Here is a 57,671-nt window from a genome sequence, read left to right on the forward strand (position 1 = left end):
GGTCAGGGGTGGGCCGCGTACGCGCCCACCCCCAGCGCCGCGCCGACCGGCCCGCGCGGCGCGGCCAGCCCGAGGGGCCGGCCGAAGGAGCCGTGCCGGGCGATCTCCCGGACCGTGCTCCGCAGCGCCTCCTGGAAGCCCGCCATGGTCCGGCGGGCCGCAGGGGTGTCCACGTAGATCGAGTTCATGTGCAGCCCGTACGCGTCCCGCTGGAACCAGGAGCAGACGCCGTTGGCCCGCGCCGACCACACGTGCGACGCGGGCCGCCAGTCGTCGTGCCGCTCGGCGCCCGGGCACTTGCGGGTGTCGATGTACGAGAAGAAGTTCACCGGGTACGGCCACGAGCGGGCGGCGAAGTCCACCGGCGCCAACAGCTGCCAGGCACGGACGAACGGCACGTCGATGTGGCTCGTCATCTCGCCGAACGCGCCCCGCACCCCGGCCATCACCTGGGCGAAGTCCCGGCCCGGCGAGGCGTCGAACTCGATCGGCATGGTGTTGACGAACCAGCCCACCGACTGTTCCCAACCGTCCCGGCCGCGCTCGCTCACCGGCATGAACCCCCGGTACACGCCGGGCCCGCCCGCCTCGCGCAAGCAGACGGCGACGGCGGCGAGCACCCCCATGAACGCCTTCCCTCCCACCGTCCGGCACGCCTTGTCGAACACCTCGGTCTCACCGGCGTCCAGCAGCGGCGAAGCCTCGTTGACGATCGGATACATGCGGCCCGGTTCCACACCGAGGTCGAGGGGGAACCGGGGGAAGAACTCACCGTCACCGCGGGCCACGAACTCCTGCCAGTAGCGGAGCCGTTCGTCGTCCGCGGTGAAGTCGGCGTAGCGGCGGCGCTGATCCTCGGCGAAGTCGAGATAGCTGGGGTCCGGGCCGTCGCCGACCTGCTCGCCGCGGCACAGTGCCTCGTACGCGCTCTGCACCTGCTGCACCACGATCGGCATCGACAAGCCGTCGCAGACGATGTGGTCGAAGGCCAGGTAGACGGTCGCCGAGTCCTCGCGCAGGACGGCGCCCATCGTGAACAGGGGCCAGGACAGCGTGTCGATGCTCCGCTTGAACCGCTCCGACAGGAAGCCGACCAGCGCCCCGGTGGTGTCGAAGGCCGCCACGGGCACGGCGGACAGCGCGAGTTCGTCCGGGGCGATGGGCTCGCACGCCAGCTCCCCCGCGAGCCGCCGGAACTCGCACCGCAGCACCTCGTGGCGCCGTACGAAGGCCAGCAGGGCCCGGGTCATGGCCGGCTCGTCCAGGGCCCCCGCGACCTCGAACGTGACCGCGATCCAGGACGCGACGGGGTCGTCGGCCCCCCGGCTCTGCTCGGCGACGGTGAAATGCTTGTCCTGGTTGAACGAGGCCCTCCTGCCCGCCCCCTCCGCGGCCGGCTCCGGCCCCGCCGCCGTGGACCGCAACCGCCATTCGACGACCCGGCCGGGTGCCATGCCGTGCATCTCCAGAGGAAACTGCCGCATTCCGTCATCCCTTCGCCCCCCAGAGTCAACCCCGTGCTCCCGTAACGACACCCGGGCTGCGGAAGTGACGGGCGGCCGGTGCTCAGGCGGCGTCGTCGGGGTGCACGGAGATGTGGTCGGCGGCCAGTTCGACGGCGACGCGGTGCTCCATGCCCAGCGCCTCCAGGAACTTCCGGGGGAGCTGCACACGGCCGGTGCGGTCCAGCATCACGTACTCGCGTTCGCTCACCGATTCGGCACCGTGCTCGTCGGTGACCGTGCGCCGCAGGACCTCGCTGCTCGTGCGGCCGTCGCGGATCGCGACCGTACGGCGGACCTCGCCGGCCACGAGCGGATCGTGCGTGACGACGACCACGGTGACGCCGAGTTCGCGGTTCACGGTGCGCAACGCCTCGAAGACCGCGGCCCCCGTCTCGGAGTCGAGCTCGCCGGTGGGCTCGTCGGCGAGGAGCACGGCCGGGTGGTTGGCCATGGCCACCGCGATCGCGACCCGCTGCTGCTGGCCGCCGGAGAGCTCGGCGGGGCGCCGGCGCGCCAGGTCGCCGATGCCCAGGGCGTCGAGGAGCTCGGCCACCCGGGCCGCCCGCCGCCGGGCCCCGCCCCGGGAGCGGCCCGCCAGCTGCAGCGGCAGGGCGACGTTCTGGGCGGTCGTCAGGAACGGCAGCAGGTTGCGGGCCGTCTGCTGCCACACGAAGCCCACGGCCTCGCGCCGGTAGCGCAGCCGGTCCTTCGCAGACATCTCCAGCAGGTCGTACCCGTCGACGGTGGCCGTGCCGGCGGTCGGGACGTCCAGCCCCGCCAGGATGTTCAGCAGGGTCGACTTGCCGCTGCCCGAGGCGCCGACCAGCGCCACCAGGTCACCGCGGGCCACGGTCAGCTCCAGGCCCTGCAACGCCTGGACCTCCACCCCGTCGGTGCTGAAGATGCGCACCAGCCGGTCGCAGGCGATGGCCGTGCCGGCCCCCGCGCCCCGCGGTGCGGAGGCCGCCAGGGCCCGCCGGCGCAGCTCTTCGTAGGTCGGCTGGTCGGTGTTCAACGCTGGTCTCCCGCTCTCAACTCGGTGGTGATCTGGCGCCGCCCGGACACCGCGGCCTCGACGAGCACCGCCAGGGCCACCAGCGCGGCCAGCCCCAGCGCCTGCACCAGAACCGGCACCACCGCCGGCCGCAGCCCTGTCGGCACCGGTGAGCCGACCAGGGTCGACAGGTCCACGGACGGCCCCAGCAGCGCCACGGCCGCCAGTCCCACGACGGCGCCGCCGATGCCGGCGCCCACCGCCTGCGGCAGCGCCTCGACCAGGATCAGCCGCAGGCCCTGCCGGGGACGCAGGCCCATCGTGCGCAGCCGGGCCAGCACCGCCGCCCGCTCGGGGGCGGCCCGCACCAGGGTCAGCAGCACCGCCAGCAGTGCGAAACCGGCGGCTCCGACGAGGGAGCCCCAAAACTGCCGGCCCGCCGAGCGCTGGAGCGGATCCTCCGCGAGCCGTGACGCGACGGCGGCGCTGGCCGTCACCTGGAACCCCTCCGCCTGCCCGGCCGGCGCAGTGGCCCGGACGAGGGCCCTCAGCCGGTCCGCATCGACGGTGCCCGTGGCGAACCACCGGTCGGGGCGGGTGCTCCGGGTCAGCGCGGCCGTGGCCGGGCCGGCCGGCAGGACGATCGTGGACCCGCCGCCGTCCGGTTTGGCCGGGGTGCCGTCGACCACGCCGACGCCCCGGATCCGCAACTCCCCGCCGGCGTACAGGTGCAGCCGGAAGGACTCGCCGCCGGGCGGCGCCTGCCGGGCCAGCGCACTGCTGAACAGCGCCGGCACCGGGGTGTCCGCGGATCCCGCCCCTGTTCCCGCTCCCGCCGCCGGGCCCGCTCCGGCCCCGGGGGAGCCGGGCGCCAGGAGGGCGGGGTCGAACCGGCCGCGCCCGACGGTCCGGGCCAGTTCCGCGTACCGGACCGGGTCGGCGATGACCACGGTGACCTGGGTGGAGCCCTGCTCGGTGCCGAACAAGAAGGCGTCGTCGTCGGTCCACACGTCCACCGCCGTCCGTACGCCGGGCAGTGCGGCGCCCGCCCGGGACATCTCCTCCGGCACGCCGGAACCGGCGGGCGCGGCGATCTGCACGTCGCCGCCCACGGCCTGCCGCGCCACGCGGGTCCGGGCGGAGTCCACCGCGTCCAGCACGGTCGCCCCGAAGCCGCCGGTGGTGACCGCCAGCAGCAGCGCGACCAGCGGCAGTGCGGACGGCCGGGTCCTGCTCCCGGTGCCGCGGGCGGCGCGGGCCAGGCCGAGGAAGCCGACCAGGCCGCGCCCCCACCCGGCAGCCCGGGCCAGGACCCCGACGGCGGCGGGCTGGAGCCGGGCCAGCAGCAGGCCGCCGGACAGGGCGAGCAGCAGCGGAGCGGCGACCAGCAGGGCGTCGGCGCCCTGCCCGGCGGGCGTGATCCCGCGCCGGCGGACCTCGTACACGGCCGCGGCGGTGGCGGCGAGGACCAGCAGCTCGGCGACCAGCCGGCGCCGCGGTGCCGGTGTGCGGGGAGGGGCGAGCAGGACGGCCGCCCGGACCGGGAAGGCCAGCAGGGCGAGCAGGGCGGTGGCCGTGGCGGCCAGCAGGGTGCCCGCCCACCGCGGCGTCGGCAGCAGCACCACGGCGAGGGCGGTCGCCGCCGCGGCGGCGGGCAGCACCGTGACCGCGCCCTCGCCGAGGAGCCGGCCGACGATGCCGGTGGGGGAGCCGCCGCGGGCCAGGAGCAGCCGCAGCTCGGCCCGCCTCCGGTCGGCGGTGAGCGCCCCGGCCAGGCAGAACACCACGACGGCCACCCCGGCGACACCGGCCGGGCCGATCGCGGCGAGCGGTGCGGCCGCCTGACGGCGGGCCTCGGCCTGGGCGAAGAGCTGCGGCAGTCGGGAGGCGATCCGCAGGTCGGGCCGGCCGGTGGAGCGCACCAGCTCGGAGGCGGTCCGCCCGACCGTGTACGAGGCCACCTCCTCGTGGACGGCGTCCAGTTGGTCGGCCCGTAGGGCGCCGGTGTCCACCGGGAGCCGCCAGAAGTCCTGGGAGCCCCCGCCCCAGGGGCCGAGCAGGCCGATGCCGTCGGGGCCGACGAGCGCGGCGGTCTGCCAGAACTTCTTCGGAAGCGTGTCCGGGGTGAGGTTCGAGCAGGCGTGGGTGAGGCAGGGCAGCTCGGCCCAGTACGCGTCGTCCTCGTCGTGGGCCGCGTACAGACCGACCACCTCGGCCGTCGGCCGGAGGCCGGAGAGGTCGGGCGCGGTCTCCAGCACCGTCCCCAGGCGGACGTTCAGGGTCTCGGCGGCCTTCTGCGACAGGGCCACCGGTACCGGCCCGTCGGGGGTGCCGCCGGTGGGCCAGCGTCCGGCGACCAGCCGGGCGTGCTCGGCCGGTTGCCGCAGGTGGAGCAGGTTGAGCTTGGGCGACACGCCCTCGGGGCGGGCCAGTTCGGGATTGTCGAGGACGCGCGCCCGGACCGCCTGCGTGCCGTGCACCGGCCCGCTCGGGGCGAGGCGGAACACCGGTCCGGTCCGCGAGACCAGCTCCGCCAGGACCGCGTCCAAACCCTCGGGGGTCTGCGGCCCGAGCTGCGCGTCGGACGTGGCGAGCAGGCTCGTCGGTCCGGGGCCGCGGTCGTACAGGAAGGACCGCAGCGCCTGGTCGGCGCCGCGGTCCAGCGCCCGCGGCAGGGCGGCCGCGAGGAGGACGGCGGTGAAGGCGAGGGCAGCCGCGAGCAGGGCCCCCAACGGGGCCGCGCGCAACCGGGTCCGCACCCAGGGAGCCGGTCGCGCCCGCCGGTCCACTGCCCGGGCGCCGCCGGGGGTCCGGGTGCCGTTGCCGGGCCGCGTGCCGCCACCCGGCGTTCGGGGGCCGCCGGCCGGTTGCGTGACGTCGCCGGGCTGCGGGCCGTCGCCCGGGCGGCTCTGCGGACCCGTCACGTCCCTGGTCACCTCTCCTCCACGTGGCGCAGCCGGGCAGCCGCACCGACGCCCCGGCCGCGGCCCGGGAGTACGGCCGACAGCAGCGGTGCCGCGGCGACGGCGGCCACCAGCAGCAGGGTGGTACCGGCCGGCAGGTCGACGAGCACCTCGGGCACCGGCCGTCGCCCGGCGGGCGTCAGCACCACCAGTGGCACGACCAGGTGGACCAGGGCGGCGCCCAGCCCCACTCCGACGGCACCGCCCAACCCCACCAACAGGCAGCCCTCGGTGGCCGCGGTCCGGGCCAGCTCCCGCCGTGACGCCCCCAGGGCGAGCAGGACCCCGAACTCCCGCGTCCGGTCCCGTCCTGCGGCGGCGCGGGCCGCGGCGAAGCCGATCGCCGCGAGCACCGCGCCGACCGTGGCGAGGGCGGCCAGCGCCGCCTGCGGTCCGGCGCTCAGGGGGTCCTGGAGCAACCGGTCGGCGACCTCCCCGCGCAGCATCACCTGCTGCGCCCCGGAGCCGGACCGCAGTTCGGCGGCGGCCCGTGCCGGGGCGGGGTCGTGGGGGGACGCCGCGGGCAGCCACCACTCGGTGGGGGCGGGCAGCTCGCGCGCGCCGGCCGCTGCGAGCAGGCGCCCCAGGGAGCCCAGGTCGACGGTGAGGGCCGGGTCGCCCGCCACGGGGAGGGAGTCGACCGCGGCACTGATCCGCACCGGCACGGTGGCAGGCCCCAGCGGGACGCGGACCACGTCGCCGACGGCCGCTCCCAGCCCTGCGAGGTACCCGCGGGTCGCGACCCCGGGTATCTCGGGCAGGGCCTGCACCCCGGGGGGCACGAGCGCCAGCTGTACGCCGCCCGAGGCGTCGAAACCACCCCGGTAGCGCAGCCGTACCAAGGCGGAGCCGTCCCCCTCGGCGGGCAGCAGCTCCCCGGCCGGCTTCCGGTCGGCTGCGGTGCCGGGGAGCACCGGGGCGTTCAGCGTCCAGCCGGATCCGACGCCGGCCCCCGGCGCGGGCGCGGGAGCGGGTACGGGGACGGCAGGGCCGTCGTGACGGTCGGCGACGGAAAGCCGACGCACCGTCAATTCGGCTGTTACTGGCGGCATTTGGCCCGCGCCGTAGCCGGTGCGGTCGCCCGCGGGGACGTACGACACCACGATCCCGGCGATGCTCAGCGGCGCCGCGGCGGTCCCGAGCGGGGCCCCGGTCAGCGCACCGAGGTCCACCGACACGGTCGCGCCGTCGCCGGCCGGCAGCTGGGCCATCGGGGTCCGGTGGGTCAGCCCGAAGCGGTCGCGGAGCAGCAGCCCGAGCCCCGGGTGCCCGCTGTCGCCGGGCGTGCGCAGCGCGACGTCCAGGTCGATGCGGCGGGGCCGCCCCGGAAGCGGGATGCCGCCCGTGGCGGGGACTGCGGTGGCCAGTGGGGCGAACAGCTCGCGCATGGGGCGTCCATCACGCAGGTCGGCGCGGAGCGGTACGTGTTCGGCGGTCGTGACGGCGTCCAGTGCGAGGAGGTGCGCGGTCCGTCCTCCGGGCAGCTGCTGAGTGCTGCGGACCACCGGCATGACCCGGTCGCCGCCCGGCAGGGACGCGTACCGGCCGCCCTGGCCCATCGGCGGAAGATCGCTGCCGGTGATCCGCAGGCCGCCCGCGGTCGCGAATCCGGCCTGGTCGCGCTGGGATGCGGACCAGGCGCTGTGCTGCCCCACGGCCAGCACACCGCCGGCCACGGCGAGTACGAGCAGCAGGACGGGCCCGGTGGCCCGGCCGGGCCTGCGGGCCAGCTGCCAGCCGACGAGCGCCGGCCCGAGCCCGCGGCCCCGGGCGGCGATCCGCCCGCCGAAGCGCGCCGCGAACGGCAGCAGCCGCAGCACCAGCAGGGTGCCGGCGCACAGGGCCAGGGTCGGGGCTGCGACCAGCAGGAGGTCGACGCGCGGCCCGCCGGCCGTACCCGGCCCGCCCGTCGTCCCGCCGTCGCCGCCGCTGTACCGGGCCACCTGCCGGTAGGCGAGGGCGGCGAGGGCCAGCAGGGCCAGGTCGGCCCCGGAGCGGGCGGCTCCGGCGACGATCGCCTGCCGCCGGCCGGCGCGGCGCAGCGCGGCGACCGCGGTTCCGCGGAGGATGGCGGGCAGGCTGATCAGCAGCAGGCAGGCCAGGGCGCAGCCGGCCGCGGCCAGCCACAGCAGTAGCGGCTCCCCGTCCGCGTCGAACGGCACCCGGGCCAGCGGGCCGACCCCGGCGAACAGCCGCAGCAGCGGCGGGGTGAGCAGTGGGGCCAGCACCGCGGCCGGGAGGGTGAGCAGCAGCGATTCGGCCAGACCGAGGGCTGCGAGCCGCCCGCGGGAGGCGCCGCGGGCCAGCAGCAGGACGCGCTCGCCCTCCTGTCGGTCCGTCAGCAGACGGGCGACGAGCAGCAGGGCGGCCGCGGCGAGGACGGCGAGCTGGAGTGCGCCGATGAGCACGGCCGACCGGGCCACGACTTGGCCCGACTCCAATTCGTCTAGGAATTCAGGCAGTTCGGTGGTGGTCTTCAGGTCGGCGGAGCCCTTGAGGCGGGCGGCCGTGTCCGGTGTACGGGAGGCGAGGGCCTGGGCCTCGGCGGCACGGACGTCCGTGAAGTCGGGGGTGAGCAGCCAGGCGCGGCTGTCCTGGGCGATTCCGCCCGCGGTGAAGGCGCTGTCGTCCACGAGCAGCGGGCCGAACGAGGTGAAGGTGCCGACCTGGACCTCGCGGCCGCCGAACGGGTCGAGCCTCCAGTAGGCCGCGTCGCGGTCGGCCGCCCGGTAGACGCCGGTGACCCGCACGGTGAGCGGCGCGCCGCCGTACCGGTCGTCCAGCCGGACCTCGCCCGGCAGCGACTCGGCGGTGAGCCCGAGCCGTGCCAGCGCCTGCTGCGGGACGGCGACCGGCACCGGACCGCCGGGCGCTGCTACGGCACCGGGCCACTGACCCGTGACCAGCACGGCCCGTCCGCGGTCGAGGGAGGCCAGCAGGGTCAGGGCCGCCTCGGTGCCCTGGTCGTGCGCCCGTGGCAGCCCGTACGCGCGGCTGCGCGCGGTGCTCTCGACCCCGACCGGCAGCCGCCCGAACAGCTCGTGGCCGAAGGCGCGCACGGCGGCGTCGTCCTTCCCGCGCGCGGAGGCGGGATGCCCGCCGGTGACCAGCACGGTGGCCCGGGCGCGGTCCGGACCGGCCAAGGCACTGCGTAACCCGGCATCGCCCACACCGCGGGTGAACGCGGTCAGCGCGGTCAGCACCGTGGTGGCGATCAGCACGGTCAGCAGCACGGCGACGGCGAGCGGCAGTCGCCCGCGCAGCCGGCGCACGACGAAGCCGAGCATGTGCCGTGTTCCTCCCCCGTTCCGGACCGTGGGCACCGGATAACGGACAATGCTGTCAGATCCGGTCGCTGCACGGAAGGGGCTTGCGCGACCAAGGTGACGGATGAGCAAATTCGAAGGACAAGCGATCCGGACGTGATCCAAGCGGAGCTCGTCGGCCGATTCCGGGGGGAGCACACACCATGGCAGAGGATCAGCCCGCCGCGTCCGCGGCCGCCGCGATGGTCGTCGTGGAGGACGTCCACCGCACCTTCGGCAGCGGGGAACGCGCCGTGCACGCGCTGCGCGGGGCCTCCTTCGAGGTCGCGCGCGGAAGCCTGACCGCCCTCAAGGGCCGCTCCGGCTCCGGCAAGACCACCGTGCTGAACCTGGTCGGCGGCCTCGACACCCCGACCGGCGGCACCGTCACCGTCGACGGCACCGACCTCGCCGGCCTCGACGAGGCGGGCCTGCTCGCGCTGCGCCGTGATCGGATCGGCTTCGTGTTCCAGTCCTTCGGCCTGATCCCCGTCCTGACCGCGGCCGAGAACGTCGGCATCCCGATGCGGATGCGGGGGATCCCGGCGAAGGAGCGGGAGGAACGGGCCCGCACCCTGCTCGCCCTGGTCGGCCTGGCCGAGCACACCGAGCAGCGGCCCGGCGAGCTCTCCGGCGGCCAGCAGCAGCGGGTCGCGGTGGCCCGTGCCCTGGCGAACGAGCCCGCCCTGATCATCGCGGACGAGCCCACCGGCCAGCTCGACTCCGAGACCGGCCGCTCGATCATGCAGCTGCTGCGCGCGGTGGTCCGCAGCGAGGGCGTGACCGCCCTGGTCGCCACCCATGACCCGGCCCTGATCGAACTCGCCGACCACGTGGTGGAGTTGCGCGACGGCAGGATCGCCCCACAGGATCCGGCCGAGGACGGACCGACCGGCTGAGCCGCTTGCGCGGACGCGACGTCTCACGCGACCCCTTACGGGTCCCCGCCCGACCCCGACCTGGCGCGGTTCAGTGGCGCGGTCCTCGGGCGAGGCGTTCGCGAGCAGCCGCCACACGGCGGTGCGGGGGAGTGACGGGTCCGCGGCGGACGCCCCGGCCACCGCGGGATCGGCGTCGCCGGGGCCCGCCGGGGCCTCCGGGTTGGCCGCCACCCGTGCGAGCCGCTCGGCCACCAGCATCCGTACGACCGCGCGGGGCGCGAGATTCGCGGCCGCCTCCCACCGGACGCCGGGTAGGGGGCCTCGACGAGGAGGGCGTACACCTCCTGCGGATGCCGGGCGCCGACGAACCTCCCCGTCCGGGTCCACCGCGGCGGCGGGTAGCCGTCCCTCGCGCGCGGAGGACCGCGGTGTGCTCGTGGGCGTCGGCGAGGGCGCGCAGCTGGGCGGGGCTGAGATCCCTACGCTCGGCCAGCTCGCTGCAGATGCGGGCTGCGCGGGCTGTGGCTCTGCCGGGTCACAGGCCGCCCGTCCGGCGCTCCAGGGGTGTCGCCGCCGCCGAGTTGCTCACGCTGAAGGTGACGCTGCCGGCCCGGTAGCGGTCGTCGGACCATTCGATCGGGCGCCCGGTCCGTGTGGCCGAGACGTGCCGCTGGCGCAGCAGCGGGCTCCCGCGACGGATTCCCAGCAGCCGGGCGTCCTCGCTGCCCGCGGGGAGCGCGTCGATGAGGTGCTCGCCGTAGTGGGCCACGACCCCGGAGTCGGCGGCCAGGCTGTCCATGACGGAGCGGCAGTCGTCCGGCAGTGCCTCGACCGTGGCCGCGACCCAGTCGGCGTACGCGGTCCGCTCGACCATGGTGGCCCGGCCGTCCAGCAGCCGCAGTCGCCGCACGGCCAGGATCTCGGTGCCCGGCGGCAGTGCGAGCCGGTCCGCCTCCTCGGCGGTGGCCGGGCGGCGGGTGCGGTCCAGGAAGCGGCTGGTGACCTCCTGGCCGAGCCCCTGCGCCCATTGGGCGAAGCTGTTCAGCTCGCCGAAGCTGTGCCGGCGCTCGTGGCGCAGAACGATCCTGCGGGCGCCCTGTCGGGACCCGATCAGCCCCTCGGCGGCGAGGGTGGCGACGGCCTGCCGGACGGTCCCGCGCGAGGCGGACCAGCGCGCGGCCAGGTCGCTCTCCGAGGGCAGTTGGGCGCCGATCGGGTAATCGCCGGCCAGGATCGCCGTGCGCAGCGCCTCGGCGATCTCCAGGTACCGGACCGTGCCCGGGCCCGTGTTCCTTCCCCTGCCCGTGCCCCTGCACCTGCCCCTGCCCGTGCCCGTGCCCGCACCGCCACCGTGGCCCGTGCCGCTGCCCTTTGCCGCGCCCGCACCCGTGCTCGCGTCCACGCCGTGTTTCCCCCTGTCTCCGGTCCTCCGCCGACGTCGGTGTTCCACCGTCAGCCTAGCCACGGGACGGAAGGTCGCCCCGCTTGTCACGACTTCTTTCGGTCAACCTCCTCTCTTCGTCGAGCCGTGCCCGACGGGCCGTCCGCCGTTCATCGTCCGTACAGTGAGGCAGGGCGAACTGGAGCCAACTTGTTCAGACAAGTGGACCCCCGTCCAGGCCTCAGTCTCCAGGAGAGACCGTGCTCAGTTCCCCCGCAGCCGTCCGCCGCGGTGCCGCTGCCCTGCTCGCCGCCGCCGCGCTGACCTCCCTCGCCGCGTGCGGCGCCGCCCCCGACCAGTCCGCCGGCGCCCCGGCCGACGGCAAGACCAAGGCTCAGCCGGGCACCGCCGCCTCGGCCGCCGACCTCGGGGGCATGGAAGCCCTCGTCGCGGCCGCGCAGAAGGAGGGACAGCTCAACGTCATCGCGCTGCCGCCGGACTGGGCCAACTACGGCGAGATCATCAAGGCCTTCGAGGCCAAGTACAAGATCAAGGTCAACAGCGAGAACCCGGACGCCTCCAGCTCCGACGAGATAGCCGCCGTCAAGTCCCGCAAGGGACAGAAGCGCGCCCCCGACGTCCTCGACCTCGGCATCGCCTTCGCCCGCAGCGGAGCCGCCGAGAACCTGTTCGCGCCGTACAAGGTCACCGCCTGGGACAAGATCCCCGCCGGCCAGAAGGACGCCGACGGCCGCTGGTACAACGACTACGGCGGCTACGTCTCCATCGGCTGCGACGCCGCGAAGATCGCCGTCTGCCCCCAGACCTTCGCCGACCTCCTCAAGCCCGAGTACAAGGGCAAGGTCGCCCTCAACGGCAACCCCACCAAGTCCGGTTCGGCCTTCGGCGGCGTCTACGCGGCCGCCCTCGCCAACAAGGGCTCCTTCGCCGACATCCAGCCCGGCATCGACTTCTTCGGTCAGCTCCGCAAGAGCGGCAACTTCATCCCCGTCGAGTCCACCCCGGCCACAGTCGAGAAGGGCGAGACGCCCATCTCCATCGACTGGGACTACCTCAACGCCGGCTACGCCGAGCAGTTCAAGGGCAAGGGCGTCGACTGGAAGGTCGCCGTCCCCTCCGACGGCGTCTACGCCCAGTACTACTCCCAGGCGATCAACAAGGAGGCCCCGAACCCGGCGGCCGCCCGCCTGTGGATGGAGTTCCTCTACAGCACCGAGGGCCAGAACCTGTGGCTGAAGGGTTACGCCCGCCCGGTCCTGCTCCCTGCCATGACCCAGGACGGCACCGCCGACAAGGGCGCCGCCGCCAAGCTCCCGCAGACCCAGGGCACCCCGTCCTTCCCGGCCTCCGAGGAACTGGACAAGGCCAAGGCCACCCTCGCCGAGAAGTGGGACAAGGCCCTCTCCTGATGCCCGCACCCACCACCGCCTCCCACCCGGAGCGGACGACCGCCGGCGGCAGCACCGCGCGCCGCCGGCGGCGCGGCCCCCGCACCTGGCTCGCCGCCCTCCCGCTCCTCGTCTTCACCGGGACCTGCTTCGGCCTCCCGCTCGGCGCGATCGCCTTCGGTGCGGTCACCGGCACCGACCCCGCCAGTGGCGCCACCCGCCTCACCGGGGAGCACCTCGCGCGCTCCCTCCAGGGCCCCTACCTCGGCTCCCTCACCGGCAGCGTCCAGCTCTCGGCCCTCACCGCGCTGCTCGGTGCCCTGTTCGGGGTCCTGATCGCGCAAGGCCTCGTCACCTCCCGCTCGCGCGCCCTGCGCAGCGTGACGCTGACCGCCTCCGGCGTGCTCGCCAACTTCGGCGGGGTGCCCCTCGCGTTCGCGTTCATCGCCACCGTCGGCATCTCCGGCGTGGTCACCCAGCTCGCCGACCTCACCGCGCTCGGCTGGGACCTGTACTCCTTCACCGGCCTGACCGTGGTCTACCTGTACTTCCTGATCCCGCTGATGGTGCTGGTGACCGTACCCGCACTGGACGGCCTGCGGCCGCAGTGGCGCGAGGCCGCCCGCAACAACGGGGCCACCACCTGGCAGTTCTGGCGGCACGTGGGCCTGCCCGTGCTCGCGCCCTCCCTCCTCGGCGGGTTCGTGCTCCTCTTCGGCACCGCGTTCGCCGCGCACGCCACGGCCGCCGCGCTCGTCGGCGGCTCCGTACCGCTCGTCACCCTCAAGATCGCCGACGCGCTGTCCGGCAACGTGCTGACCGGCCAGGAGAACGTGGCGCTCGCCCTCGGCCTCGACATGATCCTGATCGCCGCCCTCGTCATGGCGGTCCACCTGCCCCTCCAGCGACGGAGCGCACGATGGCTGCGATGAAACCCCGCGTCTGGCGCGGAGCCGTGCTCGTCCTCGCGGGCGCGTACTTCCTCCTCCCGCTGCTGGCCTCGTTCGTGTTCACCGTGCACGTCCCCGGGCGGGGCGTCGACTTCGAGGCGTACACGCGGCTGCTCTCCGCCGAGGGCTTCACCGAGAGCCTGCTGCTCTCCCTCGGCCTGGCCGCCGCGACCATCGCACTGTCCCTGCTGCTCGCCGTGCCCGCGCTGATCGCCGTACGGCTCGGCTCCCCGCGGCTGCGGCCCGTCGTCGAGGTCGTCTGCACCCTGCCGTTGGTGGTCCCGCCGATCGCCCTGGTCACCGGCATCACGACGGTGCTGCGCTGGGGCCCCGAGCACCTGTCGCGCACCCCGCTCTACCAGACCTTCATCGCCGTGCAGAACCCGTCGTTCCCGTTCGTCCTCGTGCTCGCCTACACCGTGCTGGCGCTGCCCTTCGTCCACCGCTCGCTCGACGCCGGCCTGCGCGCCGTCGACGTGCCGACGCTGGTCGAAGCAGCCCGCAGCTGCGGCGCGAGCTGGCCGCACGTCGTCCTGCGGGTGCTGCTGCCGAACCTGCGGACCTCCCTCGCCGGTGCCTCCTTCCTCACCCTGGCCCTGGTACTCGGCGAGTTCACCATCGCGTCCCTGCTGGGCTTCCGCCCCTTCGCCGTGTGGATCGTGTCCATCTCCGGATCCCAGGCCCGGATGTCGGTCGCCGTCTCCATCCTCAGCCTCCTCGTCACCTGGCTGCTGCTGCTCGCCCTCTCACGGGCCGGGACCGACACCCCCGCGGCGTACGCGAAGCCCCGCACCCGCTCCCGGGCGTGGTCCCGGCCGCCCTCCCCCGCCCCCGCCACCTCCCGCAAGGAGTCCTGACCGACATGTCCACCACCCTCCCCCCGGCCAGGAAGCCCGACGAGCAGGCGGCCGCCGCAGCCTCCGGGGCCGGCGCGGACGGCGCGGGCACCGCGGGCGCACGCGTCGAATTCCGCGGCCTGCGGCGGGCGTTCGGCTCCACCACCGCCCTCGACGGGCTCGACCTGACCGTGGAGCCCGGCGAACTCCTCGCCCTGCTCGGCCCTTCGGGCTGCGGCAAGACCACCGCCCTGCGCGTGGTCGCCGGCTTCGAGCAGCCCGACTCGGGCGGGGTCCTGATCGACGGCCAGGACATCATCCGCGTCCCGGCCAACCGCCGCGACGCCGGCATGGTCTTCCAGTCGTACAGCCTCTTCCCGAACCTCAACGCCCGCGACAACGTCGCCTTCGGCCTGCGCGTCCGCAAGGTCGGTGCGGCGGAGCGCCACGAGCGCGCCGCCGAACTCCTCGACCTGGTCGGCCTGCCCGACCACGGCGACCGCTACCCCCACCAGATGTCCGGCGGCCAGCAGCAGCGCGTCGCCCTCGCCCGCGCCCTGGCGCTGCGCCCGCGCGTGCTGCTGCTCGACGAGCCGTTGTCCGCCCTCGACGCCAAGGTCCGCGCCACCCTGCGCGACGAGATCCGCCGGCTCCAGCTCTCCCTCGGCATCACCACCGTGTTCGTCACCCACGACCAGGAGGAGGCGCTGTCGATGGCCGACCGCGTCGCCGTCCTGAACGCAGGGCGGCTGGAGCAGTGCGCGGCCCCTGCCGAGCTGTACGAGCGGCCCGCGACGCCGTTCGTCGCCGAGTTCGTCGGCACCATGAACCGCCTGCCCGGCCGGCTCACCGACTCAGGGCTGGTGGCGGTGGCCGGGTCCCTGCTGCCCGTCGACGGCCCGGTCCCGGACGGCACGCGGGAGGTGGAGGTGTTGGTGCGGCCCGAGAACGTCACCGCCACCGCCGACCCGGACGGCACCGCCACCGTGGTGTCCGCCTCCTTCTTCGGCGCCGTGACCCGGCTCCACCTCGACCTGCCCGGCGCCGCCCCCCTCAAGGCAGACCTGCCGTCGCGGGACGCGGGTGAGCTGGTTCCGGGGGCGCGGGCCTCCGTCGGCCTGGTCGAGCGGCCCGTCCTGGTCGTGGCCCGGGCGGCCGCGTGAGCGCCCTCGCCGCCGTCCTGTTCGACATGGACGGCACCCTCGTCGACACCGAGGTCCTGTGGTGGGAGGTCACCGCGGAGGTCGCCGCCGGCCTGGGCCACGCGCTGGGTGCCGCCGACGCGCCCGAGGTCGTCGGCCGGGCCGTCGAGGACACCGCCGCCCACCTGGTCCGCGTCTCGGGCGGGGGAGACCCGGACCGGGTCGCCGCCGACCTCGGGGAGGAGTTCTTCCGCCGGGTGACGGCCGGGGCTCCGCTGCGCCCCGGCGCAGGCCGGCTGCTGTCCGAACTCGCCGCGGAAGGGGTGCCCTTCGCCCTGGTCAGCGCCTCGCCGCGGGCGGTGGTCGACTCGGTCGTCCGGGGCGCGCTGGCCGGCGTCCCGTTCGCGTTCACGCTGTCCGCCGACGACACCCACCGGACGAAGCCCCACCCGGAGCCCTACCGGGCGGCCGCCGCACGGCTGGGCGCCGCACCGCGGGCCTGCGTGGCCGTGGAGGACTCCCCGGACGGGGCCGCCTCGGCCGAGGCGGCGGGGTGCGGGGTCCTGGTCGTCCCCTCACTGCTGGACGTCGCCGCCTCGCCCGCGCGGTCGTTCGCCCGCTCCCTGGAGGACGTCACCCTGGACGTCCTCCGCGGGTGCCGCCCGGCCTGACGGCCGAGCGCCCCCGCCAACCGGCCACCGGGCGGGACGGCGGGGCGCCCGGGCCGTCAGGCGGCCAGGCCGAGGAGTTCGAGGATGCCGTCCACGTAGGCCGCCGACACCGTGTCCGGGCGGGTCACCGCCTCCAGGCGCAACGAGCCCACGTTCGTACGGATGTAGGCCGCGCACTGCCCGTACAGCCCGGCCTCGTACGGGGACCCGTCGTCCTCCGTGCTCGCCAGCGCCAGCAGCGTCCACAACAGGGCCTCCCGCGTCGCCAGCCGCGGCGGGCCCGCGGACCACACGGCCATCAGCACCCCGCACACCGCCGGGGCGGGCGGCCGCAGCTGCCCCGCCTGGAAGGCGTGGCCCTCCAGCGCCCGGTAGGCCGACGGATGCCCTTCCGCCGCGTCCCACAGCTGGTCCACCAGGTGTCCGGCGCTGCGCCCGCAGCCGCACACGATCGATTCCCAGTCGTGCCGGGCGATCTCCGCCACGACCAGATCCGGCACCAGCGGGCTGCTGCGCGGCTTGTCTTCCTTCCCTCGCATGGCAGCAGTATGGGGATGCTTCCCGGGCGCCGGACAGGGGGCCCCTGCACAGTGCCGTCCCGGGCGCCCGCCGAAGCCCCACGGGAGGCGTACGGAAGGCGTCCGGGAGGCGTACGCACGGCCGGAACCGGATCAGACGGCCGGTCGTCTGAGACCCCGTGTGGATGAGAAACAGAATCGCAGCGCTGCTCCTGCTCCTGCTCGCGACCCAGCTGGGATCGCTGATCAGCCCCGCCTACGCGTGCGGCTGCGGGGCGATGGTCCCTGACCGCGAGTCCAGGATCGGCGTCTCGCGCGAGACGTCCGTCGTGCGCTGGGACGGCCGGACCGAGGAGATCGTGATGCGGTTCACGGTCGACGGGAACGCCCGGCGGGCGGCCTGGATCATGCCCGTGCCGTCGCGGGCCTCGGTGGAGCTGGGCGACGCGGCCCTGTTCAGGGAACTCGCCCACCTGACCCGGCCCGAACGCAAGGCCCGGCACTACTTCCTCCCCCGCGGAGGGGACTGGCCCTTCTCCGCCGGTGCCGGTGACGGGGCCGCGGCGGCGCCGGCGGCCGGCGGTGAGGCGTCCGTCGGCGTCGTCGGCCGCGAACAGCTCGGTGACTTCGACGTCGCGCGCCTGACCGCCACCGACCCGGACGCGCTGCGGCAGTGGCTGGAGGCCAACGGCTTCACGATGCCCGACACCCTCGCCACCGAGGTCAAGCCCTACGTGGACCAGAAGTGGGAGTACGTCGCGGTACGCCTGGCCCCCCAGAAGCAGGGCAGCGTCCTGTACGGCACCCTCGACCCCCTCCGGATCCGCTTCGACAGCGGACGGCTCGTCTACCCGATGCGGTTGTCCCGGATGGCGAAGACGCCCCAGTCGCTGGGCCTGTACGTCCTGGCCGACCACCGGATGGAGCCCGCCTCCACGATCGGCGGCTCCGCACCGAAGGTCACCTTCGCGGGCAAGGTCCCCGGGACGGACTCCCTCGCCCCCCTCACCGGAGGCCGGGAGACCTTCCTCACCGCGATCGACCAGGAGTTCCCGGAGCCGGGGCGCATCTCGGGCGACCACGAACTGCGGGCCGCCGCCTCCGACACCCCGTACCGGCGGACCGTCTACCACGACGAGCTGCTCACGGTGGGCGGGTTCCCGGCATGGATGCTGGCGGCGGGCGCGGTGCTCGCCGCGCTGGGCGCCGGAACGTTCACCTGGCTCCGGCGCCGCCCTGCCGCCGCACCCCACGGCTCCCCGGCCTCCGCCCGACCGGGGGCCAGCGCCTGACCCCGGGAGCGGGCGGGCTACCTGGGGAGGGGCGGGACGGTGTACGTGCCGCCCGGGTCGAACGGGGGCGGGGTCCAGTCCAGGACCGGCGTGTGCTTCGGAGCCGGGGGCGGGTTGGGGCCCCGGTTGGGGTTCTGCGGGATCTCCGTGGTCCCCGGGGTGCCCGGCCGGGTACTCGTCCCCGGCCGCGGGGCGGGGTTCCCCGTCGGGTCCGGCGCGTCGGCGGGCGGCGTCGCTGCCGCCGACGGGGCGGGGGACTGCGCCGGGGCCGGTGCGGTCGCCGTCGGCGAGGCCGGGGCGGACGGCGAAGCCGGGGCCGTCGCCGTGCCGGTGGGCCGGTCAGCGGCCGGGTCCCCGTCCGAACCGCCGGAGCAGCCGCCGGCCAGCAGCCCGACCACCAGTACGCCGGCCGCGGCGCGCGCCGCGGTAGCGCTGCGGGACGTCACACCCACCACACCCACCCCCAAGAGAACGGTCGTTCGATCGCTGCTATCGGATCGCGGGCCAGATCGTAGCTCAGGACACCGCGGCCCCCCGACCGGATGATCGTCACACCGCGCCCGGCGCCGACCCCATCGCCGCGAGCGCCGCCGGAGCCGCGCCGAGCGGGACCGTGGACGTGACCAGCAGGCCCGGGGGCAGCGTCCCGGCCCGGACCAGCTCCACCATCGGCGGGTACGCGTGCGCGGCCGTGCCGTGGCCGCCGAGGACCTCCAACTCCCAGCCGAGCCGCCGGCCGCGCCCGCGTCCGCCGTGTGCGCCGCCCCGAACCCCCGGGCCAGGGCCAGCGCCCCGGGCGCGTGTCCAGCTCCACGACCCGCGCGCCGGCCGCAGATCGAGCGGACCGGCACGTCCCCGGCACGAGCGGGCACGAGCTGGCGTACGTGGCGAACCGGCACTCCTGCATCGACGCCCTGTTCGGCGAGCCGGGCAAGAACAGGATCGACTTCGACCTGATCGAGTCCCGGTTCCGGCACCTGATGCGGGTGGCCGGCTCCGTCCGCGGGGGCGTCGATCGGGCGCCGGGCCGTCAGGCGGGCCGGACGGTGATCGTGCACAGGCGCTTGGTGGCCCGGGTCAGGGCCACGTACAAGTCCCTTTCCCCACCGGGGCGGGCCGTGATGATCTCCTCGGGGTGCATGACGACGACCCCGTCGAATTCCAGGCCGCGTGCTTCGGACGCCGGCACGATGCGTGCGTGGTGGGCGATGCCCCGGGCCGTCAGCTCGCTCACCCTGGTGTCCGCGCAGATCACTCCCAGAAGCTCGTCCGGGTGCGCGCTGCTCTGGGCGCGGAGTTCCCGAACGACTGCGGTGACCGACCCGTCCGGAGGCGTGGTCACGGTGCGAGGGCTCTCACCGCTGCGCAGTGACCGTGTGGGCTTCTGGTCCGGAGCGATCCGCGTGAGCAGGTCCCGGACGCTGTCCAGGATCTCCTGCGTGGTGCGGTAGCTGACGGTCAGGTTGTGCAGTTTGAACCGCGGTCCGACGTGGGGGCCCAGTGCTTCCTTCCAGTCGCGTGCTGCCGCGACCGGGCCCGCCTGGGCGAAGTCACCCACCAGTGTCATCGCCCTGGACGGGCAGCGGCGGACGACCATCCGCCACTGCATGGCGGTCAGTTCCTGCGCCTCGTCGACGACGACGTGCCCGTACGTCCGCTCTGGGGGGCCGTCGACCAGGCTCGCCGCCTCGTCCAGCAACGGCACATCGGCATCGGTCCACGGGTCGTCCGGACCGCGCAGCAGCAGGGACCGCTCCTGCACGGTCAGGCGGGGCAGGTGTTCGGCGAGAGCCCCGGCGTTCGTCAGGAGCGCCTTGACGAGGTCACCGGGTACCAGCCGCGGCCACAACTCCTCGACCGCTCGGTCGACGTCGGCGTCGTCGAGGAGATCGGCTCGGATGGCGTCCAGGTCCAGCTCGTGGACCGGATCCGAGTCGGCCGCACCTTCGGCACGGCGCTGGGCGGCTCCCGTGAACCGGTCGAGGTTGATGCCCGTCATCCTTTCGGCATCGGCGTCGATCTGCTCCAGGAGGTCGCCCATGTCCCGTCGCACCGCGTCGGTGACGGCGTCGACCAAGAGCTCCACGAACACCTGGCGCGCGGGGTTGTGCCCCGGTACGGCTGCCGCGGCGGCGTCGCGTGCCCCGGCGACTTCCTCGCCGGACAGGTGAACCAGTGCCTGTCCGACCCGCACGGTGAAGTCACCGGCGGGGGCTTGGTGGAGGCGCAGCAGGCCGGCCAGGGCGTCGGCGAGGTCGGAGCTGCCCTTGAGACGCGCCGTACCGACCGGGTCCACCGTGTCCGTGGACACTCCGGCCAGTTCCCCGCAGGTCGCCAGAACGACGTCGTTCTCTCCGAGCGAGGGAAGGACCTGCGAGATGTAGTCGAGGAACCGGGCGTTCGGGCCCACCACCAGGACACCCTCCTGTGCGGCGCGCGGGAACGCGTACAGGACATAGGCCGCCCGGTGCAGGGCGACCACCGTCTTGCCGGTGCCGGGCCCGCCCTGCACCACGGTCACCCCGCGGTGGGCGGAGCGGACGATCTCGTCCTGCTCGGCCTGCAGCGTCGCTACGGCCGCGTGCATCTTGCCCGTACGCCGTGCCGACAGAGCCTCGGTCAACGGGCCGTCCCCCACGACGTCCTCGTCGGTCGGGGCGGTCCCGTCCAGCAGTTCGTCGCTCACCGAGATGACCGTGCGCTCCTGGAGGCGCAGGTGCCGGCGCCGCCGCAGGTCCATCGGGTGGACCGGTGTCGCCTCGTAGAAGGGCCGCGCCGCGTTCGCCCGCCAGTCCACGAGCAGGGGCAGGTCATCCTCCTCCGTATGCAGTCCGATCCGACCGATGCGCAGGGCCGTGCCATCCGTCCAGTCGATGCGCCCGAATACCAGCCCCTTTTCGGCGCCCTCCAGCCGGCCGATTTCCTTGGCCAAACGCTCGGCGGCGATTTCTCTCTCGTATGCCTCACCGGCGCTGTCCGCCGGGGCCTTCAGCACACTCGCTCGGTGTAACCGCGCCTCGGAAAGCCGCTCGGTGAGCAACTCATATAAGGAGGACACGTAATCCTGCTCCGCTTCAACCGCACGCACAGCGGGATCATTCGTTTTCGACAACAGGGGGCTCCTTCGATTCGAGCCACACCATACGGTCAAAGTTCCCTAAAGGTAAGTCTTGACTTACTTGGTGAAGCCATGTCCTTACGGCTGAATCCATGACGGCTAACCGTATGGCGTTCACGCATTCCACGGTTCCGCATATCGCCAATTGCGCGGCCGGTGCCGGGGGTTCACGGCGGCTCGAATCCCATCAGATCGGATGGTGATTGCTGACAGGGTTTGGTGACATACAGGGTCCGGTCCTCCGCACAGTAGGGGCCCTCGGTGGCGAACCGGTCTACGAGCGGGTCTCGACCGACCAGCAGGCGACCGGACGTCAGAACCTCGTCCCGGACGAGGCCGGGACCGAGGACCCGGTCGTCTTCGAGGAGGACGCGGGCACCTCCAGCCGCCTCCACCCGCTCCGACGAACTGGAGCCCGCCGAGCGGGCCGCGCTCGACCAGGGCATGACCGTCACGGCGCGGCCAGGGCCACACACTCCGCGTCCCCGCGGTGCCCGCGGCCCACCGCCAACTCCTCGGCCGCAAGGCCCACCGCCACCCCGCCCGGGGACGGACGCGGATCCGGCCCCTCCCGGACCTCGGCCGGCTGCCCGTACCGCTCTACCGGTTCCAGGCCGCGGGAAGTGCCGCGCCGCCCTACGGGCCGGCAGCCGGGCCGTGGGTGCGCGTACCGGTCAGGGGCCGCCCACCCCGGCCCGGGCCAGCGCGAGGACGCCCGCGCAGATCAGTGCGACGCCCAGCAGCTGGGGCAGGAGCCACCCCCCCGACCGCAGGTGCTCGTCGTACAGGACCACCCCCAGCGCGATGCTGAAGGTGGCGTCGCCCAGCGTCAGCGCGGGCTGCGAGGCGACCAGCGGGCCGCCCTGCATGGCGTGTTCGAGGAGCAGCAGCGCGCAGATGCCGCTCACCGCGAAGGCGTACGTCTGCCAGGCGGTCAGGAACGCGCCGATCCCGCCCTCCGCGAGGAGCGGCACCGCGTCCTTCATCAGGGCGGCGGTGAGCGCGTAGCAGACGGCGGTGGCCGCGCCCAGGCAGCCCGCCCGGGCCCGCCCGGCCGGACGGCGCAGCCCGGCGAGCGCCAGGGCCAGCGCGGCACCCGCGCACGCGGCGAGGGCGGGCAGCCACCGGTCGAGCGGGACGTGCGTGCGGTTCCCGGTCGGCGCGGCCGCGATCAGCGCCAGCCCGAGCCCGGCCACCACCGCGGCCACGGCCGCCCACAGCGCCCCCGGCAGCCGCCGCCGTGCCACCAGTGAGGCGATCAGCAGCGCGAACGGCAGCTCCAGCACGAACAGCGGCTGTACGAGCGCCAGTGCGCCGGTGGCGAGCGCCGCGGCCTGCCCGGCCCCCGCCGCGACCACGGCCAGGATCCCGGCGATCCACACGGGCCGCCGCAGCAGGTCGAGGACCAGCCCCGCCCGGAATCCCTGGCTCTGCGGCACCGTCAGGGCCGCCCGCCGCTGGAGCACGGTGGCCAGCGCGTTGCTGAGCGCGGCGAACAGCGCGAAGAGGACCGGTAGTACGACGCCCATCCGCCGATCCTCAGCCGGCCCGGGCCCGCCCCACCCCACCGACACGCCCCGAAGCCGCCCGATTCCGTCCCCGCACGTGGGTTACCGCCCAGCACGCGCCCCGGCCGGTTCCGGCTCGCCCGAGCCCGGCACGGCTCGGGCCGTGGCATCGCCGCCGTGCGGTAGCCCGGCCCGCGGGCCGGGCTCCGTCCCGGACGGCCGGACGCCGGTGTCCGGTGGAACCCGGCCCGGCTCGTGCCGCGGTGGGTTGCCCGCGCGGCAGGCGGTCCCGCGGGTCGCTTCCGGGCGGGGGAGCCGGCCGGCTCGACCCGCGCTGCGCGCCGCGGTCGCGGAGCCCGTGCGGCGGACCAGGTGGCGCGGGCGGTTCGGCGGGCCGCGTCGGCGGCTACGGCCGACAGCCGCTGGACTCAGCCGCGGTGGGCGGTGGCGCGGGCCAGGGCCAGGTGGGCGAGGGCCTCGGGGGCGCCGTCCTGGCCGCGGATGCCGGGGAAGGCGTTCACGTCCACGACCAGCGGCGTACCGCCCCCGGTGTCGATGACGTCCACGCCGTACACGTCCAGCGCGAAGACCTCGCCGACCCGCAGCACCAGTTCCGCCCAACCGTCCGGCAGCTCGCCGAGGGCCAGCGGCAGGGTCGGACCGCGGCCCTCCGGCGCGAGTTCGGAACGGCGCAGGGCGGCGAAGACCCGGCCGCCGACGGCCCACAGCTTGTGGTCCCAGCCGCTGTTCGGCGCGAAGTCCTGGACCACGACCGGCTCCTGCGGCCACTGCGCCGCGAGCTTCCGCAGCCGGGCCGCGTCGTCGGCCCGGGCCACCAGGTCGTGACGGCGGCTGTGCCGGCTCTTGACCACGACGGGCCCGCCCGCCAGCGGGTCGCGCGAGGCCGCCCACGCCCCGAGGGCGCCGTGGGTACGGGTCGCCGCGAACGGCAGCCCGGCCCGCACGGCCAGCTCGGCCATGGCCGTGCGGTCCTGGCAGAGAGCGGTCGCCGCCGCCGAGTTGACCACCGGCGCGCCCCGCCGCTCCAGCTCCTGCGCCAGGGCCAGGGCCCGGGGCGTCCGCGCCTTCAGCAGGTACGCGTCGGCCAGGGGCGGGGGTTCCGCCACCGCGCCGGGATCCAGCGATTCCACCCGGTGGCCGGCCGCGCACAGCAGGCCGGCCGCGGCGGCCAGCAGCGGATGGTCCGGTTCCGGCGTGATCAGGCAGATCCTCACCGTGCGGCCTCGCCCGCCCGTGCCACCCGCGCCGGAACCGGCACGGGCACCGCCGGTGTCCGCGGGCGGCACACCGGCACGACGGCGCCGGTGGCCGCGGCCGCGGCCACCGCCGCCCCGCGAGGCCGCGACGCCAGGCCGAGCACCGCGCGGGCCACCCGGGCCGCCGCGTCGGGGACCTGGCGGAAGCTCGGGAAGTCGTTCACGTCGACCACCACCGGCCCGTCCGGGCCGAGCAGCACGTCCACCCCGTACAGGTCCAACCCGTAGACGGCGCCCACCTGCGCGGCGATGCGCGCCACCTCCGCGGACAGCGGCACCTGCCGCTCGCGCACCGCCGGGTCCGGGTGCAGCGGGGAGCAGCGCTCCGTCGCGAACAGCTCTCCGCCGACCGCGTACACCTTCACGTCCGTACCCGGATTGGGCACGTACGGCTGGGCGATCAGCATTCCCTCGCCGGCGAGCGCGGGCAGCAGCGCCTCCAGCCGTTCCGGTGAGGGGACCAGGTGCACTCCGCGGCCGGAGCTGCCCTCCGCGGGCTTGACGACCAGCGGGTACTGCGCCGCGGGTATCTCCCGCAGCAGGTCCGGTCGGGCGACCGCGTACGTCTGCGGCATCGGCAGGCCCCCGGCGCGCCCGATGGCCGCGGCCAGCGCCTTGTCCCGGACGCCGCGGATCGACCGGGCCTCGTTGACGGTGGTGGCCCCGGCGGCGGCCGCGGCCTCCAGCAGGGTGAGTCCGGGTCCGCCGGACACCGTCTTGAGCACCCACGCGTCGTGCGTGCCCGCGTCCATCAGCTCGGTCATGTGCAGCAGCGAGCCGCCGGGCCGCAGTACGTCCACCCGGTGACCCCAGGCGGTCAGCTGCCGGATCACCTCGTTGGGCATGCCGTCATGGCGGTAGTGCTCCTCCACCAGGAAGCAGAGCCTCATGGACCTTCCCCACCCTGTTGTCGCCGGACGTCCGCCGATTACGTCCGGCGAGCTGTGACGTCACAGGATGTCATGGACCGCAATGTGACGATCGGTCCGGTCCGCGGTATGTGCACAGCCCTCCGGGCGCACACCCCCGCCCGCCCGACGCCCGGCACGGGGGGAGCCCGGCCCACCACCAGGGGCGGACCGGGCTCTCGGGGCGCGTCGACGGTGGGTCAGGCGGGAGCGGGTACCGGCACGGACACGAACTTCTTCCCCGCTTCGTTCTCGACCAGCACCTCGCGGACGTCCGCGGGATCCACCCACGCCGACCCGTCCAGTGCTGCCCCCTTCGCTTCACCGCCCGCCTGGCCGCCGCCGCCCACGACCCAGCTGCCGGCGGTGTTCTTCTTGCCGTCCCGCGACACGACCACCAGCCGGCACCGCTCGCCCGCCGGCACCCCGGTCACGGCAGCGTGCACCCGCACCCACTTCGCGGCGGGCGTGACCCGTACGGTCATCCGCGCCCCGGTCCCCGCATCGGTCGCCGAGGCCACCCTGGTCCCGGCGGGCGGTGGGGACGGCGCCGCCGTGACCGTCGGCCCCGGGACGGGCGGCTGTGCGACGGCTTCGCCGTCACCGCCGCCCGTCTGGGCTCCGGCCCAGAACACCGCGGCCAGCGAAGCCGCCGCGGCCAGGCCGGCCAGACCGAGCCGGCGGCGCCGGTGGGAGGCCGCCTCCCCGCGCACCTGCCGCAGCGTGCGCTGGAGCATCAGGTCGCCGCCCTGGGGCGGTCCGTCGAGGAACGCCTCCGGGGGCACCTCGCCCAGCGCCGCTTCCATCTCACGCAATGCGGCCACCTCCTCCCGGCAGCGCACGCAGCCGCTCACGTGCGCCTCGACCCGGCGGACGTCCTCCTCGTCCAGGACGCCGAGAACGTACGGGCCGAGGAGTTCCACCTCGTGCTCGTATTGCTGCCGGTTCATGCCACCACCTCCCGCAGTCCGGCGGGCTGCTGGGGCGGCCTGCCCATTCGATTGCCCTCCTTTGCACCGTTCTGTCTGAACACCTCGCGCAAGGCCTTGAGCGCGTAGTGCGAGCGTGATTTGACCGTACCGGCCGGGATGCCGAGGCTGTCGGCCGCCTCGGCCACGCTCAGCTGCCGGTAGTACAACTCCTTCAACACGTCCCGGTGTTCCGGGGACAGCTGGTCGAGCGCCCCGAGCACGGTCATGGTGTCCACGACCGAGTCGGCGTGGTCGACCTCGACCGGGGGAGCGGCCGCCTCGCCGGAGACCTCCTGCGGGCGGGCGGCCCTGGCCCGGTAGCGGTCGGTGACGATGTTGCGGGCGACCGTCAGCAGCCAGCCCCGCACCGAACCCTTCCCGTTGACCAGGGCCTCCGAATGCCGCCAGGCCCGGATGAGGGTTTCCTGGACGACGTCCTCGGCCGTCGCACGGTCCCCGGTCAACCGGGTGGCGTACGCCAGCAGGGCATGGCCGTGCTCCTCGTAGACCGACCTGATCAAGGCTTCGTCGGTCGAGCCCCGCCGCGTACGGGGCCACAGTGGTCCGGCCATCGCACCCTCTCTCCGTCTTCCTCGCCGAGTCGTGCGGTCAGAACACGCGGTGCGACGACGAGCGGTTCATGTGAGCTGCGCCACAACTAGCGGACCCTCAGATGTGGCACGTGCGGCCCTCGTTGATGCAGGCGACGACCGCGGCCATCTGCCCGTCCGTCATCACGTTCACGAACATGGCGTGGTCGGTCCGCGGACTGTGCCGCTGCTCGGGGAAGGAGTCGACGGCGAGCGGCACCCCCGGCGCCACGTCGTACGCCAGCCGGATGCGCAGCTGCGGCACCGGGAAGGTGTTCTGCGGGCACACGCCGTTCGCGGCGGGGAAGACCAGGTGCGAGCGGTGGTTCGGGCTGTCCCCCTCCAGCCCGTTCCAGCAGCTGGGGAAGGCGAGCGTACGCGTGACCCGGTCGCCCTCCGGGCAACGCGGGTAGTGGGTGGTGGACCGGTCGGGCAGGCCGGAACACCCCCACCGGGCCCGGACGTCGGCATCGCTGCCCGCGGTACGGGCCACGGCGTCGCCGGTCACCGCGTGCAGGAAACGCGGCATCGGCACGACCTTGCTCGCCGGGTTCCCGTGGAACTCCACCGACACCGAGGCCTCCGACAGGATCTCGCCCGTGTTGCCGTGTCCCGCGGCCCGCTCGTACGGGAGCCTGCCCGCCCGGTCCGTGCGGCGCAGGACCGGCCAGTAGTACGTGGACCGGTCGCCGCCGGGGCAGCTGGTCGCGGCGGCGGCGAGCGAGGCGTCGGTCGACCGCGCGTCCGTGGACAGGTTCCCCACGTACGCGTGGGTGTGGTGCGCACCGGAGTGCAGCCCCGGGGAGACCACCAGGTTGTCCTCGTTGAAGTGGCGCTCCTCGTTGCGCCCGCAATCCACCGCCACCGTGCCCGTCGAAGCGTCCGGCCCGGCCGGGGGCGGCCCGGCGGGTCCGGGCGGCACCGCCCGCAGGTCCACGGAGTCTCCCGCACCGTCCGTGGCCGCCCTCTCGGGGCCGCCCAGGCGTGACGCCACCGGCACGGCCGCGAGCAGCCCGGCGCCCAACACCAGGCAGACCAGCAGCGTGAGCAGGTGGCGCTCGTTCCTCTTCCTCATGCCGGTCACGGTTGCCGTTGCCCGCCGCAGCGTCAACCTGACATCGCATACCGGCCGTTCCTCGGCGCGGTACCCCCTTGCCCGGTCCGTGGACGGCCGAGCACAGTACCCGGATGACACCGGCTGAGCTTCTGCACGCCTTCGCCCGGGCCCGCGCCTCCCTCGACGGCGCCGAGGTGGTCTTCCACTGGACGGGGGACGTCCACTCCTGGGTCCCGGACGAGCCCTACCGGCGCCTGTTCGGCTTCGAGGGCCTCAACGTATCCCGGCTCGTGCCGGACGAGGAGACCGGCGGCTACCGACTCCTCTCCAGGGAAGCCGCGTTCTACCTGGACCCCCACACGAGGGACATTCTGGACAAGTGGGAGGGGAAGCAGGTGGTCCACGTCTGGAACGATCCGGCGAACCTCCAGCTGCGCCCCTTCCCCGTCCCGCTCACCCGGCTCGGGGACCAGGTCTGCTTCAGCCTGGAGATCCCGCTCTCCTACCCCTCGCCGCTGCCCGTCGCCGACTACCCGCTCCACTCCTCCGGTGACACCTACCGGGCCCTGGAGCTCTTCCAGTTCTTCGCCCCGGAGTCGGTGCTCACCACCGACGCCCCCGGTGTCCCGTGCACCATGTCCTGGACGCGCATGTCCCCCTGGCTGCCCTGGATGGAACAGGGGCAGCGGCCGGGCGGGCTCACCTTCCACTGTCGGGGGCGCAAACTCGGCAGCTACGCGGAAGTCCCCGAGCGGACCCGCGCCCACATCGCCGCCAGCCACCCCGAGTACGACCGCGCACCCGACGAATGGTCCGCGCCGAACGAGACCAGCTGGACCTATTTCCGCAGGCTGCACCCCGTGCACTAGGGTACGGACGGGTCGACGGGGGGCGGACAAGGGTTTTCCCCGTATCGCGTTCATCCCCCCGTTGCCTACTGTCTGCCCACCGGCGATCTTCCCCCGAAGGCCCCCGCCCCAACCCCACATGGTGCGAAGCCGTGCGGCAGGGTCGATCGCCCGCACCGCCGTTGCCCCCGCCCCGCCGATGCGGCCGGGGCAACGCGGCGAGCAGCGGTGGCCGGAGCGGAATTGACCAGCCCGCCCCGGCCCCGTAGTCGCCGAACCACCTCCCACACAGCCCGACCGGCCGCTCCGGCCTGCCCGGAAACGGCCCGCGAAAGGGAACACCGTGCACTCAACGCGACGCAGGCTGATATCCGTGGTGGCGATGTCCGTCACCATGCTGGCCGGCTCCGCCACCGCCTCCGTGGCCCTGGCCGGCGCGGAGCCCGCGCCGGCCCCGTCCGCCGCTGCTCTCCCGGCCCCCGGTGCGCCCGCCGCCCCGGCCACCGCGCCGGTGGAGAACCTGATCGTCGGCTACAAGTCCACCGCCTCCGAGGCCAGTTCCAACAAGGCCGCCGCGGACGACGCCGCCGCCAAGGGCAAGAAGGCCGGCAAGAAGGCCTCGTTCGACCGCCGCCTCGGCACCGGTGCGGCGCTCGTCAGCCTCGGCGGCGCCACCGCCCCGAAGGACGCGGCCGACCTCATGGCCCAGTTCCGCAGCGACCCGGACGTCGCCTACGTCGAGCCGGACAGCCGCGCCTACGCGATGGCCCTCCCGAACGACACCGACTACGCCAAGCAGTGGGACCTCTTCGAGCCCACCGCCGGCATGAACGTTCCTGCGGCCTGGGACAAGACCACCGGCTCCGGCGTCACCGTCGCCGTGATCGACACCGGCTACGTCGCGCACTCCGACCTCGCCGCGAACATCGTCCCCGGCTACGACTTCATCAGCAGCTCCACCGCCGCCCGCGACGGCAACGGCCGCGACAGCAACCCGGCCGACCAGGGCGACTGGAGCGCCGCCGGCGAGTGCGGCACCGGCTCCAAGGCCAGCGACTCCTCCTGGCACGGCACCCACGTCGCGGGCACCATCGCCGCGGCCACGAACAACTCCAAGGGCATCGCGGGCATCGCGTACAACGCGAAGATCCAGCCCATCCGCGTCCTCGGCAAGTGCGGCGGCGCCACCTCGGACATCGTCGACGCCATCACCTGGGCCTCCGGCGGCACCGTCGCGGGCACCCCGGCCAACGCCAACCCGGCCAAGGTCATCAACATGAGCCTCGGCGGCTCCGGTGCTTGCACCACCAGCTACCAGAACGCCATCAACGCGGCCGTCGCCCGCGGCACCACCGTCGTCGTGGCCGCCGGCAACAGCAACGCGGACGCGGCCGGCTTCTCCCCCGCCAGCTGCAACAACGTCATCACCGTGGCCGCCAGCAACCGCACCGGCGACCGCTCCTTCTACTCCAACTACGGAGCGAAGGTCGACATCGCCGCCCCGGGTGGCGAGACCCGCCGCGCCACCGACACGCCGGGCACCATCACCACCCCCGAGAACGGCATCCTCTCGACGCTGAACACGGGCGCCACCACCCCGGGCAGCGAGAACTACGAGCCCTACCAGGGCACCAGCATGGCCGCCCCGCACGTCGCGGGCCTCGCCGCGCTCATGGTCTCCGCCAAGCCCTCGCTGACCCCGGCGCAGGTCGAGACGGCCATCAAGACCAACGCCCGCCCGCTGGCCGGCACCTGCACCGGCGGCTGCGGCAGCGGCCTCGCCGACGCCACCGCCACGGTCAACGCGGTGACCTCGACGCCGACCACCCCGGCCCTCGAAAACACCATCAACTACACCATCAGCGACAACGCGACCGTCGAGAGCCCGATCACCGTCAGCGGTGTGACCGGCAACGCCCCGGCCACCCTCAAGGTGGGCGTCGACATCAAGCACTCCTACATCGGTGACCTGAAGGTCGACCTGGTCGCCCCGGACGGCTCCGTCTACACCCTGCACAACCGGGCCGGCGGCGCCACCGCCAACATCAACCAGCAGTACACCGTCAACGCCTCCTCCGAGGTCGCGAACGGCACCTGGAAGCTCCGGGTCAACGACAACGCCGCCGGCGACACCGGCTACATCGACTCCTGGAACCTCGTCTTCTGAGAGTCCGACGGTCCGGCTCCGTGAGTCCGGATGCTGAGACCCTGCGGAGCCGCCGAACCCCCCGGTCCGGCGGCTCCGCAGGGCTTTCGTTTCGGCCGACTGAATTCTGCGTCACAATCCGTGGGCACATGGCACCCGACCTCGTATTCTCGCCTCTCACAGGAAAGCCACAGGGGAGCGAAAGGCGGGTGGCGGTGGGTGGTGGCGCCGACGGGGCGGGCCGGCACGACGGTCGGACACGGTGAACTGGTCAAGGCGGTCGAACACGCCCTGACCGCGCACGGGCGCGCCCTGATCACCGGACCCGCCGGCGCGGGCAAGACCGAGCTGGCCGCCGCCGTCGCGGCCGCCGCCGAGGCCCGCCTCGAAACCGTGCTCACCCTCGCCCCCGACGCCGCCGACCGGTGGATCCCCGAGGCCTCCGCCGCCGCGCTCCTCGCCTCCGTCCCGTGCGCCGCCCTCGAACGGCTCTCCGGACCCCAGCGCACCGCCATCGCCCTGCTGCGCCGCGAGACCGACACCCCCCGCGCCGGCCGCGACCACGTCGCCCTGCGCCTCGCCGTCGTCGAGGTGCTGCGCACCCTCGCCGAGCGCAGCCCCGTCCTCCTCGTCCTCGACAACGCCCAGTGGCTCGACACCGAGAGCACCGACCTGCTCCGCTTCGCCCTGCGCCTGACCCCGCCCGGGGTCCGGGTCCTGGTCGCCGAGCGCCCCCAGGGCGGCACCCCGGTCACCGAGCCCCTGTGCGGCCCCGGCACCCCCGCGGTACGCATCCCCCCGCTCGGCGCCGACGAGGTCGCCGAACTCCTCGTCCGCCACGGCCTGCCCGCCCGCATCGCCGGCCGCGTCCACCAGGCCAGCGGCGGCAACCCCCGCCTCGCCCTCGCCCTCGGCCGCTCCCTCGCCGAAGCCGCCGGCAACCGCGACGGCAGCGCCCACCACGCCGACACCCTCCCCCTGTCCGGCCAGGCCCGCGAGGTCGCCCGCCGGCTCCTCGCCGAGGTACCCGTCGAGGCCCGCCGCACCCTGCTGCTCGCCGCCCTCGCCGCCCGCCCCACCACCGCCCTGCTGCGCCGTGCCGGCCGGCCCGACGCCGAGGCCGAGCTCGCCGAGGCCGAACGGGCCGCGCTCGTCACCGTGGGGGAGGGCGGTGCCGTCGCCTTCACCGCGGGCGCCCTGCCCATGGCCCTCGCCGCCGACGCCGGCTGGCCCGAGCGGGCCGCAGGACACGCCGCGCTGGCCGCCGCCGTCGACGACCCCGTCCAGGCCGTACGGCACCGGGCGCTGGCGGTGGACGCCCCCGACGAATGGCTCGCCGCCGAGATCACCCGGGCAGCGGCCGCCTGCCGGCGCCGCGGCCAGCGCGCCCTCGCCGCCGAACTCGGCCTGCTCGCCGCAGAGCGCACGCCCACCGACCTGCCCGGCGACGAACTGGCCCGCCTGGTCGCCGCCGCCGAGGACGCAGGCTGGGCCGGCCGCGCCGACCTCGCCCGCCGTGCCACCCGGGCGGTGCTCGCCCGGGACGCCTCCCCCTCCGACCGGGTCCGTTCCCGCCTCGCCGTCATCGACGCCGCCGGCCAGGCGCTCGGCACCCTCGACGAGACCTTCGCCCACGCCATGGACGAGGCCGAGGGTGACCCCGCCCTCCAGGCCGCCGTCCAACTCCGGATCGCCTGGAAGCACAACCTCAGCGACGGCGACCCCGTCCGTTCCCGTGACGCCGCCGCCGAGGCCGGCCGGCTCGCCGCCCTGGGCGGCGACACGACCGCCGAGGCCATGGCCCTCACCGTCCGGGCCCGCATGGGCCGCATCCTCGGCGACCCCGACGCCGAGGACATCCTCGCCGAGGCCCTCGCCCTGCCGGCCCCCGAGGTGCCGCTCGGCATGCGCAACGCACCGCAGTACCTGGCGGTCAGGCACGCCCTCTTCGACGACCGGCTCGACGACGCCCGCCGCCAGCTGCTCGTCCTGCTGCCCGCCGTCCAGCGCACCGGCTCCGCCGAGGACGTCTTCGAGGTGCTGCGCAGCCTCACCGAGACCGAGCAGCGCAGCGGCCGCTGCCGGGTCGCCTCCGCACACGCCCGCCGCGCCCTGGAACTCACCATCGAGGCGGGCCTCTCGCCCGGCCCCGCCTGGTACGTCGCCGCGATGGCCGAGGCCACGGGCGGCAGCTTCGCCCGCGCCGCCGGCTACGCCCGCCGCGGCATCCAGGCCTCGGAGGAGGAGGGCGACCAGGTGTTCCTCTCGCGCAGCCTGTACGCGCTCGGCCTGGTCGAACTGGCGACGGGGGAGGCCGCGAAGGCCGTCTCCACCCTGCGCCGGGTCGCCGGACTGGAGGCGGCCCAGCAGGTCGTCGACCCGTCCATCCTGCGGTGGCACGGGGAACTGGCCGAGGCCCTCGTCGCCGCCGATGCGCCCGACGCGGCCGCCGAGCTGATCGACGAGGTCCGGGCGGTCGCCGCCGCCCTCGGCCGCGCACCGGTGCTGGCCGCCCTCGACCGGGCCCGCGGGCTCGTCCTGTCCGCGCACGGCGACCCCGCCGCGGCGGTGGACCTCCTGAGGGACACCGCCGCCCGCTTCGACGCGCTCGGCCTGCCGGTCGAGCACGGCCGCACCCTGCTCGCCCTGGCCAGGGTGGAGCGGCGGCGCCGGCGTCGGGCCCCCGCCCGTACCGCGCTCCGTACGGCGGCCGAGGTGTTCGCGCAGGCCGGTGCGAAGCCGTGGGCGGAGCTGGCCGGGGAGGGTCGGGAGCCGGTGCCCGCCGAGGCGGGGCCGTCCGTGGCACTGGCCGCGCTGACCGGGGCGGAGGCCCGGCTGGCACTGCTGGTGGCCGAGGGGGCCAGCAACCAGGAGGCGGCCGCCAAGCTGTTCGTCAGCGTCAAGACCGTCGAGGCCCGACTGACCCGGATCTACCAGAAGCTGGAGGTCCGCTCCCGGGCCCAGTTGGCGACCGCCCTGCGGGGCCGCTGAGCGGGCTCCCGCCTGCGAGCGCCGCCCGGAGCCGTTGCGTGCCCGCCGCCGTCAGCAGGTCAGGTGGTCGCCCGGGGTCACGCCCAGCAGCGCGGTGAAGTTCCGGTAGGCGTCCACCCGGCTCTGGACCTGTGCGGGGTTGCCGCCGTTGCACTCCAGGGCCCCGTTGATGGAGCGGATCGTCTCGCCGAAGCCGGCGCCGTTCACGATGGCCGCGTGCGCGGTCATCGTGCCCGGGCCGTTCTGGGTGTTCCAGTACCACAGGGCCGTCTTCATGGCGATGGCCGGATCCTGCTCCACCAGGTACGGGTTGGCGAGCAGGTTGATGCCGAGGGCGTCGCCGGCGGCCTTGTAATTGAAGTTCCAGCTCAACTGGATGGGACCGCGGCCGTAGTAGGCGGCCTGTCCGGCCGGGCAACCGTAGGGTCGGCTCGTGTCGCAGTAGTGGGGGTAGTTGGCGGTGTTCTGCTCCACGACGTGGACGAGTCCGCCCGTCTCGTGCGAGACGTTCGCGAGGAAGGCGGCCGCCTCCCGCCGCCGGGTGGTGTAGTCGCCGGTGCCCGCGAAGGCGGGGTACGCGGAGAGCGCCGCAACCAGGCCGTCGTAGGTGTAGAAGGGGTTCCGGTTCGGGAACATCTGCCGGAACTGCGCCTCGGAGACGACGAAGCCGGACGGGTTCCCGTTCCCCGGGTCCGGGTCCTGGCCGCCGCCGGTACTGCAGCCGCCGAGGTCGGACCAGACGCCCCACTGGCCGGTGGTGCCGGGGGTCTCGCCCAGGGTCCACCACTTGGCCCGCCAGTTGTGCCCGGCGTGGGAGGCGTTCGTGCCGCCGGTGTAGACGGTCGAGGAGGTCCACGGCACGGCACAGGCCGTGGCGGTGACGGAGGCGGAGGCCGTGGCGGGGGTGGCGGGGAGGGCGGCCGCGAAGCCCAGGGCGGCGGCCGTTGCGGAGGCGAGGGCGAGGGTGCGGCGGAGTCGACGTATCACGCAACTGCTCCTTGGGTGGGGGGAATCGCCGGTGGGGCGGCACGTTCCGCCACTCAATCCAAAATGGTCTGAACCTGTCAAGGTCTAGACCAAAAGCGGTAGCGGGCGGCGGGCACGGGCGGGGCCCGTACGCGCGGTGTGGCGTACGGGCCCTGCGGGGTGATGCGGTCCAGTGCGGTGCGGGGCGTCCGCGGCCGCGCCGGGCGGGGTCAGCTGCCGGCGGAGAGGTTGCCGGAGAGGACCGGGATGTTGCTGAGGACGTGCGAGAGGGTCTCGTCGCCCTTGGCCTGGGTGGAGTTCTCGGCGCACTGCTGGTTCATCGGGTTGGACGCGACGTTGATGTCCTGGACGCCGATGTTGGCGAGGAGCGCGATCAGGGACTGGGCGTTGACCTTCACCGGCAGGCCGATGCACGGCTTGTTCAGGGTGCCCTGGACCAGGCCGAGCTGCGGGCTCTGCGCACCTTCGGTCTTCTGGTTGCCGTAGATCTGGGCCGAGTCGTTGCCGTTGACGGTGTTGACGCCGTTGTCGTTGCCGATCGCCATCGCCGGGGAGGCTACCGCGGCGCCGGCGGCCAGCACGGAGGCGGTGACCGCGGTGGTGGCCATGAGCTTCTTGAGCATGGGGAAGATCCTTCTGTTGCACTGTCACATGGTGGGTGCCCCCGGCGGGACGAGCTGATCAACTGCCGCCCGGGCCGGGGGTTATCCCCTGTCACCCGACTGGCCGAGCGCACGGCCCGCGCGCGCATTCCTGCACCCGGACAGCACGAAGTCCCGGCCCCCCGAGGGGGACCGGGACTTCGCGGGTGCACTTCGCTTGACCACCGTGTCCAACGACGGCCCGCGCGGAAGGTCACCCTGTGGCCGCCCCCTGCTCCTGTTGAGCCGTACGGTGCTGGTGCACCCGCAGCTGCAGCGTGGCGAGGTCCAGCAGCGGTGTGGGGACGGCCAAGGTCCGTGCGCGGGCGACCAGGTCACCGAGGACGTGTTCGACCTCGGTGGAGCGACCGGCGAGCACGTCCCGGTACAGGGACGGGGTGAGCCGCGATCCGGCGGTGGTCACCGTCTGCGTGGTGAAGGCGAGTTCGGACTCCGGTACGGGGTACCCGGCGGCCGCCGCGACGGCCGCCGCCTCCGCGAGCAGGGCCCGGGCCAGTTCGGTGCCGCCGGGAACGGCGTTGAACTCGCCGACGGAGCCGCGCATCAGACACGTGGAGGCGCAGAGGGCGGTGATGAAGACCCACTTGTGCCACATGGCGGCGGTGATGTCCGGGACGTCGGGGCTGTCGATGCCGGCCCCGGTCAGCAGGGCGCGTACGGCGTCCACCCGGGCCGAGGGTGCGCCGTCGAGTTCACCGGTGAGGACCGCGGACGGCGGCGCCATGCGCACGATGTCCCCGTGCTCGTCGAGGGTGGTGACCACCTTGGCGACGCCACCGAGGACCGCCCTGCGGCCGAAGACGTCGGCGAGCCGGTCCAGATGGGCCATGCCGTTGAGCAGCGGCAGGATCGCGGTCCGCGGGCCGACCGCCGGGGCGAGGTCCTTGGTCGCGCGGTCGAGGGCCGTGGACTTCACCGACAGCAGGACCAGGTCGTACGTCTGCGCCAGCTCGTCGGCGGTCACCAGCTGTGGTGCGAGGGCTATCTCCTCGCCGAGCCCGCTCACCCGCAGGCCGCGGGCGCGCAGGACCGCTGCCCGCTGGGGCCGCACCAGGAAGGTGACGTCGTGTCCGGCGCGAGCGAGTCGGGCGCCGAACCAGCCGCCCACGGCGCCGGCGCCGACGGTCAGGATTCTCATGCGGGAGAGCCTTTCGTGAGGGGCAGCGGCGTCAGGAGCCGGTGCGGTTGGTGGAGGGCCGCGGTGACGGGGTCGTCGTCCTCGGACGGCGGCGCCAGTCCGGGGCCGGGGGCGACGAGGAGGTCGGCGGCCCCGACGACGGCGCCGCAGCCGGTGCAGCGGCCGTCGGGGGTGACCGGTTCCCCGTCGTCGGCGTGCAGGTAGACCCTGCGCGGCCCGCCCGGGGCCGGCTGGTGCTCCTCGCCCCACAGGGACAGGGACCGGACGACCGGCCAGAGGCGAACGCCCTTCGGGGTCAGGACGTACACCGCCCGGCGGCCGTCCGCGGGTACCCGGTCGAGGACGCCGGCCCCGGTCAGCACGGCGAGCCGGTCGGTGAGCACCGCGCGCGGGATGCCGAGGTGGCCGGCGAAGTCGGCGAAGCGCCGGACCCCCAAGAAGGCATCCCGCACGATCAGCAGGGTCCAGCGCTCGCCTACCACCTCCATGGCACGGGAGAGGGCACAGGTCTGGCCCTGGTAGTGGCGGGGCAACGTCATGGACCCACCCTACCCGCTGAGTTCGGTGACCGAACCATACTCGGGGCGGGTTTCCGGTTCCTCCGCTCAGACGGTGAAGGGCTTCTGGCCGAGGAATTCCGGTGACGGGCTGCCCGTCGTGTGGAAGTTCGGCACCTGCGAACGCGGCAGCCGGTCCTTGATGCTGCGGTGGAACTCCTGGTAGCCGCCGTCGAAGGCGCCCTCGTCCCACACGCGCAGCAGGGCTCCGGTGAACGCTCCGTTCGCCCTGCCGTCCAGGGCGACCTGATGGTCCTGGCAGGCGGAGATGAGCACGGTGCCGGGGCCCGCGCCGTTGCCCTCCTTCCTCAGCTCGCGCTGGAGGTTCTGGTAGAACTCCTTGTTCTGCTCGAACACCTGCTGCTGGCGCAGCACGGGCATGACCCTGGGCGTCGCCTCGCCGTTCCCCTCGCCGGCGGCCGGAACCTCCGTCGCGGTGCCGCTGTGGCAACAGTCGAGCAGGGTGAAGATGCGGACCCCGGGGGAGAACCGGCGGAACTCGCGGTTCAGTTCGTCGTCGAGGAACTGGCGGTCGTAGAACACCAGCGTCTCGTCGAGCTCGTCCGGTTCGTCGCCCTCGGCGTCGGGCATTTGGCTGCCGTGGCCGGAGTAGGTGAACAGCAGGATGTCGCCGTCCTTGAGCTTCTTGGCGGCCTTGCGCAGCGCGGCCGTGATGTTGTCGACGGTGCCCTGCTGGGTGAGCAGTACCGTCTCCTCGAACCCGGCCGCGCGGGCCACTGCCGCCATGTCGTGGGCGTCGTTCTCGCACGCCATGAGCTGTCCGTCCCAGCCGTTGTACTTGGCGGGGTCGACCTTGTTGAGTCCGATGTGGATGGACAGGCCGTGGGGCATGGGGTCCTCCTCGGTGCGGGGATGGGGATACCTCGGGATGGGTTCCGCGGCAGGAGGGCGGCCGAACCCCGCGGCGCGCAGCGACCCCCGATCGGGCCTCCCCGGCGCGGACGGCGGGCGGGCGTCCGAATGCGTGACCCGCCGGGGCCGCGACCGCGCGCGACGGCACCCGTCCTGCCGCCGTGTGAGTTGACCGGTCAACATTCAAGCGGAGCAATGCCGCGACCAACTGGCGGCCTCCCGTTGCCCGGCCAATACTGGCGGTGACCGGCATCCGTGCTCCGGCGCGGGAGGCGCTATGGAACCCCGGATCGTCTACGTCCACGGCAATGGGGACAAACCCCGCGAAGAACTCCTCAAGTCCCAGTGGGACAAGGCGCTCTTCGGCATCGACATGGGCAGTGGCTCGCGCATGGCCTACTGGGCGCCGCTGCTCCATCCGGTCCCGCTGCCCGACGGCCCCGACCTCCTCGACGGGGCTGCCGCACCGGCCGAGGAGGCCCGGGAGGCGGTGGCGCCGGCCGTGGAGGCGACCGAGGAGTTCGTCGCGCGGACCCTCGCCGAGGCGCGCGCCGACACGGCGGAGCACACCGAGCGCGCCGGCAGCACCGGCGAGGCCGCCCCCGCAACCGGGACCGGAGTCGGAGCCGGGGTCGGGTCCGTGACGGACGAGCCCCTGGCCGGCTGGCTGCGGGACATGGGCTACCTCGCCGAGGCGCTCGCCCAGGACGGCGGCCCGCCGCCCGAAGCGGCCGGCGGGCCGAGAGTGCTCCCCCTGCCCGCGTTCGCCCGCACCTCGCTGTTCCGGCTGCTGGTCAGGCACACCTTCAAGGACGTGCACGCCTACTTCTTCGGCGGTGCGGGGCCCGCCATCCGCGACGTGGTCCGGCAGGCCCTCGACGAGGCGCGGGAGGGTGCCGCCGGCGGCCCGCTGGCCGTCGTCGGCCACAGTCTCGGAAGCATCGCCGCGTACGAGGTCCTGGCCGAGGAGCCGCGCGGCGTCGACCTGTTCGTGACCATCGGCTCGCCGCTCGCGATCACCGAGATCCAGGACGTACTGGCCGGGCCGCCCGGGGTCCCCGCCGGGGTCGCCGTGTGGCGCAACGCCTCGGACCTGCGGGACCTGGTGGCGATGGACCACACCCTGCGCCCCGAGTACGCCCCGGTGCACCTGGTCTCGGACCACCTGGTCCTCAACACCAGTGGCACCCACCACGGGGCGCGCGAGTACCTCGCGACGGGCCCGGTGCGGGAGCCCGTCCGTGCGCTGTTCGGCGGCCTTGCCACGTAGCAAACGCGGTGAAACCATGACAGGTATCGCCAGTCGATCCGTCTGCTGCCCCGCGCGGGCAGCCTGGTAGGTGCGGTATGCCGCTCAGGGACACGGAATGGATCCTGGTCACCGAATGGGTGCGGGACCACCTCCTCGACACCCCGGACCCCCACAACCGGCTGACCGGGCGTGGGTTCTCCCGGAAGTTCGTCGGTTCCCTGGAGCTGACCCCAGTGGCCCAGGTGAACGCGGAGAACCTCGTCCGTGCATCGCGGGGGACCATCGACTCCCAGGTGTTCCTGCTCGGTGTCCTGGTCGTCCTCTCCGACCTGGTCGTCCTCCCGGACATAGAGAAGGCCAGGGAGTTCCTGGCCAGGCTCGAGGAAGACCGGCGGGTCCACGTCTCGGATCAGGACCCCTTCCTCGCCGGCCTGCTCAGGAGCGGCGCCGAGGTGTTCGTCGACCGTGCAGACCTGCGCGAACGGTTGAGGGAGTTCCTCGCCGACCCCGAACTGACCGTGCTGGCCGTCGACGGCGAACCAGACAGCGGCCGCTCGTACACGTACAACCTCATCCGCTACCTCGGCCAACACTGCGGCTTCCGGCCGGTGCGCATCACCCTGACGCAGACCATGACCGCCGCGCAGGTGATCCGGCGGCTCGGCGGGTACGTCATGGACTGGCGCGACCCGGCATCGCTGTTGAACGCAGCACAGTTGAACGATCCACAGTCCTGGATGGACGACGCCGTCCACGAGCTCATCGCCCGCGCCACGATGGTGCCGGAACGGCTGTGGTTCGTCCTCGATGACTGCGACCGGCTCGACGCCGGCTCCGACGTCTGGGACTGCATCGGACGACTGGCCCAGGCCGTCTTCGACTCGGCCCCGGGGCCGGACGAGACCGTGCCCCGACTCGTGCTGCTCGGCTACGGGCCGACCATGCCCCAGCTGCCGTACGACGTCCGCAAGAACGTGTGCCAGGACACGGCGCGCACGGCCGGCCCGGACGATGTCGAGGCGTTCTTCCGGCAGTTCTTCACCGATCCGCCGGTATCGGACGACGAGGCCGAGCTCGCCGCCCTGGTCGAGCTGTCCGCCACGGCGGTCGTGGACGCCGCACAGGCGCCCGGGGAGGGCAGCTACATGCGCAGACTGTGCGAGGCTGCCGAGACGGTCGTGCGGACGCACCGCTCCCTGAGCCCCGGCGAGGACTTCGCCACACGGCTGCACGGGCAACTGCTCACCGGGACCGGCGCGCAGCCGGCCGCGCCCGTCCCGGACACCGGCCGCGCCTATCGGGAGGCCGCCTGCTTGCTCACCGGGTTCGACCCGGCGCAGCTGCGGCTTCCGGGCGAGGCCGCGCCCACCGGCGGGGCGCGGCTGGAGCTGGTCCAGGACTGCACGGTCCTGACCCTGCGCCCCGCCCCTCGCTGGACGCTGAAGGAAGAAGTCCGCCAGGCGGCGCTGCGGGGGCTCGCCGGCCCGGAGGCGGCCCGCCGAGTCCTGGAGGCCAACCTGGACCTGGTCCCCGAGGGGCCCGGTCCGGAACGGATCGCCCTCGCCTTCCTCTCCGGCGAGCCGCCGGAGCGGGACACGGGGACGGCCGACGGCGCCGACGAGGACCCCGACGTGCTCGTCGACACCCTGCTGGCCGTCCTGTGGCTGGCGCAGGTCCCGGGCACGACCGGCCTTCCGGACCCCGAGCAGGTGCAGCGGCGGCTGGAACGGGCCCGCCTGCTCCAGCCGCTCCGGCACCTCGTGCGGAAACCCTTCTGCGGCCGTGCCGCCGAACTGGAGCAGCTGCGCGCGTACGCACTGGACGACACGGGCGGCCCCGTCGAACGGCCCCCCTTGCTGATCCACGGGCTCGCCGGCATCGGCAAGAGCACTCTGCTCGCCACCTTCCTCCTCAACATCCGCGACGACGTCCCGGGCGGCTTCCCCTTCGCCTACATCGATTTCGAGCGGCCCACCCTCTCGGTCCACGAGCCGGTCACCCTGATCGCGGAGGCGGCCCGGCAGCTCGGCATCCAGTACCCCGACCATCGCGCCGCGTTCGACGCACTGGCCGGAGAGTGCGAGGAGACGGCCCGCACCCAGCGGGAGGAGCAGAACGAGGTCGACGAGCTGTACAAGGTCTCCACCACCCGCTCGGGGGCCGGGCGGGCTTCGGCGGAGCGGTTCAACACGCTGGCGCGGGAACGCGAGACGGCCCTGATCCGCAGGGGCGCGGAGCTGGTCCGGCAGGCCGTGGGCGCCTCGCCCGGCACCCCCGACCCGCCCCTGGTGATCGCCGTCGACTCCTTCGAGGCGGCCCAGTACCGGGCGAACCCGGTACTCGGCCGACTGTGGGCCATGTGGGTGGCCCTGCAGGAGGCGTACCCGAGGCTGCGCTGGATCGTCGCGGGCCGGGCCCCGGTCAACCACCCTTCCCAGGCCACCGAACCGTGCATCATCGCCCTCGGTGAACTCGAACCGGACGCAGCAGTGGAACTCCTGACGACGTGCGGCATCGAGGACCCGTCCGTGGCCCGCATGCTGGCCGAGAGGGTCGGCGGGCATCCGCTCAGCCTGAAACTGGCGGCGCACGCGGCCGTGGCGGAGCAGTGGGCGGGCTCGGTGCGCGAGCTGATGGAGAGCCTGGACGGGCTGCCCGCCGCGCGCCGGGGCTTCCACCACGACGTCGACCGGACGGTGGTGCAGGGCGCTCTCTACGACCGCATCCTGAAGCGCATTCCCAAGCCGGACGTACGCGCCCTCGCGCAGGCGGGCCTGGCGCTGCGGACGATCACCCCCGCGCTGATCCGCGAGGTCCTCGCCGAGCCCTGCGGGCTGTCGGTGGCCTCCGGCGAGGAGGCGCGCCGCCTCTTCGGCGGGCTCGCCCGGCTCGACCTGATCGAGCCGGCCGGTCCCGGCGCCCTGCGGCACCGCTCCGACCTGCGCTCGATCCTGCTGCGGCAGGCGGACAGCGCACGCACCGGACTCATGCGCAGCGTCGGGCAGCGCGCCGTGGCGTACTACGCGGCCCAGGAAGGGCTGGCGGCGCGCGCCGAGGAGATCTACCACCGGCTGCGCCTCAACGAGAATCCGCGCGCGGTGGACGAGCGCTGGCAGCCCGGCGTGGAACGCCACCTCGGCAACGCGATCGAGGACATGGCGCCCCGGTCGGCCGCATTCCTGAGCGGGCACCTCGGCGGCCACACGCCGGAGGGGGTGCTGCACGGCGCCGACCAGGAGGACTGGGAGGAAATCACCGCCAAGGAAGTCGACGACCTGCTCAGACAGGACCTGACCGAGGAGGCCGCGGCCAGGCTCGCGGAGCGCCGCCCCTGGACCCCGGGCAGCCCCCTTTACCCGCTCCTCGCCACCACCCTGGAGCGCCGCGGGCAGCTCGAGGAGGCCAGGGCCGTCGCGGAAGGGGCCGCGGACATCGCGGAGGAGGCCCGGGACGCCGACGCCCAGCTCGAACTGCTGCAGCTGTGCGGCCGTCTCGCCGAGCAGGACGACGACCTGGGGGAGGCCGAACACGACTTCGCCGAGGCGGAGGCCCTCGCGACCGCACTCGGCCGGCCTTTCGAGGCGATGGGCGTCATGCTCGACCGGGCCGGGGTGACCCTATCGCCCGAGCGCACCGCGGAGATCCGCGACGGGCTTGCGCAGCGCCTGCGGATGCTTCCCGACAAGGCCCTGGCCGAACACCCGGTCCTGGTCCGGAACGTCGCCGCCGCGGTGGGACGGTGGCACCCGGAGGCCCTGGACCGCGTCCTGAGGGGGGTGGGCCTGCCGGAGGTCGGCGACAGCGCCCTGGACGCCCTCGCCGAGAGGATCGACGGGGCCGTCGCCCGTCAGCCCGATCTGGGCCCCGCCCTGGGGGAGATCCTCCGGGATGCGGCCGACCCCGTGAACGCCGCGCACGTGAGCACGACCGGGGACCTGCGCGAGGCCCGCAGCCGCGGCTACCTCGACGAGCTCGCCCGGCGCCTGCTCGTGCTGCGGGACCCCAGCGGTGAACTCGTCGCCGGCGTGGCGGCCGCGATGGGCTCCGGCACCCCCGTCGACGCCCTAGGGAAAGGGGACCGTCGCGGTCCGGCGGCCTCCATGGCGGTGGCACCGGGTCCGCCCGACACTCCGACGACCCCAGTGGAAAGGAACGGCCCCCGAGCGGCCTGAGCCGGTATGAGCGACGCCTACCTCACCTCGGACGAGGTCTTCAAGCTGTACGAGGCCGCCCTGGAAGCGGGCCTGGCCGAGCCTGCGGCCCGAAACCTCCTGTTCAGCGGCATCATGCCCAAGTACAAGGCGGTGCTGCCGCTCCTGGCGGCCCCCGGTATGCAGGTGCAGTCGGACCTGAACGAGATGAACCAGGTGGAGCGGCTGGTCGACAGCACGGTCCCGCTGGAGGTCTGGCTGCGCAACGCCGTGGCCCAGACCACCCAGGCGGGTCCCCGGGCCGTGTTCCAACGCGCCCTGGACGAAGTGGTGCGCGACTCGGCCGGCGAGCCCGACGTGCCGGCGCCCCGGCTGGCCTGGGAGACCAAGGAGGAAGTCGTAGCGCTCGACGACACCGTGCCCTTCGAGTTCCTCCCGGACGGTGCCCTGGCGGGCGCCTCCGTGGCCCGGATCAAGGTGCCCCCCTTCCAGGGCGGTGCCCCGCTCCAGCCGAACGGCTATCCGCATTCGGGGACGGGCTGGCTGATCGCCCCGGGCCTGCTGATCACCAACCACCACGTGGTGACCGCCCGGACCCGTACGGCCGCCGGCCAGGCCGCCGTGGATCCGGCGGACCTGGCGCTCCAGGCCAGGAACTCCCGCTCCCGGTTCGACTACGGTGCAGCCGAGACGGAGACCGAGGAAGTGGCGGCGGAAAGCCTGCTCGCCTCGGACCCGGACCTGGACTACGCGGTCCTGCGGCTCGCCGGCCAGGCGGAGCGGCCCGGTCTGCGGGTGGCCACCGAGCCGCTGGAGGTCGTACCGGGGGAGACCGTGGCGGTCAACATCATCCAGCACCCCGGGGGCCAGCCCAAGCGGGTCGCCCTGCGCAACAACTTGGTCTTCGAGACGAACGCGAAGGACGTGCGCTACTTCACCGACACCCGCGGCGGCTCCTCCGGCTCCCCGGTCCTCACCGACGACTGGCGGGTCGTGGCGCTGCACCGCGGGGCGCGACGCGTCGAGAACGTCGTCTACCAGGGCAAGTCCGAGGCGTTCGTCAATGTCGGAACCCAGATGAGCAGCGTCATGCGCCACCTGGCGGAGCACAGCCCGGAGGTCCACGCCGAGATCGCGGCCGCGCAAGCGGCGCTCGGCGGGCAGAGCGGGCCGGAGGTGTGAGATGAGCGGACGGTCACCGGTGGCGACCGGCGCCGAGCAGGTCTTCGGTGACCTGCGCGCGGTCGCCGAGCGGGTCCGCCAGAGCCTGGGGGCGGCCCGGGAGGCGGAGGCGGAGATCCTGGAGTCCGCGGCGGGCGTTCCCTCGGGGCGGGCGCCGGGCGCCGAGATCGGCGGCTTCGCCCTGCGGGAGCGGGCGCGGGTGCTGGAGGCCGGTGCCAGGGGGCTGGAGAAGCTCGCCGCCGGCCGCGCCGACGAGGTGGACGAGGACGAGTACTTCGGCGTGGAGGCGATCGTCCTCCTCGAAGGCCGGCCCGCCATCCTCGTCCAGGGGCAGGACTTCCCGGCGCAGCCCGGTGACTGGGCGGTGCTCGACGGCCACCGGGACGGCATCCGCAACTCGATCGCCCGGGTGGGCAGGGTGGACGTGGTCGGGCATCCGCGACTGGAATGGGTGGGGACCGCCTTCCTCGTCGGCCCGGACGTGGTGATGACCAACCGCCACGTCGCCGACGAGTTCGCCCGCGAGGACGGGACCGCATGGTCCTTCCGTCCGGGGGTGACCGCCCGGCTGGACCTGGCCGAAGAACTGTCCGCCGTGCCCGGGGACGGCTCCATGGAGTTCGAGGTCACCGAGGTGATCGGCATCCACCCCGAGGTGGACCTGGCCCTGCTGCGCGTGGAGACCGATGGCGACGACCGGGCCCCCGCCACCCCCCTGGCCGTGGCGGCCGATCCGCCCGCGGACATCCCCGGCCGGCCGGTGTACGTCGTCGGCTACCCGGCGGAGGACAGCCGGCGCAACGAGCCGGAGGCCATGCGCCGGATCTTCATGGACGTCTACAACGTCAAGCGGCTCCAGCCCGGCACCACGACCAAACTGGTCCGTGAGCGGCTCACCGTGAACCACGACTGCTCCACCCTGGGCGGGAACAGCGGCTCCCCGGTCTTCGACCTGGCCGACCACCGCGTCCTGGGCCTGCACTACGGCGGCCGCTACGGCTTCGGCAACTGGGCGGTCCCGCTGTGGGAGATGGTGGACGACCCGCTGCTGAGCCGCGCGCAGGTCAACTGGGTGTGACCCGCAGGGCGTCGCCGATCAGGCGGACGGCCCGGGAGAGCCGGCCCAGCTGCTGGAGCTCGACTGCGTACATGCGGATCGAGCTCTCGATGGCGATCTCGGGCACGCCCATCGAGGGGAGTTCGGCGCGGCTGGTCTCCAGAGCGACGCGCACGGCCCGCATCTCGTGCTGCAGTTGGAGCTGCGCGTGCCGGGTCAGCAGGACGGGGTTGCGGGTCAGCGTGGAGTAGGCGCCGTAGCGGGCCGGGAGCAGGTCCCGCAGCCAGCGCATGGCCGTGCGTTCCCAGTCGTGCGTCCCGGGGGCCTTGACCTGGCACGGCCAGTCCGGGCTGAGGGCGGGGGAGAGCGTCTGGCGCATACGTCGCTTCCGAATGGTCGAACTGATCGAGACGTAAGTGGGCGGCGGCCCCGGCCCAGGGGTTGACCGGGGGCCGCCACAAGCGCTCTGGTGGATCCGCTGCCGGGACCGGCACCCGGACGGGGCGTGAGGAGGAGTCGTCCCGCCCGGGTATCCGTTCCGGGAGAACGTAGGGGTCGCTCTCCTTGGCGCGTCTGACGGATCCGGCGCGCTGCTCAGTAAACATATATACCGTCGAGTAAACAAGAGAATGAAAAATTACATACGCCTCGACGGCATGAAAATGCAGGGAGGAAACGGATGAAATCCGACCTAAAGGAAGAAGCCGTGTTGGTCGGCCACCTGCTCGTACCCCTCCAGCCGCGCCTGCGTCCGCTCCGGATCAGCGTCCGCCATCGCCTGCAGCAGGGCCGCTGAGAGCACGCCCGGCGCCGCGTACGAATCGAACACCAGCCGCGCCCCGGTACCGGCGGTCAGCGCCACGTCCGCCTCGTCGACGAGCGGCCCCAGCGTGGTGTCCGTGATCAGCGCGATCTTCAGCCCGGCCGTCCGGGCCGCCCGCAGCGCCGACAGGGTCTCCTTCGCGTGCCGCGGCATGGCGAACGCCAGCGCCCAGGTCCCGCCCGCCTCCCGCGACTGCAGCAGGGCGTCGTACGCCACGCTGCCGCCCCGCGTGACCAGCCGGACATCGGGATGGATCCGGCGCGCCGCGTAGGCGAAGTACTCCGCCAGCGACACCGAGATCCTGAGGCCCAGCACCGTCAGCGGCACCGACCGGGCCAGCTCGCGGCCGATGTCCAGCACCTGGTTGGTGTCTGCGAGGAGGCGCCGCACGTTCTCCAGGTTCTCGATCTCGGCGTCCACCGCCGCCTGGAGCTCGTTGCGACGGTACTGCTCACGGGTCTCCGGCGAGCCCGCGACCGCGCTCAGCGCCATCGGCTGGAGCACGTCGCGCAGGGCCGGGTAACCGCTGAAGCCGAGGGCGGTGGCGAACCGCGTCACCGAAGGCTGGCTGACCCCGACCCGCTCCGCCAGCTCGGTGATCGACAGGAACGCGGCCTCGGTGAGGTGGTCGATCAGGTACTGGGCGATGCGCCGCTGACCGGGCGAGAGGCGGTGGCCGTCGAACAGCCCGCGGACCCGGTCGCCCGGAGCGCGTTCACGGTCGGGCGCCTGCCCGCTCGGCGTGATCGCAGCTGCCTGTGCGCGCGCCTGCTGCCCCGATGACACCGGTGGGCCTCCCTCTCATGTCACTCTTTCTCCAACATAGCTCACGCCCTGTGGTCGGCCGACCGGCCGCGGACGCCCGGTCCGAGCGGTGAGACGCGGCCGGTGTCGCGGCCCCCGGACCTCTGGAAATATGATGAACGCGGCACGGGGCTTCGGCGCAGCACGCCGCGAGAGCCGAGAGCAGGGACGAGCGACGTATGGATGCACCCGGGAGCAGTCCATGAACCCGCGCCGTGCGCCGCGCCGCACCCCGCGGGCACAAAGCGCCGACGACCTGCTGAGCACCCTCGGCCGGCTCACCGCCCGGGCCCGGGCCGGAGCCGAGCACCAGCAGCCCCGCGTGGAGCTCGCCGAGGCGCTCCAGCGCGAGATGCTGCCCGCCGTCCTGCCCGCCCTGCCCGGACTGCGCACCGCCGCCCGATACGCGCCCGCCCGCCACGGCCTGGACATCGGCGGCGACTGGTACGACGGGTTCGGGCTGCCCGAGGGCGCCCTCGCCTTCTCCATCGGCGACGTCCAGGGCCACGACGTGGAGGCGGCCGCCTTCATGGGGCAGGTGCGCATCGGCCTGCGCGCCGTCGCCGCCGTCGTCGACGACCCCGGCGAGGTGCTCGCCCGGACCAACGACGTGCTGCTGTCGATGGGGCGCGAGCTCTTCGCCACCTGCACCCTGCTCCGCTTCGACCCCGACACCTGGGAACTGCACAGCGCCCGGGCCGGCCACGTACCCGCCCTGTGGGCCACCGTCGACGGCCGGTACGGGATGGCCGAGGACGAGGGCGGCCTGCCGCTGGGCATGCTCCCCGGCGCCGGATACGCCGTGACCCGCCGCAAGCTGGACCGGGCCGGATCCATCGTCCTGGTCACGGACGGGGTCGTCGAAGGCCCCTCCTTCCCCGTGGACGAGGGCCTCGAACGCGTGCTCGGGGTCGTCCGCGAGGGCGCGGGCGCGGACCCCGGCGAACTCGCCGCCGAAGTGATGAAAGTGGCCGACTCCACCGGCCACGCGGACGACGCAGCGGTCCTCGTCATCAGCCACAACGCGGGCGGACCCCGACCCCGCTGACCGCTCCCACGGCGCGGCTCCGGACGCCTCGCTGCATACGGCCGCGCCCTCCCCGGCCACCCCGCCGCTGGAGGCGGGCTCGGCCACGACGGTGAAGCACGCCCCCACCGCGTCCTCGGCCGCACGAGGTCCGTCAACAGGCACGCAGAGGAGCCGGACCGTCCTCGAACCGGCCGAGAGGGCGGGCCAGACATCCGTGGCACCGGTCTTCCGGTCGGGGCGTGTCACGACCCGTACCACCACGGGGCTGTTGTCTGATGCTGTGATGCCCACCGTGGACCGGCGACGTCTGCCCGCCGATATTCTCCGGATCCTCGCCGTCGCGGTCGCCTACTGGGCCACCGGGCAGATCGGCCTCCTGCTCAGAGTGACCGTCGAGGGCGCGATGGTCACCCCCCTGTGGCCGCCCACCGGCATCGCCGTCGCCGCGCTGCTCTGGACGGGGCTGCGGGCGGTGCCGGGGATCATGCTCGGCGCATACCTGACCATCCAGCACCTCAGCGGCTTCGATCCCGTCGACACCGCCATCCTCCTCGGCAACACCCTCGCGCCCGTCTGCGCTTACCTGATGCTCCGGCGGGCCGGCTTCCGCCTGGAGATGGACCGGCTGCGGGACGGGCTGGCCCTGGTGTTCCTCGGCGGCCTGCTGCCCATGCTGATCAGCGCGACCGTCGGCACCTCGACGGTCGTCGCCACCGGGGACCTGCCTGTCGGCCAATTCTGGTCCGTGTGGTCGGCGTGGTGGGCCGGCGACGCGATGGGTGTTCTCCTCGTGACCCCGCTGCTGCTCGTCGTGCCGCGGCTGACGATTCCCGACCCCTACCGGGCGGGCGAGGCCGTACTGCTGCTCGCCGCCTGCGCGGCCGTCACCGTCCTCGCCGTCCACAGCGACCTCTCCTTGCTCTTCCTCGTCTTCCCCGTACTGATCTGGGCCTCCGTACGCTTCCAGCACGCCGGGGGAGCACCCTGCGCCCTGCTGGCGTCCGTCATCGCCATCCGCGCGGCGACCGACCAGAGCGGGCCCTTCGCCGCGCACACCCTCTTCGAGATCATGGTCAACCTCCAGGCCCTCAACGGCTCCGCGGCCCTGACCGTCCTCCTGCTGTCCGCCCTGGTCACCGAGCAGAACAACATCCGCGTGAAGATCGAGCTGGTCTGCGAGGAACTCGCCGAAGTGGTCGAACGGCTCACCCCGCGCCGACCCGAGGAGTGATCAGGACGGGCGCGGGCCGCCGGTGTGAGCGACCCGTCGGCGTTGTCAGTGCCAGGACCTAGTTTTGCGCCCATGAGCCGATCCATGCAGGCACTCGCCTACGCACGCCCGTCCGCCCTCAGCTCCTCCCGGGAAGCGCGCCTCCTCGGACTGGAGACCTCCGGCGGACTGACGCCGGTCGGCCCCGAGGCCCACCCGCAGTTCTTCGCCGGGTTCCTGACCTCCCCTCAGGCTGCCGCGCGAGGGCTGTTGGCGGTGGCCGACGTCGCTGCCGCCCGCTACTACCAGCGCACCCTCCGGGCCTCGCTGGACCCGGTCGTCACCGCGAACGGCGACCGGCTGCGGTTCGAGTCCTTCTCCGGCTGCTGCGGAGTGTACGCCCGGCTCGACGTGCTCCCCGAAGGCCTCGACGGCGCGGACACCGGCCACGGAACCACCAACGTCGACGTCAACAACCCGCTGCGCGACGCCCTTTCCCGGCTGACCGGCGACGAACCGCTCCACCTGCGCGTCGGCCCCGACGAGCTCGCCGTCACCACCCTGGACGGGCCGGTCGTGGAGAAGAAGGTGCCGCTGCCCGACCGTTGGCTGCGCGGGTTCGCCGAATCCCAGGTGGTGTCCGCCGGTTTCGACCTGCGCGCCGAGCTGAGCGCGACCGCGGCCGTACGGTTCCTGCGCGGCCTCCCGCGCAGCTCCACCGCCGGCGCCGCCCGCGGACCCCTGTGGGTCGTCCCCGCCGGTACCACCCTGCGGCCCACCACCCGGCCGGTCCCCGGCGCCGTGTGCCTGCCCGGCCCGGAGCGGCTCGCCGCACTCCACCGGGTCCTGCGGTACGCGACGGGGCTGCGCGTGTACGGGCCCGCGGCCCACGGAGGCGCGGCCACCGCCAGTGCCTGGGAGGTCACCCTCCCCGGCATGCGCCTCACGCTCACCCTCTCCCCGGAGCCCGCCCGCGGGTTCTCCGGCGAGGGCGGCGTCCTGGAGGCGCTCGCCACCGACGACGCGGCCGCCGACGCCGAGCTCGTGTCCGTCCTGCTCGCCTGGGAACCCCGCATCGACACGGCCGACCTCGCCGCAGAGTGCGGGCTGGGCCAGGAACGCGTCCGCGCCGCGCTCGCCCGCCTCGGTACCGCCGGCCGGGTGGGGTACGACGCCGCCGAAGCCGCCTACTTCCACCGGGAGCTGCCGTACGACGCACGTCGCGCGGAGCGCCACAACCCCCGGCTGGTCGCCGCCCGCGCCCTGCTCGCCGAGGACTCGGTCCTCCTGCACGCCGACACCACCGCCACCGTCCTCTCCGGGGAACGCCGCTACCAGGTCCGCGAGGCCGCCACCGGGGTGCTGAGCTGCACCTGCAGGTGGTGGGCGGACTACCGCGGCCGCCGCGGTCCGTGCAAGCACGCCCTCGCCGTCCGCATGGCCCGGCGCGCCGCACCCGCATCCGCCACCGACGTCCTCGCCGCCACCGCCGTTCCGGCCGCCGGAGAAACCCGATGAACACCGACACCATCCGCAACGCCGTCCTCGACGCCGTCCACGCAGGCAGCACCGACCGGCTCCCCGGCCTGATCAAGCACCTACCGGCCGCCGAACGCCGTGCCCTCGTCCCCGAACTCACCGTCCTGCGCCGCGAGATCCGCGACTGGGACTGGAGCCGCCGGGCCGACCGCGAGCGGATACGCCCCGCCCTGCTCGTCGCCGGCGCCGGCTGCCACACCGGCGTCGCGGCGGCCGCCTCCTGGATCGCCGCCCGCGAGCTGCGCGAACCGGGCGGATCCCGGAACGGGGCACTGCTCAAGGTGCTCGCCGACCGCGACCCGGCTTGGCTCGGGGACCTCGCCCACCGCCTCGCCGCCCGCGCCGCCACCGTGGAGGACGACTACCACCTCATCCGTGCGCTGCTGCAGCGGGCCCCGGGAGACTGCCCGCCCCCCGTCGGCGACGCGTTCGTGCAGGTCTGGGCCCAGCAGATGACCTTCGGCGGCCACCGGGGGGCCAGCCGTACGCTGCGCCTCGCGCTGCGCGAGGAGCCGTACGTGCGCGAGCTGGTGCCCCGGCTCTTCGAGACGGCCGAGACCCCCGAAGCCCTCGGCTGGTACAGCACTCCCGGCGTCCCCGGCCGCTGGCCCGCGGAGCTCGCCGCCCTCGCAGCCGAGGGGGCCGTCGAGCGGCGGACGTTGCTCGACGGCTGCCTCGCCCGCCTGCTGCGCGGCGGCCGCCCCGCCGAGCTCAGCTTCTTCACCGACCTCCTCGCCGTCCTCGAACCCACCGGGGACGAACAGGCGGAGCGGACCGCGGAATGGATCGCCCTGGCCGCCGACGCGCACTCCCCGCTCGCCGGCCACGCGCAGCAGGTCCTCACCGGCCTGTTCGAAGCCGGACGGCTGCCCGCCGAGCGGCTCGCCGAGATGTCGGCCGCCGTCCTGTTCCGACCGGAGAAGAAGCTCGTACGCGCCCAGCTGGTGCTCCTCGGCAAGGCGCTGCGGCGGCACCACCACGACCGCTTCGTCCTGCTTCCCGCCGTCGCCACCGCCTTCGGCCACGCCGACACCGCGCTCCAGGAACGCGCCCTCAAGCTCGTCGCCGCCCACCTGCGCCCGGAGGACGACGACCTGCGCACCGAACTCGCCTTCCAGGCCGAACTGCTCGGCCCCGCCCACCGGCGCACGGCAGCCGAACTGCTCGGCGCCGTCGCCGACGCCGCCGACAGCGGGACGCCGTACACGGAGACCCTGCCCGCGGCCCCCGTGCGCCGCCGCCCGGACTCCGCCGCGCAGCTGTCGGTCGCCGGGACCGTCGAACTGGTCGCTGCCGTGGTCACGTCCCGGCGGCCGAGCACCGAGGAGTTCGAAACGGCCTTCGACGCCCTCGTCCGCCATGCCCACCGCGACCGGGCCGCACTCGGTGTCGCCCTGAGCCCGGCGCTGGCCGACCGGCCGTGGATCGGCGACGGCGGATACCACGCGGACCCCGAATGGCTGAGGGGGCTGGAGCTGGTCGCCGCGACCGTGATGGGGTACGTCCGCGCGGCCGACGTGCGCGCGCGCCGCGGCCTGATCGACGACCGGTCGGGCCGGGACTGCGCCCACACCGCCATGGCCGCGGTGACCGCTGCCCGGCTGTACGAGGCTGCCGACCGGATCCTGACGGACCCGCTGCCGTTCCTGCTCGCCACGCCGACCGGGGACACGGGCTCCCTGGAACCGTCGGACCTCGTCGCGCGCCTCGCCGCGTACGGACGCCTGGGCGTGCGACCCGGACCCGCCGACTTCGGCCAGGCGCTGCTGCGCGTACGGCGCGACCCGGAGGCCGCCCCGGCGGCCGCGGCCCTCGGCACGCCCGAGGGTGCGCGCCTCGCGGCCTGGCTGACCGGTGCCGGCGAGTCGCCGCGCACGGTCCGCCGCGTCGAGGAGGCGGCACCGCCGCGGCCCGGCTGGTGGTTCGGCCGTACCAGGGACTCGGCGCGGCGGATCACCGTAGACGTCGAGGAGCGGCGAGTACTGGGCGCGGAGTTCCCGGCCGCCTTCCACCGGCTCGGTCGTGCCTTCTCCGGCACCCCCGACCGCTGCTACCACGGGGACGGCTTGGAGCTCGCGCAGCTCGCGGTCCTGCCCGAGGACCGAGAGGCGCAGGCGGTCATGCTGCTGCCCGAGTTGACCGCCTGCGCCACCATCGAGGAACGCGGTGCAGGTCAGCTGCTGTCCCGGCTGGCCGAGATGGGCGGCCCCGCCGGCCCCGTGCTGCACCTGGCGGTGGCCACCGGCCTCGGTGCCCGGCACGCCGAGGACCGGCTGGCGGCGGTGGACGCACTGCTGGTGCTCGCCGCGCGGGAGGAGCTGGACACCGGGCTGCTCGGGCGGGACCTCGCCGAACTGCTCGGCCTGGGCACGGTCAAGCCCAACCGGCTCGCCGACGCGTTGCGCACGACCGCCGGTACGGGCGCGTACGCGACCACCTGGGCGGTGCTCGCCGGGGCGCTGCCGGCCCTGCTGGTGGACGGCGGCGTGCGCGGGGCGGGGGAAGTGCTGGCCGTGGCCGCCGAATGCGTGGAAGCCTGCGGCGCTGCGGGGCCGGAGCCCGCAGGACTGGCCGGGGCCGCCGGGCGGAGCGGCTCGTCGCAGCTGGTCGCCCAGGCCAAGCGGCTGCGGACGGCGCTCGCGGCGGCGGGCCCTGCCGCGCAGGGTGCCTGACCCGGGGGCGGGACGGGCGCGGCCGCTTGACGGGAGGTCGGGCGTCCGGCCCCGGAACGGGGTCCGCCCGGCAGCGGACGATCGCTGCCGGGCGGAAAAGGGCGGAGGGAGCGGCCTCAGCCCTTGGGGACGCGGATGACGACGGTGCTGCACACCTTGTCGGCGAAGGTCTGCTTCTTGTCGTCCCACAGCGGCCACAGCCAGCCGATGTAGCAGGCCAGGCTGTCGAGCATGTGGGCCAGCCTGCGGACGAACGCCATGCCGAAGCCGAGGGTGTTGCCGTCGGACTCGCGGCGGACGCTGATGCCGACGATCTTCTTGCCGATGGTCTGGCCGGTGGAGCCCTCGCGGTACAGCTGGAAGACGCCCATCGCGAACGCGTACAGGACGCCGATCGTGAAGAAGATGCCGGGCTGGGCGTTCGCCGGGTCCGAGGCGGTGGCGAGGTCGATGAAGCCGAGGGCGTACATGGGGCCGGCGATGATCAGGGCGTCGAGCAGGAGCCCGCCGAACCGCAGGCCCCAGTGGGCGAGCTCGGGCATCCCGGCGCCGGGCATGCCCGGCATGCCCGGGGCGGGGTAGCCCGGGTAGGGGGCGGCCGGCTGCTGCGGGTAGCCGTACTGCGGCGGGACGCCCTGAGCGGGCTGCTGCGGGTAGCCGTACTGCGGGGGCACGCCCTGGGGAGCCTGCTGCGGGTAACCGGGCTGACCCTGCGGGGGCTGCTGGCCGTACGGGTTGTTCGGGTCGCCGAAGCTCATGGCGAAATCTCTCCGGTGTCGGAAATGGGGACGATGCGGGCCGAGTCGAGGAACGATGCCATTTGACCGGTTTGCCCCCCGTGAGCAGCCGCGATGTTGCGGCCAACATCGTTGTCGTTCAATCGACCGCTTGTCCAATCGGTGAGTCTCGGCCAATTTCGCCCGGCGGGTGCGCAGGTGCGCAAAGAGGGTGGCCGAATCCGATGTGCGCGATTCCCGGGGCTATCCGACTCGGTGGTAACTTCCGCGAGTTGATCTTGCCGGTGGCCCGGTCTGTGGCACGGCGATCCCTCGTTCAAGGAAGTCACATTGCACCGCCATTCCCTTTTGCGTACCTCCGCCCTCGCCACAGGTGCAGCCGTATCGGCAGCCGTCCTGGCCCTGTTCCCCGCGGTGCCCGCGGTGGCCGCGCCCGCAGCGGACGGCACCCCGGCACCCCACCTCGACGCCGTCGAGCAGATGCTCCGCCAGGTGTCCCCCGGGCTCGAAGGCCAGGTGTGGGAGCGGACGAGGGGCAACACCTTGGACGCTTCCACGGCGGGCGGCGCCGACTGGCTGCTGCAGACCCCCGGCTGCTGGGGCGACAACACGTGCGCGACCCGCCCCGGAACGCAGCGCCTGCTGGCCAAAATGACGGAGAACATCTCCCAGGCGACGAAGACGGTCGACATATCGACCCTCGCGCCCTTCCCCAACGGCGCGTTCCAGGACGCGATCGTCGCGGGCCTGAAGTCCTCGGCCGGGCGCGGGAACAAGCTCAAGGTGCGCATCCTCGTCGGCGCCGCCCCCGTCTACCACCTGAACGTGGTGCCCTCGAAGTACCGGGACGAACTGGTCGCCAAGCTCGGCCCGGACGCCGCCCGCGTGGACCTCAACGTCGCCTCGACGACCACCTCGAAGACGGCGTTCTCCTGGAACCACTCCAAGATCCTGCTCGTTGACGGCCAGTCCGTCATCACCGGCGGCATCAACAATTGGAAGGACGACTACACGGAGACCACCCACCCGGTCGCCGACGTCGACCTCGCGCTGCGCGGGCCCGCGGCCGCCTCGGCCGGTCGGTACCTGGACGAGCTGTGGTCCTGGACCTGCCAGAACCGGAGCAACTTCGCCAGCGTCTGGTTCGCCTCCTCCAACGGAGCCGCCTGCATGCCCGCGCTGGCCAAGGACCACCCGGCGCCGGCGCCGGCGCCCGCGCAGGACCAGGGGGACGGCGTGCCCGCCATCGCCGTCGGCGGCCTCGGCGTCGGCATCAAGCGGAACGACCCGACGTCCACGTTCCGGCCCGCCCTGCCCAGCGCCCCCGACACCAAGTGCGTCGTCGGCCTGCACGACAACACCAACGCCGACCGCGACTACGACACCGTCAATCCGGAGGAGAGCGCCCTGCGGACACTGATCTCCAGTGCGAACGCGCACATCGAGATCTCCCAGCAGGACATGAACGCGACCTGCCCGCCGCTGCCCCGCTACGACATCCGGGTCTACGACGCCCTCGCCGCGAAGATGGCCGCCGGCGTGAAGGTCCGCATCGTCGTCAGCGATCCCGAGAACCGCGGCGCCGTGGGCAGCGGCGGCTACTCGCAGATCAAGTCGCTGTCGGAGATCAGCGACACCCTCCGCGACCGCCTCGCGCTGCTGACCGGCGACCAGGGCAAGGCCCGTGCCGCGATGTGCTCCAACCTCCAGCTGGCCACGTTCCGCAGTGCGCACAGCCCGAAGTGGGCGGACGGTCGCCCGTACGCGCAGCACCACAAGCTGGTCTCGGTGGACGGTTCGGCCTTCTACATCGGCTCGAAGAACCTCTACCCGGCGTGGCTCCAGGACTTCGGCTACATCGTGGAGAGCCCCGCCGCGGCCGGGCAGCTGAACGAGGAGCTGCTCGCCCCGCAGTGGCAGTACTCCCGTGCGACCGCCACGGTCGACCACGAGCGCGGCATCTGCCAGGCCTGATCCGCGCGCGAACGGACCCGCCCCCGGCCGTGTTCGGGCCGGGGGCGGGTCACGTCGTACCGCGTCGCGCCGGGGGCTGGCGCCGGGTCAGCGGAACAGCATGGAGGCGTCGCCCGCCGCGGTGGTGACCGAGCCGGGGCACAGGAAGCTGCCCGAGACCTTGGCCGCGGTGAAGGCCTGGTTGACGTATTTGCGGGTGGACCCGTCCCGGTTCCAGGTGATGTTGGAGGCCTTGTAGCGGCAGGAGATGAAGCTCTGCCTGCCGGTGATGTCGATGACGTCCGTCTTCGCGGTGCCGGCGGCGTCGTCGAAGGTGAAGACGGGGTTGTTGTTGAGGGCGGCGGTGATGCCGCCGCCGCAGCTCAGGTTGCCCCCGGGGGTGTTGATGGTCGTGCGGTCGACGGTCAGCGTGCTCGGGGGGTTGGCGCTGGTGTGTGCGTTGGTCCAGGTGCAGGCGTTGCCCGCGACCACGATGGTTCCGTCGAGCCGCTGCTCGGCCGAGGGGCCGAGGGCGCTCGCCGGTACGGCGCTGCCGACGAGCAGCGCGGCCGCCAGGGCGGTCACGCCCGGCCAGATGGAGGTCTTCATGCTGGAGCTCCTCTTCGCCACGTCCTGTGGGGGTGTGAAGCGGGGCCTGGGTGGGCCACGCCGGCGTGCACCCGGCGGGCGGAGGCGGTGTCCGCGTACCGGCCGGGGGAGAGAGCTGGTGCGGCGTACGCCACGGAAGGTCCCACGAGGGCCTTCAAATGTCAGGAGCATGCCAGGAATTTGGCCGGATCGGTTCCGTCGGCCACCCTCCCGCCACCCGGGGCACCAGCACAACTCGGCTGCATGATGGGGCATTCGACCAGTGCTCACGAGGACTTCACATGACCCAGCAAGCGTCTGCCGCCCCCCCCGCTTACCTGCCCCTTCGACGAGTCGTTCGCCACCGACCCGCACGCGGTCCACGCCCGGTTGCGCGACGCCGGGCCGGTGCACCGCATCGCGCTGCCCGACGGCTCTCCCGTATGGCTCGTCACCCGTGAGGCGGAGGGGCGCAGCGGGCTCTCGGACCCGCGGCTTTCGGTCAACAAGCGGCATTCCACGACCGGGTTCAGCGGGTTCTCCCTGCCGCCCGCCCTCGACCGCAACCTGCTGAACGTCGACCCCGAGGACCATCTGCGCCTGCGCCGTCTGGTGTCCCAGGCCTTCACCCCGCGCCACGCCGAACGCCTGCGCGCCGGCATCCAGGCCTGCGTCGACGACCTCGTGGCACGGCTCGCGGACCGGATCGCCGCCGAGGGCGAAGCCGACCTGGTGGCGGAGCTCGCCCACCCGCTGCCCCTGCGGGTCATCGGCGCGCTGCTCCGGGTACCGGGAGCCGACCAGGAGCGGTTCGCCGCCTGGGTCGCCTCGATGCTCGCCCCGCGCTCGCGCGAGGACGTCGTGGCCGCGGTCGGCGCCGTCCACCGGTTCCTCGCCGACCTCGTGGCCGAGCGGCGCGCGCACCCCGGCGAGGACCTGCTCTCCGACCTGATCGCCGCCCGTGACGAGGGCGACCGCCTCACCGAGGACGAACTCGTCTCCCTCGCGTTCCTGATCCTCATGGCCGGCAGCGAGACCGTCCAGCACGTCATCAGCGCCGGAGCGCTCACCCTGATGACCCACCCGGACCAGTCGGCCGCCCTTCGCGCGGACCCCGGCCTGCTCCCCGGAGCCGTCGAGGAGCTGCTGCGCCACACCTCCCCCCACCAGACGGCGATCCGTCGCTTCCCCACCG

Annotated in this window: 44 protein-coding genes and 1 pseudogene (1 of these 45 running past the window's edge); 20 read left to right on the top strand and 25 right to left on the bottom strand. The window is 74.0% G+C overall.

Going from position 1 to position 57,671, the window contains the following annotated elements; genetic code table 11:
• Positions 1-2: 2 nt before the first annotated feature.
• From ACFV7Q_RS14970 to ACFV7Q_RS14985, 4 genes are all read right to left on the bottom strand, one after another.
• Complete coding sequence (locus ACFV7Q_RS14970) at positions 3-1,484, bottom strand: condensation domain-containing protein (protein WP_385428427.1); 1,482 nt, start codon at positions 1,482-1,484, stop codon at positions 3-5.
• Positions 1,485-1,566: 82 nt separating this feature from the next.
• On the bottom strand, positions 1,567-2,520 hold the full coding sequence (locus ACFV7Q_RS14975; RefSeq protein ID WP_385428429.1) for an ABC transporter ATP-binding protein: 954 nt from the start codon (positions 2,518-2,520) through the stop codon (positions 1,567-1,569).
• Positions 2,517-5,435, bottom strand: a complete 2,919-nt coding sequence (locus tag ACFV7Q_RS14980; protein WP_385428431.1) for a hypothetical protein — start codon at positions 5,433-5,435, stop codon at positions 2,517-2,519. Before ACFV7Q_RS14980 ends, ACFV7Q_RS14975 begins: the two co-directional genes overlap by 4 nt.
• Complete coding sequence (locus ACFV7Q_RS14985; RefSeq protein WP_385428432.1) at positions 5,432-8,749, bottom strand: FtsX-like permease family protein; 3,318 nt, start codon at positions 8,747-8,749, stop codon at positions 5,432-5,434. Before ACFV7Q_RS14985 ends, ACFV7Q_RS14980 begins: the two co-directional genes overlap by 4 nt.
• A gap of 182 nt (positions 8,750-8,931) precedes the next feature.
• Here ACFV7Q_RS14985 and ACFV7Q_RS14990 point away from each other — a divergent pair, with 182 nt between their 5' ends.
• The gene (locus tag ACFV7Q_RS14990; protein ID WP_385428433.1) at positions 8,932-9,666 is read left to right on the top strand and encodes an ABC transporter ATP-binding protein; all 735 of its coding nucleotides are present in this window, start codon (positions 8,932-8,934) and stop codon (positions 9,664-9,666) included.
• Between the two features lie 517 nt (positions 9,667-10,183).
• Here ACFV7Q_RS14990 and ACFV7Q_RS14995 read toward each other — a convergent pair.
• Complete coding sequence (locus ACFV7Q_RS14995) at positions 10,184-10,912, bottom strand: GntR family transcriptional regulator (RefSeq protein WP_385428512.1); 729 nt, start codon at positions 10,910-10,912, stop codon at positions 10,184-10,186.
• Between the two features lie 377 nt (positions 10,913-11,289).
• Here ACFV7Q_RS14995 and ACFV7Q_RS15000 point away from each other — a divergent pair, with 377 nt between their 5' ends.
• The 5 genes from ACFV7Q_RS15000 to ACFV7Q_RS15020 are packed head-to-tail and all read left to right on the top strand — an operon-like array spanning position 11,290 to position 16,037.
• Entirely contained in the window at positions 11,290-12,459 is a 1,170-nt protein-coding gene (locus ACFV7Q_RS15000; RefSeq protein ID WP_385428434.1) for an ABC transporter substrate-binding protein, read from the top strand.
• Entirely contained in the window at positions 12,459-13,370 is a 912-nt protein-coding gene (locus ACFV7Q_RS15005; RefSeq protein WP_385428436.1) for an ABC transporter permease, read from the top strand. The genes ACFV7Q_RS15000 and ACFV7Q_RS15005 overlap by 1 nt, the downstream gene beginning before the upstream one ends.
• Positions 13,358-14,245, top strand: a complete 888-nt coding sequence (locus ACFV7Q_RS15010; protein WP_385428438.1) for an ABC transporter permease — start codon at positions 13,358-13,360, stop codon at positions 14,243-14,245. Before ACFV7Q_RS15005 ends, ACFV7Q_RS15010 begins: the two co-directional genes overlap by 13 nt.
• Before the next feature lie 5 nt (positions 14,246-14,250).
• Positions 14,251-15,387: an ABC transporter ATP-binding protein gene (locus ACFV7Q_RS15015; RefSeq protein WP_385428439.1), complete on the top strand. Its 1,137-nt coding sequence runs from the start codon at positions 14,251-14,253 to the stop codon at positions 15,385-15,387.
• Positions 15,384-16,037 (top strand): HAD family hydrolase, encoded by a 654-nt coding sequence (locus ACFV7Q_RS15020; RefSeq protein WP_385428441.1) that lies wholly within the window; start codon positions 15,384-15,386, stop codon positions 16,035-16,037. The genes ACFV7Q_RS15015 and ACFV7Q_RS15020 overlap by 4 nt, the downstream gene beginning before the upstream one ends.
• Before the next feature lie 56 nt (positions 16,038-16,093).
• Here ACFV7Q_RS15020 and ACFV7Q_RS15025 read toward each other — a convergent pair whose 3' ends face one another.
• Positions 16,094-16,576, bottom strand: a complete 483-nt coding sequence (locus ACFV7Q_RS15025) for a hypothetical protein (protein WP_360625320.1) — start codon at positions 16,574-16,576, stop codon at positions 16,094-16,096.
• Positions 16,577-16,740: 164 nt separating this feature from the next.
• On the opposite strand from ACFV7Q_RS15025, the gene ACFV7Q_RS15030 reads away from it, so the two are divergent.
• The gene (locus tag ACFV7Q_RS15030; RefSeq protein WP_385428442.1) at positions 16,741-17,847 is read left to right on the top strand and encodes a DUF2330 domain-containing protein; all 1,107 of its coding nucleotides are present in this window, start codon (positions 16,741-16,743) and stop codon (positions 17,845-17,847) included.
• Positions 17,848-17,864: 17 nt separating this feature from the next.
• On the opposite strand, the gene ACFV7Q_RS15035 is transcribed toward ACFV7Q_RS15030, so the two are convergent.
• The 10 genes and pseudogenes from ACFV7Q_RS15035 to ACFV7Q_RS15080 form a co-directional block, all read right to left on the bottom strand.
• On the bottom strand, positions 17,865-18,299 hold the full coding sequence (locus tag ACFV7Q_RS15035) for a hypothetical protein (RefSeq protein WP_385428444.1): 435 nt from the start codon (positions 18,297-18,299) through the stop codon (positions 17,865-17,867).
• A gap of 97 nt (positions 18,300-18,396) precedes the next feature.
• Positions 18,397-18,582, bottom strand: a pseudogene (locus ACFV7Q_RS15040) (alcohol dehydrogenase); the annotation flags it as partial.
• A gap of 295 nt (positions 18,583-18,877) precedes the next feature.
• A complete protein-coding gene (locus ACFV7Q_RS15045) occupies positions 18,878-20,905 on the bottom strand; it encodes a HelD family protein (protein ID WP_385428513.1) in 2,028 nt (675 codons plus the stop codon).
• Positions 20,906-21,132: 227 nt separating this feature from the next.
• Entirely contained in the window at positions 21,133-21,411 is a 279-nt protein-coding gene (locus ACFV7Q_RS15050; protein WP_385428445.1) for a hypothetical protein, read from the bottom strand.
• 228 nt (positions 21,412-21,639) lie between these two features.
• Positions 21,640-22,494 (bottom strand): DMT family transporter, encoded by an 855-nt coding sequence (locus ACFV7Q_RS15055; RefSeq protein ID WP_385428447.1) that lies wholly within the window; start codon positions 22,492-22,494, stop codon positions 21,640-21,642.
• 407 nt (positions 22,495-22,901) lie between these two features.
• Positions 22,902-23,708, bottom strand: coding sequence for a RimK family alpha-L-glutamate ligase (locus tag ACFV7Q_RS15060; RefSeq protein ID WP_385428449.1), 807 nt, complete (start codon positions 23,706-23,708; stop codon positions 22,902-22,904).
• Entirely contained in the window at positions 23,705-24,640 is a 936-nt protein-coding gene (locus ACFV7Q_RS15065) for a RimK family alpha-L-glutamate ligase (RefSeq protein WP_385428451.1), read from the bottom strand. The genes ACFV7Q_RS15060 and ACFV7Q_RS15065 overlap by 4 nt, the downstream gene beginning before the upstream one ends.
• A 218-nt stretch (positions 24,641-24,858) precedes the next feature.
• Positions 24,859-25,608 carry an anti-sigma factor family protein gene (locus tag ACFV7Q_RS15070; RefSeq protein ID WP_385428453.1) on the bottom strand — a complete coding sequence of 250 codons (750 nt, stop codon included), beginning with the start codon at positions 25,606-25,608 and terminating at the stop codon, positions 24,859-24,861.
• Complete coding sequence (locus ACFV7Q_RS15075; RefSeq protein WP_385428455.1) at positions 25,605-26,201, bottom strand: sigma-70 family RNA polymerase sigma factor; 597 nt, start codon at positions 26,199-26,201, stop codon at positions 25,605-25,607. The genes ACFV7Q_RS15070 and ACFV7Q_RS15075 overlap by 4 nt, the downstream gene beginning before the upstream one ends.
• Positions 26,202-26,298: 97 nt before the next feature.
• Entirely contained in the window at positions 26,299-27,294 is a 996-nt protein-coding gene (locus ACFV7Q_RS15080) for a DUF1996 domain-containing protein (RefSeq protein WP_385428457.1), read from the bottom strand.
• Positions 27,295-27,407: 113 nt separating this feature from the next.
• Here ACFV7Q_RS15080 and ACFV7Q_RS15085 point away from each other — a divergent pair, with 113 nt between their 5' ends.
• The 3 genes from ACFV7Q_RS15085 to ACFV7Q_RS15095 all read left to right on the top strand — a co-directional run bounded on the left by ACFV7Q_RS15085 (position 27,408) and on the right by ACFV7Q_RS15095 (position 33,261).
• Positions 27,408-28,145: a DUF1838 family protein gene (locus tag ACFV7Q_RS15085; RefSeq protein WP_385428459.1), complete on the top strand. Its 738-nt coding sequence runs from the start codon at positions 27,408-27,410 to the stop codon at positions 28,143-28,145.
• A 361-nt stretch (positions 28,146-28,506) separates the two neighbouring features.
• A complete protein-coding gene (locus tag ACFV7Q_RS15090; protein WP_385428515.1) occupies positions 28,507-30,291 on the top strand; it encodes a S8 family serine peptidase in 1,785 nt (594 codons plus the stop codon).
• 198 nt (positions 30,292-30,489) lie between these two features.
• A complete protein-coding gene (locus tag ACFV7Q_RS15095; protein WP_385428460.1) occupies positions 30,490-33,261 on the top strand; it encodes an AAA family ATPase in 2,772 nt (923 codons plus the stop codon).
• A 51-nt stretch (positions 33,262-33,312) separates the two neighbouring features.
• On the opposite strand, the gene ACFV7Q_RS15100 is transcribed toward ACFV7Q_RS15095, so the two are convergent.
• The 5 genes from ACFV7Q_RS15100 to ACFV7Q_RS15120 all read right to left on the bottom strand — a co-directional run bounded on the left by ACFV7Q_RS15100 (position 33,313) and on the right by ACFV7Q_RS15120 (position 37,457).
• Positions 33,313-34,248 carry a glycoside hydrolase family 19 protein gene (locus ACFV7Q_RS15100; protein WP_385428462.1) on the bottom strand — a complete coding sequence of 312 codons (936 nt, stop codon included), beginning with the start codon at positions 34,246-34,248 and terminating at the stop codon, positions 33,313-33,315.
• Positions 34,249-34,457: 209 nt separating this feature from the next.
• Entirely contained in the window at positions 34,458-34,871 is a 414-nt protein-coding gene (locus tag ACFV7Q_RS15105) for a rodlin (protein ID WP_385428463.1), read from the bottom strand.
• A gap of 232 nt (positions 34,872-35,103) precedes the next feature.
• The gene (locus ACFV7Q_RS15110) at positions 35,104-36,048 is read right to left on the bottom strand and encodes a ketopantoate reductase family protein (protein WP_385428464.1); all 945 of its coding nucleotides are present in this window, start codon (positions 36,046-36,048) and stop codon (positions 35,104-35,106) included.
• Positions 36,045-36,587 carry a winged helix-turn-helix transcriptional regulator gene (locus tag ACFV7Q_RS15115; RefSeq protein ID WP_385428466.1) on the bottom strand — a complete coding sequence of 181 codons (543 nt, stop codon included), beginning with the start codon at positions 36,585-36,587 and terminating at the stop codon, positions 36,045-36,047. Before ACFV7Q_RS15115 ends, ACFV7Q_RS15110 begins: the two co-directional genes overlap by 4 nt.
• A gap of 66 nt (positions 36,588-36,653) precedes the next feature.
• Complete coding sequence (locus ACFV7Q_RS15120) at positions 36,654-37,457, bottom strand: caspase domain-containing protein (RefSeq protein WP_385428467.1); 804 nt, start codon at positions 37,455-37,457, stop codon at positions 36,654-36,656.
• A gap of 298 nt (positions 37,458-37,755) precedes the next feature.
• Between ACFV7Q_RS15120 and ACFV7Q_RS15125 the strand changes: the two genes are divergently transcribed.
• From ACFV7Q_RS15125 to ACFV7Q_RS15140, 4 genes are all read left to right on the top strand, one after another.
• The gene (locus tag ACFV7Q_RS15125) at positions 37,756-38,748 is read left to right on the top strand and encodes a hypothetical protein (protein WP_385428469.1); all 993 of its coding nucleotides are present in this window, start codon (positions 37,756-37,758) and stop codon (positions 38,746-38,748) included.
• Between the two features lie 77 nt (positions 38,749-38,825).
• Positions 38,826-42,902: an AAA family ATPase gene (locus ACFV7Q_RS15130; protein WP_385428471.1), complete on the top strand. Its 4,077-nt coding sequence runs from the start codon at positions 38,826-38,828 to the stop codon at positions 42,900-42,902.
• A gap of 6 nt (positions 42,903-42,908) precedes the next feature.
• Positions 42,909-44,063, top strand: a complete 1,155-nt coding sequence (locus ACFV7Q_RS15135) for a trypsin-like peptidase domain-containing protein (RefSeq protein WP_385428473.1) — start codon at positions 42,909-42,911, stop codon at positions 44,061-44,063.
• 1 nt (position 44,064) lies between these two features.
• Complete coding sequence (locus tag ACFV7Q_RS15140; RefSeq protein ID WP_385428475.1) at positions 44,065-45,141, top strand: trypsin-like serine peptidase; 1,077 nt, start codon at positions 44,065-44,067, stop codon at positions 45,139-45,141.
• Here the strand turns inward: ACFV7Q_RS15140 and ACFV7Q_RS15145 are convergent.
• Entirely contained in the window at positions 45,128-45,499 is a 372-nt protein-coding gene (locus ACFV7Q_RS15145) for a hypothetical protein (RefSeq protein WP_385428476.1), read from the bottom strand. The two genes, ACFV7Q_RS15140 and ACFV7Q_RS15145, sit on opposite strands and share 14 nt — an antisense overlap.
• Positions 45,500-45,811: 312 nt before the next feature.
• A complete protein-coding gene (locus ACFV7Q_RS15150) occupies positions 45,812-46,729 on the bottom strand; it encodes a MurR/RpiR family transcriptional regulator (protein ID WP_385428478.1) in 918 nt (305 codons plus the stop codon).
• 220 nt (positions 46,730-46,949) lie between these two features.
• Here ACFV7Q_RS15150 and ACFV7Q_RS15155 point away from each other — a divergent pair, with 220 nt between their 5' ends.
• From ACFV7Q_RS15155 to ACFV7Q_RS15170, 4 genes are all read left to right on the top strand, one after another.
• Positions 46,950-47,795, top strand: a complete 846-nt coding sequence (locus tag ACFV7Q_RS15155) for a PP2C family protein-serine/threonine phosphatase (RefSeq protein ID WP_385428480.1) — start codon at positions 46,950-46,952, stop codon at positions 47,793-47,795.
• 265 nt (positions 47,796-48,060) lie between these two features.
• A complete protein-coding gene (locus ACFV7Q_RS15160) occupies positions 48,061-49,008 on the top strand; it encodes an MASE1 domain-containing protein (RefSeq protein ID WP_385428482.1) in 948 nt (315 codons plus the stop codon).
• Between the two features lie 72 nt (positions 49,009-49,080).
• Positions 49,081-50,505: an SWIM zinc finger family protein gene (locus tag ACFV7Q_RS15165; protein WP_385428483.1), complete on the top strand. Its 1,425-nt coding sequence runs from the start codon at positions 49,081-49,083 to the stop codon at positions 50,503-50,505.
• The gene (locus ACFV7Q_RS15170; protein WP_385428484.1) at positions 50,502-53,198 is read left to right on the top strand and encodes a DUF6493 family protein; all 2,697 of its coding nucleotides are present in this window, start codon (positions 50,502-50,504) and stop codon (positions 53,196-53,198) included. The genes ACFV7Q_RS15165 and ACFV7Q_RS15170 overlap by 4 nt, the downstream gene beginning before the upstream one ends.
• A gap of 116 nt (positions 53,199-53,314) precedes the next feature.
• Here ACFV7Q_RS15170 and ACFV7Q_RS15175 read toward each other — a convergent pair whose 3' ends face one another.
• Entirely contained in the window at positions 53,315-53,956 is a 642-nt protein-coding gene (locus tag ACFV7Q_RS15175) for an RDD family protein (protein ID WP_385428485.1), read from the bottom strand.
• Positions 53,957-54,283: 327 nt separating this feature from the next.
• Here ACFV7Q_RS15175 and ACFV7Q_RS15180 point away from each other — a divergent pair, with 327 nt between their 5' ends.
• Positions 54,284-55,909 (top strand): phospholipase D-like domain-containing protein, encoded by a 1,626-nt coding sequence (locus ACFV7Q_RS15180; protein ID WP_385428487.1) that lies wholly within the window; start codon positions 54,284-54,286, stop codon positions 55,907-55,909.
• A gap of 87 nt (positions 55,910-55,996) precedes the next feature.
• On the opposite strand, the gene ACFV7Q_RS15185 is transcribed toward ACFV7Q_RS15180, so the two are convergent.
• Complete coding sequence (locus tag ACFV7Q_RS15185) at positions 55,997-56,497, bottom strand: hypothetical protein (RefSeq protein WP_385428489.1); 501 nt, start codon at positions 56,495-56,497, stop codon at positions 55,997-55,999.
• A gap of 387 nt (positions 56,498-56,884) precedes the next feature.
• Here ACFV7Q_RS15185 and ACFV7Q_RS15190 point away from each other — a divergent pair, with 387 nt between their 5' ends.
• Positions 56,885-57,671, top strand: partial view of a cytochrome P450 gene (locus tag ACFV7Q_RS15190; protein WP_385428491.1) — the 5' portion only. Its footprint extends 326 nt past the window's final position; the window shows 787 of its 1,113 coding nt (coding positions 1-787); its start codon is at positions 56,885-56,887; its stop codon lies off the right edge, out of view.

The organism is Streptomyces sp. NPDC059851 (assembly GCF_042732005.1).
Taxonomy (GTDB): Bacteria; Actinomycetota; Actinomycetes; order Streptomycetales; family Streptomycetaceae; genus Streptomyces.

What these genes read in the sequence shown, in the direction of transcription:
- ACFV7Q_RS15160 (WP_385428482.1), top strand. Translation starts at nt 48,061, where the DNA reads ATGCCCACCGTGGACCGGCGACGTCTGCCCGCCGATATTCTCCGGATC.
- ACFV7Q_RS15030 (WP_385428442.1), top strand. Translation starts at nt 16,741, where the DNA reads ATGAGAAACAGAATCGCAGCGCTGCTCCTGCTCCTGCTCGCGACCCAG.
- ACFV7Q_RS14990 (WP_385428433.1), top strand. Translation starts at nt 8,932, where the DNA reads ATGGCAGAGGATCAGCCCGCCGCGTCCGCGGCCGCCGCGATGGTCGTC.
- ACFV7Q_RS15125 (WP_385428469.1), top strand. Translation starts at nt 37,756, where the DNA reads ATGGAACCCCGGATCGTCTACGTCCACGGCAATGGGGACAAACCCCGC.
- ACFV7Q_RS15080 (WP_385428457.1), bottom strand. Translation starts at nt 27,294, where the DNA reads ATGAGGAAGAGGAACGAGCGCCACCTGCTCACGCTGCTGGTCTGCCTG.
- ACFV7Q_RS15065 (WP_385428451.1), bottom strand. Translation starts at nt 24,640, where the DNA reads ATGAGGCTCTGCTTCCTGGTGGAGGAGCACTACCGCCATGACGGCATG.
- ACFV7Q_RS15075 (WP_385428455.1), bottom strand. Translation starts at nt 26,201, where the DNA reads ATGGCCGGACCACTGTGGCCCCGTACGCGGCGGGGCTCGACCGACGAA.
- ACFV7Q_RS15120 (WP_385428467.1), bottom strand. Translation starts at nt 37,457, where the DNA reads ATGCCCCACGGCCTGTCCATCCACATCGGACTCAACAAGGTCGACCCC.
- ACFV7Q_RS15025 (WP_360625320.1), bottom strand. Translation starts at nt 16,576, where the DNA reads ATGCGAGGGAAGGAAGACAAGCCGCGCAGCAGCCCGCTGGTGCCGGAT.
- ACFV7Q_RS15015 (WP_385428439.1), top strand. Translation starts at nt 14,251, where the DNA reads ATGTCCACCACCCTCCCCCCGGCCAGGAAGCCCGACGAGCAGGCGGCC.
- ACFV7Q_RS15165 (WP_385428483.1), top strand. Translation starts at nt 49,081, where the DNA reads ATGAGCCGATCCATGCAGGCACTCGCCTACGCACGCCCGTCCGCCCTC.
- ACFV7Q_RS15175 (WP_385428485.1), bottom strand. Translation starts at nt 53,956, where the DNA reads ATGAGCTTCGGCGACCCGAACAACCCGTACGGCCAGCAGCCCCCGCAG.
- ACFV7Q_RS15110 (WP_385428464.1), bottom strand. Translation starts at nt 36,048, where the DNA reads ATGAGAATCCTGACCGTCGGCGCCGGCGCCGTGGGCGGCTGGTTCGGC.
- ACFV7Q_RS15070 (WP_385428453.1), bottom strand. Translation starts at nt 25,608, where the DNA reads ATGAACCGGCAGCAATACGAGCACGAGGTGGAACTCCTCGGCCCGTAC.
- ACFV7Q_RS15135 (WP_385428473.1), top strand. Translation starts at nt 42,909, where the DNA reads ATGAGCGACGCCTACCTCACCTCGGACGAGGTCTTCAAGCTGTACGAG.
- ACFV7Q_RS15170 (WP_385428484.1), top strand. Translation starts at nt 50,502, where the DNA reads ATGAACACCGACACCATCCGCAACGCCGTCCTCGACGCCGTCCACGCA.
- ACFV7Q_RS15005 (WP_385428436.1), top strand. Translation starts at nt 12,459, where the DNA reads ATGCCCGCACCCACCACCGCCTCCCACCCGGAGCGGACGACCGCCGGC.
- ACFV7Q_RS15140 (WP_385428475.1), top strand. Translation starts at nt 44,065, where the DNA reads ATGAGCGGACGGTCACCGGTGGCGACCGGCGCCGAGCAGGTCTTCGGT.
- ACFV7Q_RS14985 (WP_385428432.1), bottom strand. Translation starts at nt 8,749, where the DNA reads ATGCTCGGCTTCGTCGTGCGCCGGCTGCGCGGGCGACTGCCGCTCGCC.
- ACFV7Q_RS15115 (WP_385428466.1), bottom strand. Translation starts at nt 36,587, where the DNA reads ATGACGTTGCCCCGCCACTACCAGGGCCAGACCTGTGCCCTCTCCCGT.
- ACFV7Q_RS15010 (WP_385428438.1), top strand. Translation starts at nt 13,358, where the DNA reads ATGGCTGCGATGAAACCCCGCGTCTGGCGCGGAGCCGTGCTCGTCCTC.
- ACFV7Q_RS15130 (WP_385428471.1), top strand. Translation starts at nt 38,826, where the DNA reads ATGCCGCTCAGGGACACGGAATGGATCCTGGTCACCGAATGGGTGCGG.
- ACFV7Q_RS15050 (WP_385428445.1), bottom strand. Translation starts at nt 21,411, where the DNA reads ATGCCCTGGTCGAGCGCGGCCCGCTCGGCGGGCTCCAGTTCGTCGGAG.
- ACFV7Q_RS15105 (WP_385428463.1), bottom strand. Translation starts at nt 34,871, where the DNA reads ATGCTCAAGAAGCTCATGGCCACCACCGCGGTCACCGCCTCCGTGCTG.
- ACFV7Q_RS15145 (WP_385428476.1), bottom strand. Translation starts at nt 45,499, where the DNA reads ATGCGCCAGACGCTCTCCCCCGCCCTCAGCCCGGACTGGCCGTGCCAG.
- ACFV7Q_RS14970 (WP_385428427.1), bottom strand. Translation starts at nt 1,484, where the DNA reads ATGCGGCAGTTTCCTCTGGAGATGCACGGCATGGCACCCGGCCGGGTC.
- ACFV7Q_RS15185 (WP_385428489.1), bottom strand. Translation starts at nt 56,497, where the DNA reads ATGAAGACCTCCATCTGGCCGGGCGTGACCGCCCTGGCGGCCGCGCTG.
- ACFV7Q_RS15090 (WP_385428515.1), top strand. Translation starts at nt 28,507, where the DNA reads ATGTCCGTCACCATGCTGGCCGGCTCCGCCACCGCCTCCGTGGCCCTG.
- ACFV7Q_RS15085 (WP_385428459.1), top strand. Translation starts at nt 27,408, where the DNA reads ATGACACCGGCTGAGCTTCTGCACGCCTTCGCCCGGGCCCGCGCCTCC.
- ACFV7Q_RS15155 (WP_385428480.1), top strand. Translation starts at nt 46,950, where the DNA reads ATGAACCCGCGCCGTGCGCCGCGCCGCACCCCGCGGGCACAAAGCGCC.
- ACFV7Q_RS15055 (WP_385428447.1), bottom strand. Translation starts at nt 22,494, where the DNA reads ATGGGCGTCGTACTACCGGTCCTCTTCGCGCTGTTCGCCGCGCTCAGC.